The 56,036-nt window shown below is 37.0% G+C and carries 50 protein-coding genes and 2 other annotated features (1 of these 52 running past the window's edge); of the genes, 34 read left to right on the plus strand and 16 right to left on the minus strand.

The annotated features are described in order from the left end of the window. A protein-coding gene (locus ABVZ64_RS11675) for an aminotransferase class III-fold pyridoxal phosphate-dependent enzyme (RefSeq protein ID WP_352401183.1) crosses the window boundary here: on the plus strand, window positions 1-106 show its final stretch. It extends 1,244 nt beyond the left edge of the window; the window shows 106 of its 1,350 coding nt (coding positions 1,245-1,350); its start codon lies off the left edge, out of view; it ends in the stop codon at window positions 104-106. A 177-nt stretch (window positions 107-283) separates the two neighbouring features. Here ABVZ64_RS11675 and ABVZ64_RS11680 read toward each other — a convergent pair whose 3' ends face one another. Further along, window positions 284-1,096 (minus strand): MerR family transcriptional regulator, encoded by an 813-nt coding sequence (locus ABVZ64_RS11680; RefSeq protein WP_352401184.1) that lies wholly within the window; start codon window positions 1,094-1,096, stop codon window positions 284-286. Window positions 1,097-1,337: 241 nt separating this feature from the next. On the opposite strand from ABVZ64_RS11680, the gene ABVZ64_RS11685 reads away from it, so the two are divergent. Genes ABVZ64_RS11685 through ABVZ64_RS11695 form a run of 3 tightly spaced genes read left to right on the plus strand, consistent with a single transcriptional unit; the run spans window position 1,338 to window position 3,159 of the window. Beyond that, window positions 1,338-1,832, plus strand: coding sequence for a GNAT family N-acetyltransferase (locus ABVZ64_RS11685; protein WP_352401185.1), 495 nt, complete (start codon window positions 1,338-1,340; stop codon window positions 1,830-1,832). After that, the gene (locus ABVZ64_RS11690; protein WP_352401186.1) at window positions 1,829-2,152 is read left to right on the plus strand and encodes an MATE family efflux transporter; all 324 of its coding nucleotides are present in this window, start codon (window positions 1,829-1,831) and stop codon (window positions 2,150-2,152) included. Before ABVZ64_RS11685 ends, ABVZ64_RS11690 begins: the two co-directional genes overlap by 4 nt. Before the next feature lie 2 nt (window positions 2,153-2,154). Beyond that, window positions 2,155-3,159, plus strand: a complete 1,005-nt coding sequence (locus ABVZ64_RS11695) for an MATE family efflux transporter (protein ID WP_352401187.1) — start codon at window positions 2,155-2,157, stop codon at window positions 3,157-3,159. Window positions 3,160-3,357: 198 nt separating this feature from the next. Here ABVZ64_RS11695 and ABVZ64_RS11700 read toward each other — a convergent pair whose 3' ends face one another. After that, window positions 3,358-4,146: a hypothetical protein gene (locus ABVZ64_RS11700; RefSeq protein WP_352401188.1), complete on the minus strand. Its 789-nt coding sequence runs from the start codon at window positions 4,144-4,146 to the stop codon at window positions 3,358-3,360. 131 nt (window positions 4,147-4,277) lie between these two features. Continuing rightward, window positions 4,278-5,024: a nucleoside phosphorylase gene (locus ABVZ64_RS11705; protein WP_352401189.1), complete on the minus strand. Its 747-nt coding sequence runs from the start codon at window positions 5,022-5,024 to the stop codon at window positions 4,278-4,280. 160 nt (window positions 5,025-5,184) lie between these two features. Between ABVZ64_RS11705 and ABVZ64_RS11710 the strand changes: the two genes are divergently transcribed. From ABVZ64_RS11710 to ABVZ64_RS11750, 9 genes are all read left to right on the plus strand, one after another. Next, entirely contained in the window at window positions 5,185-5,610 is a 426-nt protein-coding gene (locus ABVZ64_RS11710; RefSeq protein WP_352401190.1) for a DMT family transporter, read from the plus strand. A 12-nt stretch (window positions 5,611-5,622) separates the two neighbouring features. Then, on the plus strand, window positions 5,623-6,099 hold the full coding sequence (locus tag ABVZ64_RS11715) for a DMT family transporter (RefSeq protein WP_352401191.1): 477 nt from the start codon (window positions 5,623-5,625) through the stop codon (window positions 6,097-6,099). Then, a complete protein-coding gene (locus tag ABVZ64_RS11720) occupies window positions 6,096-7,019 on the plus strand; it encodes a ribokinase (RefSeq protein WP_352401192.1) in 924 nt (307 codons plus the stop codon). Before ABVZ64_RS11715 ends, ABVZ64_RS11720 begins: the two co-directional genes overlap by 4 nt. 14 nt (window positions 7,020-7,033) lie before the next feature. Next, window positions 7,034-7,624, plus strand: coding sequence for an FMN-dependent NADH-azoreductase (locus ABVZ64_RS11725; protein ID WP_352401193.1), 591 nt, complete (start codon window positions 7,034-7,036; stop codon window positions 7,622-7,624). 158 nt (window positions 7,625-7,782) lie between these two features. Then, complete coding sequence (locus tag ABVZ64_RS11730; protein WP_352401240.1) at window positions 7,783-8,829, plus strand: alcohol dehydrogenase; 1,047 nt, start codon at window positions 7,783-7,785, stop codon at window positions 8,827-8,829. Window positions 8,830-8,992: 163 nt separating this feature from the next. Beyond that, a complete protein-coding gene (locus ABVZ64_RS11735; protein ID WP_352401194.1) occupies window positions 8,993-10,126 on the plus strand; it encodes an exonuclease SbcCD subunit D in 1,134 nt (377 codons plus the stop codon). Continuing rightward, on the plus strand, window positions 10,123-13,215 hold the full coding sequence (locus ABVZ64_RS11740) for an AAA family ATPase (protein WP_352401195.1): 3,093 nt from the start codon (window positions 10,123-10,125) through the stop codon (window positions 13,213-13,215). The genes ABVZ64_RS11735 and ABVZ64_RS11740 overlap by 4 nt, the downstream gene beginning before the upstream one ends. Before the next feature lie 255 nt (window positions 13,216-13,470). Next, window positions 13,471-14,334, plus strand: coding sequence for a dipicolinate synthase subunit DpsA (dpsA, locus tag ABVZ64_RS11745; RefSeq protein WP_352401196.1), 864 nt, complete (start codon window positions 13,471-13,473; stop codon window positions 14,332-14,334). 21 nt (window positions 14,335-14,355) lie between these two features. After that, complete coding sequence (locus ABVZ64_RS11750) at window positions 14,356-14,934, plus strand: dipicolinate synthase subunit B (RefSeq protein ID WP_352401197.1); 579 nt, start codon at window positions 14,356-14,358, stop codon at window positions 14,932-14,934. Window positions 14,935-14,966: 32 nt separating this feature from the next. Here ABVZ64_RS11750 and ABVZ64_RS11755 read toward each other — a convergent pair whose 3' ends face one another. Both ABVZ64_RS11755 and ABVZ64_RS11760 read right to left on the minus strand, forming a co-directional pair. Beyond that, window positions 14,967-16,331 carry a peptidoglycan-binding domain-containing protein gene (locus ABVZ64_RS11755; protein WP_352401198.1) on the minus strand — a complete coding sequence of 455 codons (1,365 nt, stop codon included), beginning with the start codon at window positions 16,329-16,331 and terminating at the stop codon, window positions 14,967-14,969. Between the two features lie 12 nt (window positions 16,332-16,343). Continuing rightward, window positions 16,344-16,784 (minus strand): hypothetical protein, encoded by a 441-nt coding sequence (locus tag ABVZ64_RS11760; protein ID WP_352401199.1) that lies wholly within the window; start codon window positions 16,782-16,784, stop codon window positions 16,344-16,346. Between the two features lie 189 nt (window positions 16,785-16,973). Beyond that, window positions 16,974-17,212, plus strand: a binding site (T-box leader). A 59-nt stretch (window positions 17,213-17,271) separates the two neighbouring features. On the opposite strand from ABVZ64_RS11760, the gene ABVZ64_RS11765 reads away from it, so the two are divergent. Together ABVZ64_RS11765 and metA are read left to right on the plus strand one after the other, a co-directional pair. Further along, window positions 17,272-18,558, plus strand: a complete 1,287-nt coding sequence (locus ABVZ64_RS11765) for an O-acetylhomoserine aminocarboxypropyltransferase/cysteine synthase family protein (RefSeq protein ID WP_352401200.1) — start codon at window positions 17,272-17,274, stop codon at window positions 18,556-18,558. 323 nt (window positions 18,559-18,881) lie between these two features. Beyond that, the gene (gene metA / locus ABVZ64_RS11770) at window positions 18,882-19,799 is read left to right on the plus strand and encodes a homoserine O-acetyltransferase MetA (RefSeq protein ID WP_352401201.1); all 918 of its coding nucleotides are present in this window, start codon (window positions 18,882-18,884) and stop codon (window positions 19,797-19,799) included. A gap of 477 nt (window positions 19,800-20,276) precedes the next feature. Here metA and ABVZ64_RS11775 read toward each other — a convergent pair whose 3' ends face one another. After that, window positions 20,277-20,762 (minus strand): S-ribosylhomocysteine lyase, encoded by a 486-nt coding sequence (locus ABVZ64_RS11775; protein WP_352401202.1) that lies wholly within the window; start codon window positions 20,760-20,762, stop codon window positions 20,277-20,279. 162 nt (window positions 20,763-20,924) lie between these two features. Here ABVZ64_RS11775 and ABVZ64_RS11780 point away from each other — a divergent pair, with 162 nt between their 5' ends. From ABVZ64_RS11780 to ABVZ64_RS11790, 3 genes are all read left to right on the plus strand, one after another. Continuing rightward, the gene (locus ABVZ64_RS11780) at window positions 20,925-21,485 is read left to right on the plus strand and encodes a hydrolase (protein ID WP_352401203.1); all 561 of its coding nucleotides are present in this window, start codon (window positions 20,925-20,927) and stop codon (window positions 21,483-21,485) included. A 534-nt stretch (window positions 21,486-22,019) separates the two neighbouring features. Next, window positions 22,020-22,260 (plus strand) — a binding site (T-box leader). An 82-nt stretch (window positions 22,261-22,342) separates the two neighbouring features. Further along, the gene (locus tag ABVZ64_RS11785) at window positions 22,343-23,680 is read left to right on the plus strand and encodes a sodium-dependent transporter (RefSeq protein WP_352401204.1); all 1,338 of its coding nucleotides are present in this window, start codon (window positions 22,343-22,345) and stop codon (window positions 23,678-23,680) included. Between the two features lie 1,110 nt (window positions 23,681-24,790). After that, window positions 24,791-26,017, plus strand: a complete 1,227-nt coding sequence (locus ABVZ64_RS11790; RefSeq protein WP_352401205.1) for a saccharopine dehydrogenase family protein — start codon at window positions 24,791-24,793, stop codon at window positions 26,015-26,017. Between the two features lie 102 nt (window positions 26,018-26,119). Here the strand turns inward: ABVZ64_RS11790 and ABVZ64_RS11795 are convergent, their stop codons facing one another. Continuing rightward, window positions 26,120-27,088 carry a helix-turn-helix domain-containing protein gene (locus ABVZ64_RS11795; protein WP_352401206.1) on the minus strand — a complete coding sequence of 323 codons (969 nt, stop codon included), beginning with the start codon at window positions 27,086-27,088 and terminating at the stop codon, window positions 26,120-26,122. A 148-nt stretch (window positions 27,089-27,236) separates the two neighbouring features. Between ABVZ64_RS11795 and ABVZ64_RS11800 the strand changes: the two genes are divergently transcribed. Both ABVZ64_RS11800 and ABVZ64_RS11805 read left to right on the plus strand, forming a co-directional pair. Further along, a complete protein-coding gene (locus tag ABVZ64_RS11800; RefSeq protein WP_352401207.1) occupies window positions 27,237-28,931 on the plus strand; it encodes an APC family permease in 1,695 nt (564 codons plus the stop codon). A gap of 75 nt (window positions 28,932-29,006) precedes the next feature. Then, window positions 29,007-30,359: an aldehyde dehydrogenase family protein gene (locus ABVZ64_RS11805; RefSeq protein ID WP_352401208.1), complete on the plus strand. Its 1,353-nt coding sequence runs from the start codon at window positions 29,007-29,009 to the stop codon at window positions 30,357-30,359. A 285-nt stretch (window positions 30,360-30,644) separates the two neighbouring features. Here the strand turns inward: ABVZ64_RS11805 and ABVZ64_RS11810 are convergent, their stop codons facing one another. After that, entirely contained in the window at window positions 30,645-31,532 is an 888-nt protein-coding gene (locus tag ABVZ64_RS11810) for a DegV family protein (RefSeq protein ID WP_352401209.1), read from the minus strand. A 51-nt stretch (window positions 31,533-31,583) separates the two neighbouring features. Next, window positions 31,584-32,438 (minus strand): DegV family protein, encoded by an 855-nt coding sequence (locus tag ABVZ64_RS11815; RefSeq protein ID WP_352401210.1) that lies wholly within the window; start codon window positions 32,436-32,438, stop codon window positions 31,584-31,586. Between the two features lie 131 nt (window positions 32,439-32,569). Between ABVZ64_RS11815 and ABVZ64_RS11820 the strand changes: the two genes are divergently transcribed. Beyond that, window positions 32,570-33,115 (plus strand): TetR/AcrR family transcriptional regulator, encoded by a 546-nt coding sequence (locus tag ABVZ64_RS11820; RefSeq protein ID WP_352401211.1) that lies wholly within the window; start codon window positions 32,570-32,572, stop codon window positions 33,113-33,115. Window positions 33,116-33,523: 408 nt separating this feature from the next. Here the strand turns inward: ABVZ64_RS11820 and ABVZ64_RS11825 are convergent, their stop codons facing one another. Further along, a complete protein-coding gene (locus tag ABVZ64_RS11825; protein ID WP_352401212.1) occupies window positions 33,524-34,429 on the minus strand; it encodes an AraC family transcriptional regulator in 906 nt (301 codons plus the stop codon). A gap of 618 nt (window positions 34,430-35,047) precedes the next feature. Between ABVZ64_RS11825 and ABVZ64_RS11830 the strand changes: the two genes are divergently transcribed. Beyond that, window positions 35,048-36,442, plus strand: a complete 1,395-nt coding sequence (locus ABVZ64_RS11830; RefSeq protein WP_352401213.1) for a hypothetical protein — start codon at window positions 35,048-35,050, stop codon at window positions 36,440-36,442. Window positions 36,443-36,637: 195 nt separating this feature from the next. After that, window positions 36,638-37,510 (plus strand): LysR family transcriptional regulator, encoded by an 873-nt coding sequence (locus ABVZ64_RS11835; RefSeq protein WP_352401214.1) that lies wholly within the window; start codon window positions 36,638-36,640, stop codon window positions 37,508-37,510. A 79-nt stretch (window positions 37,511-37,589) separates the two neighbouring features. Here the strand turns inward: ABVZ64_RS11835 and ABVZ64_RS11840 are convergent, their stop codons facing one another. Continuing rightward, entirely contained in the window at window positions 37,590-38,150 is a 561-nt protein-coding gene (locus ABVZ64_RS11840; protein ID WP_352401215.1) for a chromate transporter, read from the minus strand. Then, entirely contained in the window at window positions 38,144-38,734 is a 591-nt protein-coding gene (locus tag ABVZ64_RS11845; RefSeq protein ID WP_352401216.1) for a chromate transporter, read from the minus strand. The genes ABVZ64_RS11840 and ABVZ64_RS11845 overlap by 7 nt, the downstream gene beginning before the upstream one ends. 489 nt (window positions 38,735-39,223) lie before the next feature. On the opposite strand from ABVZ64_RS11845, the gene ABVZ64_RS11850 reads away from it, so the two are divergent. The 8 genes from ABVZ64_RS11850 (at window position 39,224) to ABVZ64_RS11885 (ending at window position 47,666) form a co-directional block, all read left to right on the plus strand. Further along, window positions 39,224-39,934, plus strand: coding sequence for a LytR/AlgR family response regulator transcription factor (locus tag ABVZ64_RS11850; RefSeq protein WP_352401217.1), 711 nt, complete (start codon window positions 39,224-39,226; stop codon window positions 39,932-39,934). A 4-nt stretch (window positions 39,935-39,938) separates the two neighbouring features. Beyond that, window positions 39,939-41,207: a GHKL domain-containing protein gene (locus ABVZ64_RS11855; RefSeq protein WP_352401218.1), complete on the plus strand. Its 1,269-nt coding sequence runs from the start codon at window positions 39,939-39,941 to the stop codon at window positions 41,205-41,207. 148 nt (window positions 41,208-41,355) lie between these two features. Then, window positions 41,356-41,511, plus strand: a complete 156-nt coding sequence (locus tag ABVZ64_RS11860; RefSeq protein ID WP_352401219.1) for a cyclic lactone autoinducer peptide — start codon at window positions 41,356-41,358, stop codon at window positions 41,509-41,511. Between the two features lie 24 nt (window positions 41,512-41,535). Next, the gene (locus ABVZ64_RS11865; protein ID WP_352401220.1) at window positions 41,536-42,147 is read left to right on the plus strand and encodes an accessory gene regulator ArgB-like protein; all 612 of its coding nucleotides are present in this window, start codon (window positions 41,536-41,538) and stop codon (window positions 42,145-42,147) included. A gap of 1,104 nt (window positions 42,148-43,251) precedes the next feature. After that, complete coding sequence (locus tag ABVZ64_RS11870) at window positions 43,252-43,890, plus strand: hypothetical protein (RefSeq protein WP_352401221.1); 639 nt, start codon at window positions 43,252-43,254, stop codon at window positions 43,888-43,890. A 473-nt stretch (window positions 43,891-44,363) separates the two neighbouring features. Beyond that, on the plus strand, window positions 44,364-45,071 hold the full coding sequence (locus tag ABVZ64_RS11875) for a DUF6385 domain-containing protein (protein WP_352401222.1): 708 nt from the start codon (window positions 44,364-44,366) through the stop codon (window positions 45,069-45,071). 139 nt (window positions 45,072-45,210) lie between these two features. Further along, window positions 45,211-45,774 (plus strand): DUF6385 domain-containing protein, encoded by a 564-nt coding sequence (locus ABVZ64_RS11880; protein ID WP_352401223.1) that lies wholly within the window; start codon window positions 45,211-45,213, stop codon window positions 45,772-45,774. Between the two features lie 95 nt (window positions 45,775-45,869). Continuing rightward, the gene (locus ABVZ64_RS11885; protein WP_352401224.1) at window positions 45,870-47,666 is read left to right on the plus strand and encodes a glycosyltransferase; all 1,797 of its coding nucleotides are present in this window, start codon (window positions 45,870-45,872) and stop codon (window positions 47,664-47,666) included. A 340-nt stretch (window positions 47,667-48,006) separates the two neighbouring features. Here ABVZ64_RS11885 and ABVZ64_RS11890 read toward each other — a convergent pair whose 3' ends face one another. The 4 genes from ABVZ64_RS11890 to ABVZ64_RS11905 form a co-directional block, all read right to left on the minus strand. After that, window positions 48,007-49,512: a glycosyltransferase family 2 protein gene (locus ABVZ64_RS11890; RefSeq protein WP_352401225.1), complete on the minus strand. Its 1,506-nt coding sequence runs from the start codon at window positions 49,510-49,512 to the stop codon at window positions 48,007-48,009. Window positions 49,513-49,517: 5 nt separating this feature from the next. Beyond that, complete coding sequence (locus ABVZ64_RS11895; protein ID WP_352401226.1) at window positions 49,518-50,339, minus strand: sugar nucleotide-binding protein; 822 nt, start codon at window positions 50,337-50,339, stop codon at window positions 49,518-49,520. Continuing rightward, window positions 50,336-51,373 carry a polysaccharide biosynthesis protein gene (locus ABVZ64_RS11900; protein WP_352401227.1) on the minus strand — a complete coding sequence of 346 codons (1,038 nt, stop codon included), beginning with the start codon at window positions 51,371-51,373 and terminating at the stop codon, window positions 50,336-50,338. The genes ABVZ64_RS11895 and ABVZ64_RS11900 overlap by 4 nt, the downstream gene beginning before the upstream one ends. A gap of 314 nt (window positions 51,374-51,687) precedes the next feature. Next, window positions 51,688-52,116, minus strand: a complete 429-nt coding sequence (locus tag ABVZ64_RS11905) for an RrF2 family transcriptional regulator (RefSeq protein ID WP_352401228.1) — start codon at window positions 52,114-52,116, stop codon at window positions 51,688-51,690. Between the two features lie 230 nt (window positions 52,117-52,346). Between ABVZ64_RS11905 and cysK the strand changes: the two genes are divergently transcribed. The 3 genes from cysK (at window position 52,347) to ABVZ64_RS11920 (ending at window position 55,785) form a co-directional block, all read left to right on the plus strand. Next, the gene (cysK, locus tag ABVZ64_RS11910) at window positions 52,347-53,279 is read left to right on the plus strand and encodes a cysteine synthase A (RefSeq protein ID WP_352401229.1); all 933 of its coding nucleotides are present in this window, start codon (window positions 52,347-52,349) and stop codon (window positions 53,277-53,279) included. Between the two features lie 221 nt (window positions 53,280-53,500). Continuing rightward, a complete protein-coding gene (mnmA, locus tag ABVZ64_RS11915; protein WP_352401230.1) occupies window positions 53,501-54,643 on the plus strand; it encodes a tRNA 2-thiouridine(34) synthase MnmA in 1,143 nt (380 codons plus the stop codon). Window positions 54,644-54,660: 17 nt separating this feature from the next. After that, window positions 54,661-55,785, plus strand: a complete 1,125-nt coding sequence (locus ABVZ64_RS11920) for a cysteine desulfurase family protein (RefSeq protein ID WP_352401231.1) — start codon at window positions 54,661-54,663, stop codon at window positions 55,783-55,785. Window positions 55,786-56,036 lie beyond the last annotated feature (251 nt).

A 56,036-nucleotide genomic window follows, 5' to 3' on the forward strand; every position in this document is an offset into this window, starting at 1 on the left:
AGCAGAGAATCTGCAGCGTGCTTTTGAAATACTTTGGGAATCTATGGAAGATTACTTAGATGGAAAGATTTCTGATGACGTAATGAGATTTAGAAACGGTTGGTGAGTGTGGGATAAGGGGTTTTTGGTATTCTAAAATTAGAAAAGAGCAGTTTAACACCATATAAACAGGGCGGTAGTTTTTATAAACTACCGCCCTATTCTATGGAAAATTTCTTCTTTCATGTTCGAAAAAAGACTGGAGAATTAAAAATTAAAATAATTGAATATTTTTTTAGCAAGTCTATTTGCACAAAATTGTAATTTGCGTTATATACTCATCCATACTGGAAATGGCCATTTCATTTATTCCTTCTTCAAAGGCATAGCCTTGAAGGCTAAGGCCCTTTTCCTTAGCAAAAGTCCTTATCTGATCATAGGCAATGGAAAGATTATCCCAATTCCCTTTGAAAAAGGCCCGAATATAAGTGCCCTTTGGTTTTAAAAAGTAATCCTTTTTGTTTAAACAAGGTTCAACTTTTGTGAAAAAACAATAATATTCATCTAGCTTATCTTCCATAATTTTTTCAACAGCGATCATACTACCATAGCTTTTATTAAAAAGTCTGTGGGGCTGAAGTTGGTTCATGTGTTCAAGTAAAACAGTATAGTCCTCATAGTCATATGTTCCTGTGATGGACCGGCTGAGAAACAAATACTCTTCTGGGTATTCCACAATTTCTATGGTGGATAGATCTGATTTTTGACTCAGCTGTAGCAATGCTTTCTTTTTTGCAAAAAGGCTCTGAATTTCTTTTAATTGCTGAATTTTTTCATCAATTTCCTGGGATTTGGTATCTATCAGTTGGGAAAAAGCCAAAACAGAAGGATTTTTCATATATCTGGATATTACCTCAATGGACATTCCTAATTCACGAAAGGCCAAAATCATTTCTAATGTTGGGCTTTGTAAATAAGTATAGTATCTATACCCATTATTCCCTTTTTCCAATGGAGAAAATAGTCCAATTTCATCATAATAATGAAGTGTCCTTTTATTGATATTATGGAGTTTTGCAAACTGACCTGCTGTAAAAAGTGGATCATGATTATTCATGATAAAACCTCCTATTGACATTACAGTTACTGTATAGTTTATGGTATATCACGGAGATAAGAATGTCAATTATAAGGAGATAATTTTAATGAAAATTCAGGTTAATTCTAGGCCTATAAAACCATTATTTTGTCAGGCTTTGAAACAAAGTCTATGGAAAACATGGAGTTACGAAGGATTTACAACGAAAAAAAATGTTAAGAGAATATCAAAATCAAAGACATATCTATGCGCCTGCTTAATGAACCGGAAATTTGCCTGTAATGCCTTAACGGATAATGAACCTATAGATATTTTTATGACAAAGGCTAAGAGGAACGAAAGTTTCGCTTTGCGGTACTTGTTATCGTATGTAAATTCCATTTTGGGAGTCATTGTAAGCAAAGAAGGACGTAAGGTTATCAGTAAGTTTAAGGTGATTGCATTCATGGATCAGAAATTTTTTAGCCAAAGTAAATTACATTTTGGTGGAGAACTGGATTATGTAGGAGTAAGAACAGATCAACGGGGTGGGGGTTTAGATAAGAAGCTTTTCCATAAGTGTATGGAATATTTAGACAGACAAAATATGAAAAGCTTTTATTTCTTTACAGATAGCACCTGTAACGTGGGTTTTTATAAGCATCAAGGAATGAGTCAAATTGGAGGGCAGAGAGATGCATTAAAGTTTCTTGAAAGAGGAGAATTAGCGTTATATCTCTTTGCATCAAATTCTCCTGGGAGGTTGTGTCAATGAATCAAAGAAGTATTTATCAAAAGCCAGTTGATTTTAAGATGGTAATGAAAATTACATTGCCCACAATGCTTATGGTGGTCATTCAATCCATATATTCTATGGTGGATGGCGTATTTATTGCAAATATAATAGGGACAGATGCATTATCTGCGTTAACCCTGATTGCGCCTTACTTCAATTTTCTAACTGCAATCGCCGCCATGGTTGCCGCGGGGGGAAGTGCAGTTGTCCTGAGAAAGATGGGCGAAGGGAGGGGGGAAGAAGCAAAACAGGATTTTACAATGCTGATGGTAACCATTCTCATGATTGGGGGGGGTTAACAGTGGCAGGGCTAATCATTTTGCCTGAACTGGTCAGTATTTTTGATGCCTCAACAACAGTGCGTATTTATTGTCAGGAGTATCTATTTGCCTATTTATTTTTTGTAATTGCTAATCTACTTTTCATAAATTTACAAACTTTTGCAATTGCTTGTGGTGGTTCAAGGCTAGCAATGTTGAGCTCCCTTTTTGGCGGCATATTTAATATTGTACTTGACTTTATTTTCATTAAAGTGTTGGGATTTGGTATGCTTGGGGCATCAGTTGCCACTGGGTTAGGAATGTTGATTCCCTGTATCATAATGGGCGTCTACTTTTGTAGCGAAACACGATTCATACACTTTGTTCGGCCTAGGTTTAGAAAGAATGTTCTTTTCAAAACTATAACGAATGGAATGTCTGAGTTTTCAACTAATTTAGTTAGTGGAATTGTTATATTGTTGTTTAACCAGAAGATGCTCCAAGTTGCTGGTGCAGATGGGGTTGCGGCTAGTACCATTATCTTTTATGTGTTTAGTTTTATGGGGGCAATCTATATGGGGTATATGTTTGGAATTTCCCCCTTGATAAGCTTTTTTTATGGGGAGAATAATAAAGTAAAGTTGCAGAAACTTAGAAAGATTAGTGTCATTTTTGTTGGATTGACAGCCATCATAACAACAGCGCTGGCAGTTTTGGGCACAGATGTCTTGGTAGGAGTTTTCGCTGAAGAGGGAACCGCTCCCTACCAATTAGCACTATATGGAAACAAACTATTTTCGCTAAGTTTATTGTTTGTGGGATTCAATACCTTTGCCAGCTCACTGTTTACAGCGCTTTCCAATGGGGTAATTTCGGCAGTCATTTCCTTTGGCAGAACTTTTGTGTTTTTGGTGGGTTCTATCCTCATTTTACCATCCATTTGGGGCATTGATGGTATTTGGCTTTCCGTACCAGTTGCTGAAGCACTTTCTCTCATTCTTTCGGTTTTCTTCCTTGTGAAGTATAAGAAAAGATACGGCTATTAAAAGGGTGGAAATGGAAAGTTAATTTTCTTCGCATAGGCATCAAATACATAATGGGCGGAAATTATAAAAAACAAGCCTTTGTTTAAAGTGTGATATTTTGAATGAAATAAGAGACGGATAAGGTATTCCCTGTTCGTCTCTCTTTTTATATTTTTTAACCCAATCCTTAATTGTTGCAGAATTTAAATCCCATTGGAGCTATGAAATCATTTCAGCACCAATTTCATAGCTCCAACTTCCATTTTCTTTTTTAGCCAAACAATCGTAAAGGGTATATGCTCCCAAGGAGGACCTCCATTTTTCTGCTGTGAAGTGAAAACTATCTTTATCCAGCTGGGAGGTTTCTAGTAGAAGTAAAAGGCCAGCTTCCAAGTGGGAAAATCCTGTGTTTGCATCCTGAATTATCAGATTTTCAGAAAGCAGACTTTCATAGCTCCCTTGTCTGGTTTCTATTTGAGTGTGATTGCCCAGTAAATAAATGAGGGCATTTTTTTCACTTTCTGTAAGAAGTTTATCTTTTGATAAATCCACGGCGATAAAATGAATGTCGGCATTTAGTCCCGCATCTTTTTCTAATAAATCTTGCAAAATGCCATGATACACCCCAACCAGGTTATCACCATTTTCAACAAGCTTGATGTAATCAGGGTTTGCAATGATTGGGGGGTATATTTCTAAAACCAACCCGTCAAACCCTATCTCTACTTTATCACCAGGTTTGATTTGTGAAGTATCCTGGGCAAGAGCATCCAAAGAAACTTGGTAAAGCCCATGCTCGTCCTCTAAATTGGCGACTAAGGCGGCTTCATCCCAAATCCCAATTACCTTACATAGCATAGGCACTTCAGATTTTTCAATGGAAGTTGTGCCTTCATTTGCAGCGAAAGGGCCATGCTCCCCAGGAGGCAGACGTGCTTCTTTTTTTGCACACCCTCCCATAAAAAGAGAAAAACAGATGATTGATAGGAACAGACAGCGTTTTTTCATGACTTCAACTCCCTTTGGTCTTATTAGTTAGACGGAATAAAAAGGAAATAGTTGCAATCATGACATGTTCTTCTGTGAATTTTTTGTTTTTGTATGTGGTGACAAGTTAGATTAAGGAGTAAAAAATCTCATTAGCAAAGGTTGTTTTCCATTTTCACAAATGCTTCTAGGGCTACATAAATTTCATTCTGTTCACCTTGCATTGAGAGAGACTCCCCGTCTACATAATTACCAATGCTGTCGGAGGTATCTCCTTCATATGCTACAACATTATTTAAGATGGAAGCGGTCTGTACCCCTCTCAAATGGCCGATTGTAAATAAGGCGGCAGTCTCCATGTCGCAACCAAGAACACCTTTTTTTGACCAGAACGCATCAATGGATTCTTCTTCGTCGGTATAAAAACTGTCATGGCTTCTGGCAATACCTATATGATGGGGAATATTTTTTTCTTTAGCTGTTTCCATACAAGCAAACAAGAGGTTTGCATCAGGCACAGCAGGAAAGATAGGATCCACATAGGTTTTTGATGCGCCATCATCACGGACTGCGCCACTAACCAAAATGATATCCCCCATTTTTACCTTTGGCTGTAAGCTACCACAGCTACCAATTCGAATCATTGCCTGGACACCAATATTATGCAGTTCTTCCACGGCAATTCCGGCGGATGCACCGCCGATGCCGGTGGAAATGGCAAGCACTTTCACACCTTTATATGTGCCCATTAAGCTTCTATATTCACGGTTGAATTTTAATTCTATAACATTTTCTAAAAATGGTGAAATACGGTCTAGCCTGGCTGGATCTCCGGGTAGAAGTGCATATTTTATTCCAAGGGAACCGTCCAATTGGATATGGGGTTGTAAGTTTGACATAATGTTCCTCCTTTGTTTTCAGTTCTTTTGATTTTAATTTACCCCAAAAAATGAAAAAATGCAATGTTGGTCATCTAATAATTTGAATCTACAAGAAGAATATGTTAAAATCTTTGAAAGAGAGGGAAGGATAAAATAGATATCCTTCGAGGAGGATAAAATGATTTATTTTGTGTTTTTAATTTTGGCAGGTGTTTTCCAAGGGTTTATGGTATCTTTAAATGGTCAATTGGGGAACTACTACAGTCTTTTTGGTATTTGTTTTTTTGTTCACATGATAGCAGCAGTACTTCTTTTCTTTTATATTAAGTTCAAAGAGAAAAAGCCAATCACCTTTCGTGGGGTACCTAGATATGTGTATGCCGTTGGCTTTATGGGGGTAGCCATGGTTTCTACCAGCAGTTGGTGCACATTGCACATTGGTGCAACGGCGATGCTAAGTCTATCAGTAATTGGACAAATGATTTCTTCCGCCATAGTAGACCATTATGGTTGGTTTAATGCACCGAAGAAACCCTTTCGTCTTAAGCAGTTACCGTGCTATTTATTAGTTGTGGTAGGGGTTTTCATTGTTGTTTACGGTTAAGGGGGCAAAAAAATGATATACTATATGGTAGCGATTGCCAATGGGTTTTTAAATACCATTAATAAAATGGTTAACGTAAAGGCGGGCGAGTGTTTAGGGACTGCAAGAGGTGCTTTGATTAACTATATAGAGGCAACAATCATTGCCTTTTGCCTTGTTTATATTACAGGCAAAGGCGGAGAATTTCGAATAGAATACATCAAAGAAGTTCCTGTTTTGTTTTACTTAGGTAGCGTTTGCGGCTTGGCAGCAATGATATTTTTAATCATAGGCACAAGGAAAACTGGAGCCATGACATCAACGGTTTTGATGTTATTAGGCCAGCTTGGAACTTCAATTGCGTTAGACTATGTCTTTTTTGATACCTTTCGACCCATCCAAATTTTGGGTATTTTCCTGATTTTGGTGGGCATCGCATGGAAAGAAAAAATTAGGGAGACTGGTAATCAGAAAGAAGTGGTAATGATAAACGAGGAGGAAATAGAATGAAAATTTTGAATTTCGGTTCTTTGAATATGGATTATGTCTATGAGGTAGATCATTTTGTGGAGCCTGGTGAAACCATGTCCTCATTGGGTTTATTTGTAAATTGCGGGGGAAAAGGATTAAACCAATCTATCGCAGCAGCAAAAGCGGGCAATGAGGTGTATCACGCCGGTTTGATTGGTAAAGGTGGAGAGGCTTTGGAACAAAAGCTTTCTGAAAACGGTGTGAATATCTCTTTGCTTCATAAGATGGATGAAAGCTGTGGACATGCTATAATTCAGGTTGATCAAAAGGGTCAAAATTGTATTTTACTTTATGGCGGCACCAACCAGTTGCTGACCAAGGAATATATCAACGAAACTCTTGATAAGTTTGGAAACGATGGCCTTGTTTTGTTGCAAAATGAAACAAACCTGGTGGGTTATATCATTGAAGAAGCAAATAAAAGAGGGTTGAAAACGGCATTAAATGCAGCACCTATGAATGAAAAGGTATTAGAGTATCCATTGGAGCTATTGGATTGGTTTATTGTCAATGAAGTTGAGGGAAAACAGATTGCAGGCTCAGATAGGGAAGAGGATATTTTACCGATTCTAAGAGAAAAATATCCCAAGGGAAATGTTCTTTTAACCCTTGGCAGTCGAGGTGCCATGTGTGATACACAGGGTGAAATTTACAAAATTGGCTGTTTTCAGGTAGAGGTGGTGGATACCACAGCGGCAGGAGATACTTTTACAGGCTACTTTTTATATGGTGTGTTAAATGGAGCAACAATACCCGAAGCCCTTTTGTTGGCAACAACTGCCAGCACTCTGGCCATTGGTAAAAAAGGAGCATCAGATTCAGTTCCCCTAAAGAAAGAAGTAGACCAAGTTTTAGAAGAGAATAGGTTTGGTTCATTAAGGGTTGAAAAAATAAATTAAAAGGAAGTGTTACCTTGAAAAAAGTATTATTTGTTAACTGTTGTATTCGCAGAGAAGCATCTCGAAGTAAAAAATTAGCGGATTTTTTCTTGAGTGAGCTTCAAAAAAAAGGTTCTTATGAAATTACAGAGATTTGCCTAATGGACGAAAACCTATCCTATATGTCCGAAGGCAATTTTCATCAAAGGGATGTGTTATTAGCCAAAAAAGACTTCTCTCATCCTCGCTTCCATTATGCCCATGAGTTTGCCCAGGCAGATAAAATTGTCATTGCTGCACCTTTTTGGGATTTGAGTTTTCCTGCTTTATTAAAGACATATATTGAAAATTTGTGTGTGGAGGGAATCACTTTTGGTTGTAACGAGCAGGGGTGTTTTGGCAGCTGCAAAGCAGACCATATGGTATATTTGACAACCCGTGGAGGGTTTTATGATGGCTCTCCTATGGAGATGGGCTCTAAATACATGGAGGCCATGAGCCAGTTTTTCGGGATAGAAAAATATGACTGCGTTGCAGCGGAGGGACTGGATATTGGGATTCGTCCTGTTGAAGTCATTTTGGAAGAAGCAATGGAAAAAGCTAAAGTAGTGGCAATAGAATTCTGAAAATGTTTCTTAGGGGAGACTATAGAGAAGATCATTGCGCCTTCATTGACAGAAAACAGGGTAAAGAGAAGGGAAAGCAAAACGTGTGTTGAAAAATTATTTGCACAAAAAGAAAAGTTTTTTTATAGAATCGAGGTCTTTTAAAAATGGAAAAAATGATGAAAGCAGTGGTTTACAAAGGAAATGGTCAGTTGTGTTTGGAAGATCGTCCTATACCGGTAATCTTAGAAGACACAGATGCCATTGTCCGTGTTACCAGATCTTCAATTTGCTCCAGCGACTTACATATTAAGCATGGTTCTGTGCCTAGAGCCAAGGAAAATACGGTGCTGGGACATGAGTTTGTAGGTGAGGTGATTGAAGTAGGCAGGGGCGTTTGCCATTTTCAAGTAGGCGATCGTGTGGCGGTGAATGTGGAAACATTTTGTGGTCAGTGTTTTTTCTGCAAACAAGGCTATGTAAACAATTGTATTCATGGTGGTTGGGAATTGGGGTGCCGTATTGATGGCGGTCAGGCGGAGTTTGCCCGCATTCCCATGGCTGACCAAGGTTTGACTAAAATTCCTGACAATGTATCTGATGAAGAAGCCTTATTTAATGGGGATATTCTGGCGACAGGTTATTGGGCTGCAAGCATTGGGGAAATCAAGCCTGCAGACACAGTCGTTGTTTTGGGAGCGGGGCCAACAGGGCTATGTACATTGATGAGTATTCGGCTGTATAGCCCTGCAACAGTGATTATTGTTGATGTTAGTGAAGAAAGAATGGCATTGGCAAAAGAGAAAGGTTTGGTAGATGTTTGCCTAAATCCTCTTAAAGTAAATGTAGAGGAAGAAATACTAAGGCTGACACAAGGCAGAGGTGCAGATAGGGTGTTTGAGGTTGCTGGTGGCGATAACACCTTTCAATTGGCTTGGAAAGTGGCAAGATCCAATGCAATTGTAGTTTTAGTTGCGCTTTATGCAAAAGAGCAAACTTTGCCATTACATCAGATGTATGGTAAAAACCTGGTGTTCAAAACAGGCGGCGTTGATGCCAATAGCTGTGACGATATTATGAAGATGGTGCAGTGCAAGAAAATTGACACTAGCTGTTTGATTACCCATCGTGCGCCCTTAAATGATGTTATGGAAGGCTATCGTATTTTTGAAAATAAATTGGATGGTTGCATCAAATGGGTAATTACTCCCTTTGAACGGGATTAATTTGTTAATGCATTTACTTTTTGCAACGAACAAAAATGTTTTATAAGTTTTTAGTATCATACTTCTTAAGATATGGAGCAGGCATCTATGTTGGTGTCTGCTCTTAATCCATTGATTTGAATGATAAACTACTTAGAGTTCATTTAGATAAGGAGGCGAGGATATGAAGTTTTTCCATATTGGTGATTTACACTTGGGAAAGAAAATATATGATTTTTCTATGATAGATGATCAAAAATACATCCTTTCCCAAATCCTACAAAAGGCACAGGAAGAAAAGATTGAGGGAATATTAATTTCAGGGGATGTGTATGACAAAGGGGTACCACCTGTGGAGGCTGTGCGTCTGTTGGATGAGTTTTTAACGGAATTATCCAAGTTAAAAATTGCAATTTTCATGATTTCGGGAAACCATGATTCTGCTTATCGTCTGGATTTTGGCAGTCGCCTTTTTCAGGATCATAATGTTCATATTTCTGGCAGCTTTAGGGGAGAGCTTAGCCCTATTTTAATGAAAGATGAATTTGGCGAAATTGCTATTTATTTATTGCCTTTTATAAAACCAGCTTTGGTAAGCCCCTATTTTGATGAAGACATACCAACCTATCAAAAAGCAGTTGAACTTGTATTGCAGGAAGTGAAACTAAACAAAGAACATAGAAACATACTGCTAGCACATCAATTTGTTACATGGCATGGCCATGCAGAGCAAAGTGATTCGGAAACGTATACCTTGGGTGGGGTGGACGAAGTGGATGCCTCCGTTTTTTTTGACTTTGACTATGTTGCCCTAGGGCACTTGCACAGCCCACAAAAAATCGGAAAGGAAGAAATCCGCTTTGCTGGTTCACCTTTAGCATATTCCTTTTCAGAAATTCGGCGAAAAAAGACCATAACAATGCTGGAATTAAAGGAAAAAGGACAGATTCAGTTGGACTTTATTCCCCTTTTACCCAAACGACCTTTGCGTGAAATCAAAGGACCCCTATCAGGGTTACTTGAGGCGGCAAGGCAAGAGGGGGTATCACAGGATTATATTCGAGGAATTCTTACAGATCAAAGAATACTAAATGACCCAATGGGACAGCTACGTTCTGTGTACCCAAACATTATGGCCATAGAGATGGAAGCCCAAGAAAAAAGGGAAGCAGAAGCACTTCAATATTCCGCTGAGGATATGTCACCTCAGGAATTGTTTGAATTGTTTTTTCAACGGCAAGCACAAAAGGAAATGGACGGTATTCAAAAACAAACAACCAAAAAGGCTTGGGAAGAATTGGAGAGTGAAGGTGAATGAAACCAATTAATTTAACCATTTCGGCGTTCGGTCCCTTTGCAGAAAAAGTTGAAGTTCCCTTTTCAAAGTTGGGGGATGGTGGGCTTTTCCTTATAAGTGGCGATACAGGAGCGGGTAAGACGACGATTTTTGACGCCATTTGTTTTGCCCTTTTTGGCGAAGTTAGTGGATCAAACCGTGGAATTGATAGTGTACGCAGTGACTTTGCTGATGCCAAGGTGAAAACATATGTGGAATTAACGTTTCAACATAAAGGCAAAATTTATGTAGTCATTCGAAACCCTGCCTATCGCCGCCCTAAAAAAAGCGGAGAAGGAACAACCACAGAGGTGGCAGAAGCCACACTATCCAGTGAAGGACAAACCTTATCCACCGGCTTTGTCCAGGTGCGAAAGGCAGTAGAGGAACTTTTGTCTGTGGATGCCAAGCAATTTAAGCAAATTGCCATGATTGCCCAAGGAGAGTTTTTAAGGCTATTATATGCTGAAAGCAGTGAAAGAGGAACGATTTTCCGCAAAGTGTTTCACACAGATGTTTTTTCTAATTTTCAACAGAAACTGAAGGAGTTGGAAAAACAAAATCGAACACGATATGAAGATAGTGAAAAGCGGTTACTATATTTTTTGAAACAGCTTTGTCCTGAGGCGGATTGGGATTGTAAGGGTACTGCATACCAAGGGGAGGTCATTGTATCGAAACAAGAAATTGCACTTTTCGATTCACAAAACCGAATAACAGTACTGAAAGTTGATAGAAAGAATTTAGCCAAGAAAGAACAGGAGTTGACAATCCAAATTGGTAAAGGCGAAATTAATAATAAACGGATTGCTGATTTTCAGGAAGCAAAGGGAGAGTTAGCACTTTTATTACAGCGAAAAGAGGTGGAGCTGGTTAAAAAAGATTTTCTTGCAAGACAGAGATTGGCTCATGACTATGTTTTGCCATTTGAAATAGCTCTGTTGCGCGAGGTTGAATCTTACGAGGAGGCAAAAAAACAAGTTGGGGATTTAACGAAGAAATTAAACATTCTTTACCCCGTGTTAGAACATATGGCGCAAGAGCACAATAAGCATGAAGAAGAACTGCCCAAATTGAATGAAGAAAAAATTCGATTGAAAAAAATGCAAGGTGACCTATTGGCATATACAAGAAAAGAGGTATTACAAAAAGAAAGAGGGCTCTTAGAGGAAAAAAAAATAAGGTTGGCGAAGCAAGAAAAAGAACAAAAAGAGAGCATTATCGTTACTGAACAAAGCATCAGTGAAATAAAGGACAAGCTAGAAGGAAAACCTGATTTAGAAAAAAAAGAACTTGTCTTAGCCCAAGAAATGCAAATGATAAAAGAACGGCAAGGGAGAATGAGACGTATTGTTGTTATGCAAGAGGAACGAAATGCGCAACTGAAGCAATTAGCTGCGTTACGGGTTAGATATAAAAAGGTAGACTTGGCATGGAAGGAAGCAAGGCGTTATCGTGAAGATGTTGAGTCTGCTTTTTTGGCAGAGCAAGCTGGCATTTTAGCAGAGAAACTAGAAGAGGGTGTTCCTTGTCCAGTTTGCGGCTCTTTGGAGCATCCCCAAAAGGCAATCCTCTCTCAATGGGCACCAACGGAAAGTACTTGGAAAGAGGCCAAAGAAAAAGAAGCAAATGCCTACACTGCATTACAGGAAGTTTCTGCAGAAGGGAAGGGTCTTTCTACAAAATGTGAAATGAAACAAGAAGGGATTTTAAAGGCGTGCATGGAGGAAGGTACATCTGAGGAAACACTTCAGAAAAAAATAAGACAGCTAGAGATGGAAATGAAAACTTTAGAAGAAGGCTGTTTGGATGTAAAAAAGAAAATTACTGAGCTTAGGGCCCTGGATGAAAGACAACATGAGAAAAATAATGTGTTAGAGAAATTAAAAGGGAAGCTGGAGGAAACGCAGGAGAGTATCAGACAGACGATAGAACAGGATAGCCTGCTACAAGGTGAATGTGTAGCCTTGGAGGAACGTTTAGAAAAAGATACTTCTGCCCAGCAGGCCAAAAGTGCAGTGGAAGCCTTGGAGAGATATATTGAGAAAGCAGAAAATGAATATAACCGCATCTTAGCCATTTTTCAGGAGAAAAAGGATGAAGTGCAAAGGATGCAAACGCGTCTGGAAGAAGGAAAAAGCCATGAACTACAGGGGAAACGGCGTGTAGAGAAAGCGAAAAGCAAATGGAATGCTATGATGCTAGAAAAGGGCTTTGCTACAATGGAGGCATATCAATCTGCTTTACCCCAGTCTATAGAAAAAATGGAAAAAGAGGAGCAAGAAAACCGCGAATTTTTCAATCGTATAAATAGATTAGAGGACTTTATAAAACGTACCAATTTAAACAATGATATTGTAATGATAGATTTAGAGGTGCTGGAGAATAAAAAAGCAGAAATTGCCCAGCATATTACCCAACTAGATACTACGATTGAGAAACTAAATGGTAGTCTTATTATGAAAGAAGCAGCATTAAAAAATGCAAAGGAAGAATTGGATTTGCGACGCCAAATAGAGACAGAATATCTGCCTATTATGGAACTTTCAAAAATTGCCAATGGTGAATTAACAGGAAAGGATAAAATTACATTTGAGTCCTTTGTTCAGGCATTCTACTTTGAACGGGTGCTAAGAGCAGCCAATATGCGCTTAGGTGAAATGACGGAGGGCAGATATCGCTTGATGCGGGCAGAGAACGCCACAGATAAACGAAGCCAGAGCGGATTGGAAATGGAAGTTATGGACTATTTCACAGGTAAAAGACGCTCCGTTAAGTCCCTTTCGGGAGGGGAAGCCTTTAAGGCATCGCTTTCTTTGGCATTAGGTCTTTCTGATGTTATTCAAAGTCATGCAGGAGGCGTTCAAATTGATGCAATGTTTATCGACGAAGGTTTTGGTGCATTAGATGAGCAATCAAGGGAACAAGCAGTTCAAGTGCTGCAACGTCTTTCTTATGGAAATAGATTGGTGGGAATTATATCCCATATCACAGAGTTAAAAGAAAATATTGAGAAAAAAATTCTGGTTCATCGGGGGACTTCGGGAAGTTTGGTAGAAGTCTTAGGTTGAACATTTAAAAAAGGAAAAATTAAGCCCTATTTTAGGGCTTAATTTTTTTAAAAAAACAAGCGAACTCTATTTTTTTTATTATTCCAGTAAAAATTAAAACAAGTGAAATAAGTTTATTTGTATACCCGGGCTATTTTCTTTGTAAGAACCTTCCATGGTTTTGCCCTTGGGTTAAAAGAAAGTTTTTTCTGTCCCTTTGATACAAACACACCATTTTAACCTATGCATATTTTAATAAAGATGGGAGGCGGAATAATGAACTGGACAAATAAAAGAATTCTTGTGATAGGTGGAGATCAAAGGCTCCTCTTTTTGGCAAATTTTTTGAAAGATAGTTGTAGACAGGTTCAAACCTATGCATTAGAGGGTGGGGAAGGCCTATGTGGGGCTGTATGTGCTGCCTCGTTAGAGGAGGCAATGCAAAATGCAGATATTATTGTTGCGCCAGTTCCGTTTACAAAGGATGGGATTCATTTGTTAACCAAGGATAACACCATTGTGTACCTAACTGACTTTTGCGCAAATCTAAAGCAAAATCAGGTACTCTTTGGAGGTAACATTTCCAAAGTGGTACTAGAGGCGGCTAAAGAAAAAAATGTAGTTTGCTATGATTTTATGAAAATGGAAGATGTGGCTATGGACAATGCAATTACCACTGCAGAAGGAGCAATTGCAGAAGCTATAACCTTGAGTAAACAAAATATCAACCAAGAGGTTTCTTTGATTTTGGGATATGGACGATGTGCCAAAGCCATTGCACAAAGACTGAAAGGCATGAATGCAAAAGTGATTATTAGTGCAAGAAGGTTAGACGCACGACAAGAGGCGTTGGCTGAGGGGTATGGCGTGGTTTCCTTGGAGGATTTGGCAAGCTGCACTTCCCAGGCCCAGTTTATTTTTAATACAATTCCAACTATGATGTTAGATGCGAGGCTAATAGAAATCATGCATCCTGATGCAGTGATAATTGACATTGCCTCTGCTCCTGGTGGAACAGATTTTGACGCTTGTAAGAAAAAGGGAATTACAGCAAAGTTATCCCTTGGGCTGCCAGGAAGATACTCACCTAAAACAAGTGCCAAAATTTTGTTGCGAGGAATGATGTCCTCACTAGAATAGTAAAGCAAGGGGGAATTTATTGTGAAATTAGAAGGGAAAAATATAGGATTTGCAATAACAGGTTCGTTTTGTACATTTGACAAAATTCTCAAAGAACTTGAAAGATTAAAAGAAGAAAAAGCAAATATTATTCCGATTTTGTCTACCAATGCTGCAACCTTAGATACACGTTTTGGTAAAGCTGAGGATTTTGTCAAAAAAGTTATTGAGATTACGGGTAATACACCGGTTTTTACAATTGTGGATGCTGAACCCCTTGGTCCTCAAGGGATGCTGGATATTCTAATTATTGCACCATGCACAGGCAATACCATTGCAAAACTTAGCAATGGTATTACGGATACTTCAGTTCTTATGGCAGCAAAGGCTCATATGAGAAACAATAAGCCTTTGGTTATCTCCATCTCTACCAACGATGCATTGGGCTTAAATTTAACAAATATTGGACAGCTGATGAACACGAAGGGTATTTATTTTGTGCCTTTTCATCAGGATAATTATGAGGGCAAACCAAAATCTATGATTGCAAAAACAGAACAAATTGTTCCAACTTTAGAACTGGCTTTTGAGGGGATTCAAATTCAGCCTTTGTTACAGTGAGAAAAAAAGGGAGATTCTAAATCTCCCTTTTCCTAAAAATTTTGCTGGGTTATAAGTTGATCATAAAGGGTTGCTATTTGAAGCCATGTGTTAGCTCCCACAACCCCTGATTCTTTTAGTCCCCATTGTCTTTGCATTGTTTTTACTGCGTCATAGGTCTCGTTATCAAAATAACCGCTAATTTCCACGTCAAGTGCCCAAGGGTAATACTCGGCAATGGTGGCAAGGTATGTTTGTAGGTTTTCAACATCTTTATTCCGCGTTCCTAAGGAAAGAATATATCCGGGATAGAGGGAGGCTTTGCCTTGCAGGATTTGGGGAGACATTGAGTTGATGAGTTTCACATACCTATCATTTAAGGCTTTCCATGTGACTGGATCTACGATTCCATTAGGAGGTATTCCGTATTTCGTTTGAAAAGCGATGACTGCACTTTCGGTTTGTGGCCCATAAAAACCATCAACTTCAATTTCAGGAATGTCGGGATCGAAATAGGAAAGCATGGTTAGCATGTATTGTATTGTTTTAATACCGATTCCTTGACTTCCAATTTTCAAAGCTTCTTCATAAAGTGGTCTAAATTTCTCATAGGTAAGTGCTTCAGAAGCCAGCTGACCCAGTTTGTTAACACTATTATATAGATTTTTTAGTTTATACCACGTGCCCTTACCAACAACCCCATCCGCTGTAAGATTGAAAATCCTCTGGAATTCTTTCACTGCTTTTTCAGTTTCCATATCGTATAAATCATTATAGCTTGTGATTTTTGGTATTTCAGGATAATTTTTTCGGATACGCTCCAGTTGAACTTTTATGGTTTTTACGCTGCTCCCACTACTTCCTAATTTTAGAGGAAAACCGGGGTAGGAGTCTTTTAGACTTCCAACAGGCACATCTGTCTCAATATTTATTTCATCCCCATAGTAATAACGTAAAATATCATAGGGTATGTAACCACTTTCAGCCAGATATACCGTACCCCATTGGGAAAGGCCATCACAAACAGTGGTTGTTCCATTGCAATATTGGGCAAAAAACGGGCCAGCACTTCCTTGCTTTACAATATACGAATCAAAGATATCATCCACAATGTTACTGATGCTGTCAAAAATCTCCCGTCCTTCTATATAATTTTGGTCATATGTTGGTGAATTGCTGATATCAAAATCGTAACCCTGTTTGCGGTAATGCTCTGCATAAATACGGTTTAGGGCATAGCTGATTTGGGCGTAAATATTGGCTCGAATTGCTCTTTCTGGCCAGGTTGGATAGATTTCACTAGAAGCAACATTTTTTATATAGTCGATAAAGGGAACTGTAACATTTCTTGCATATTCGTTTGGATTGCCTAAATGCACTGTAATAGACTCAGGAATAAAGGGATAACCTGTTTGCATGTTATATCCTCCTTAGATTTTAAGTGTTTGTTCGTTAATTTTAATGGGTTTGGAGGGATCCGTTGAAACTGATTTTGGAATCATGTCAACGTGTTGGAGAGATAAAATACCTTCATAAACGGGAACGTTGTAATAAACCATTGTTAAAAAGTCAGGATGGGTGACAGTTATTTTATAGCTATTTTTGCTTACAATATTTTGAAAATCTATACTGGGGCTAAGGGCGTCAATTGCTTTTATGCCTGCTAGGGGGATAGAAGGAATTTTCCCAGAAGCATTGGTGTTGCCTTTAAAAAGTATGATTTCACCCTCGGGGGTATCCTTAGAAATGGTAACTTCAGCAAGGGGAACAGGGTAGCTTCGTTTTGCTGTATACGTTTGAACCTGTAAACTGCCGTTGTATTCTTTTTCATCCATGGAGGGAGTAGGTTGTTTGTCACTGGTTAGGTTCATTACATTCGCTCCTTTGATATTTGAATATATATATTAGTATTATCTTATTCTTTCTCATGAGATTACAGTACGCTCAATCGGCTACAACTGTGGATAGATAAAACGTAAAAAAATATGTAATCTATATTTATTTTAGAAATTTTTTATTGACAAACAGGATTTGAATGCTATAATAAAACAAACAAAATACTAAAGGCTATGACGAAGAGGGCTGAGCTGTTAAGTTCACAGAGAATCGGGATTGGTGCGAACCGATAATGAGACTGCTTAATGCCTATGGCTTCTGAGCTGAAGGTTCGAAAACATGAAAATGTAAGTAGGCTCCTTCCGTGATTGCTGCGTAAATGCATAGGACTTGTTTGAGTCTGAGAGGTGGCATTATTTTTAATGCAATTTGAGTGGTACCGCGGGAATAACCCGTCTCAAAGTATATCTTTGAGACGGGTTTTTTTATTTTCAAAATTAAACTAGAGGAGGTTATATGTAAATGAGTGATTACAGAATGGAAACAAAATGTGTACAGGGGGGGTATACTCCAAAAAATGGTGAGCCTAGACAAATACCCATTATTCAAAGCACAACTTTCAAATACGCATCCAGTGAAGAAATGGGAAAACTTTTTGACCTTGAAGCAAGCGGGTATTTTTATTCGAGATTGCAAAATCCTACCTGTGATTATGTTGCTGCAAAAATTTGCGAGATGGAAGGTGGTACTGCGGCAATGCTGACTTCATCTGGGCAGGCAGCCAACTTCTATGCAATTTTTAATATTGCTACTTGTGGAGATCATGTGGTTGCATGCTCCACCATTTATGGTGGCACATATAATCTTTTTTCTGTAACAATGAAGAAGATGGGTGTGGAGTTCACATTTGTTACGCCTAATTGTACGGATGAGGAGTTAGAGGCTGCATTCCAGCCTAATACAAAAGCTGTATTTGGTGAAACCATTGCAAATCCAGCTTTGACAGTGCTGGATATTGAACGCTTCGCCAATGCCGCTCATGCCCATGGGGTACCCTTGGTAATTGACAATACCTTTGCCACTCCTGTCAATTGTCGTCCCTTTGAGTGGGGAGCAGACATTGTAACCCACTCTACCACAAAATATTTGGATGGACATGGAGCGGGAGTAGGTGGATGTATAGTTGATTCGGGAAAGTTTGATTGGCAAAAGAATGCAGAAAAATTTCCTGGTCTTTGCACACCTGACCATAGTTATCATGGAATTACATATGTTGAAAAATTTGGTCAAGGGGGTGCCTTTATTACAAAAGCAACTGCCCAATTAATGAGGGACTTTGGTTCTGCACAATCACCACAGACAGCATTCCTCTTAAATTTAGGGTTAGAAAGCCTTCATGTGAGAGTGCCCCGCCATTGTGAAAATGCCCTTGCCGTGGCAAAATTTTTAAAGGAGAATGAAAAGGTTTCGTGGGTGGTATATCCTGGCCTAGAAGGAGATCCGTTTTATGAAACTGCAAAAAAATATATGCCGAATGGCACCTGTGGAGTTGTAAGCTTTGGTGTAAAAGGGGGCAGGGAAACAGCAGAAAAGTTTATGGATAGCCTGAAGCTAGCATCTGTTGCCACCCATGTTGCAGATGCCAGAACCTGCTGTCTGCATCCTGCAAGCGCAACGCACAGGCAGATGAGCGAAGACGAACTTATTGCAGCGGGAATTTCAGGTGATTTGGTCAGATTTTCCTGTGGCCTTGAAAATGCCCAGGATTTGATTGAAGACATCGCCCAGGCGCTGGAATCAATTAAATAAGCCTGTGGAATCATCAGTTTTTATATTGTTATAAATATAGGTGATGAAAGAAAATGGGGGATGACAAGGGATGTTTGTCGTTCTCCATGGTTAATTGTAAAACAAGCAATTGCAGTACGTATTTAATTTAATACAATTCATAGAGGAGAGTACCTCTACGAATTGCATTAAGCTGATCAAAACGCAACGAAAAAATACTATGGATAGGTTTGAAAATATTGCAAATATGACTTTACAAAAGGTTACGTGTTGTAAAGATAAGAGAGTTAAAATTGCAACTTTATGTTTGAAGAATTAGGATTAAAGAAAGCGGTGAAAAGTAGATGCCAATTAAAATACCCAATGAATTGCCAGCGGTTAAGGTGCTAACCAATGAAAATATTTTTGTGATGACAGAGCATCGGGCAATAACCCAAGATATTCGCCCGTTGAAAATATTATTATTAAATTTGATGCCAACAAAAATTGATACTGAAACACAAATTTCAAGGCTTTTAGGAAACACACCTTTGCAAATTGAATTAGAACTGATTCATATTAAGTCTCATAATTCCAAGAATACTTCAAGTGAGCATTTGTTGGCTTTTTATAAAAGCTTTGATGAAGTAAAAAATGAAAAGTTTGATGGATTTATTATTACAGGCGCCCCAGTTGAAAAAATGGAGTTTGAGGAAGTGGACTATTGGGATGAGCTAAAGGAAATCATGGAGTGGAGTAAGACCAATGTACATAGCACATTTCATATTTGCTGGGGAGCACAGGCGGGGTTGTATTACCATTATGGCATTCCCAAATATCAAATGGAGGAAAAGCTGTTTGGAGTCTTCCCACATGTGGTTAACCGTAAAAATTCCATGTTGTTACGTGGTGTAGATGATGTGTTCTTTGCGCCGCACTCTCGCTATACCACGGTGAATGAAGATGATATTGCGAAGATAAAGGACTTGGAAATTTTATCAACATCAAAAGAAGCTGGTGTTTATGCAGTTTCATCTCTAGATGGAAAGCAGATTTTTATAATGGGCCATTCAGAGTATGATCCACAAACTCTAAATAATGAATATATTAGAGATAAAAAAGCTGGTCTTAGTACTTCAATTCCTGCCAACTACTTCCCCAATGATGATGACACGAAAGAGCCCCTTGTACGTTGGCGTGCCCATGGAAATCTATTATATTCAAACTGGTTAAATTATTATGTGTATCAAACAACCCCTTATGAGTGGGCAAAATCATTGTAAATTAAAAGATTTTCGGGTAGTTAGCAGATTAAACTTGGTTGAATCATTCTAATTTATTATCAGAAACGGCGTAAGAAATGAGTTTTTGTGGCGTAAAATCTTACCTTTATTTCATGTGCTACGAAAAGAAAAGTGTTATATTATTTTGATATATAAGCATTAATTTTATCTTTGAAAGAAAGTAGGTGGGGAGCCTTCTTACCTGCTTTTTATTATGGTCAAAATTTGTAATTTTTTATTCCTAGAGGTAACACCGATGTCGAAGATGCATGAGGGGAAAGGGGAAAGTTTATAATGAAAGGGTTATGAAATTTTGCCGCTAAGCAGCATTTACATTGAGGTTTCGATTTAGGTTGTTTGTCATTCATACACGGTGGCCTTTGTCTTTTTAATCTACCCAATAAAAAACAGACATACCAAACACATTTTGTGGGTGTAGGTATGTCTGAAAATATATCTATATTCTTAAAAAAAAGTTTAGCCCTGCTGACGAGGGTAAGTCATATTGGCTTCGTTTAGGCAATCCAATACTTCGTCAACATATTTTTTACACTCGATCTTTGTAATGGCTAAGTTATGATCCAAATAGTTTCCACACATTTCTGACTTTGCAGCAGGAATTTCTTCGTTAAAGTTAGCCATATATTCGTAGCATGCTTTCATGATTTCTGCTATGTCCTTTGACTCCAGGTCGCCTTTGAAAATAACATACATACCTGTACGGCACCCCATCGGACCAACATAAATAGTTTTTTCAGCCCAAAGAGGGTGACTACGGAAAAATGTTGCCATTAAGTGTTCAATGGTATGCATTACAGAAGTGTCCATAACCATTTCTCGGTTAGGTTCTTTCATACGAATATCAAAAGTGGTAAGAACTCCATTTTCTACTGTATCTTTTCTGGACACATAAATCCCTCTTAAAAGTGTATCATGATCAATGCCAAAGCTAGTTACGTCCATATTTTTCGTCCTTTCTTTATTGCGTACATCAAATAAGGTCATTTTACTCGTTTTTCAAGGTAATTTCAAGTGAAAGTTTATTTTCTAGGGTTGATACCTTTGGATTTTTCCTGTAAAATGTTTAGATATATATACAATTATATTAGGAAAAGGGGTATGAAAATGTCAAGACAATTAACAAGAGATGAGGCTTGGGAGATTCTCACAAAATATAACAAGGAAGCTTTTCACTTACAGCATAGCGAAACAGTAGAAAGTGTAATGCGTTATTTCGCAAAAGAACTAGGCTATGGAGAAGAGGAGGAGTTCTGGGGGAATGTTGGTCTGCTTCATGACCTTGATTTCGAAATGTATCCTCAGGAACATTGTTTGAAATGTCAAGAGCTCATGAGAGAACTTGACCTGGAGGAACGATTGATTCATGCAGTGGCAAGCCATGGTTATGGCATCTGTTGTGATGTTGAACCTACCCATGAAATGGAAAAAGTTCTTTTTGCTGTGGACGAGCTTACCGGTTTGATTGGTGCTGCAGCTTTAATGAGGCCCTCCAAAAGCGTTCAGGATATGGAATTGAAGTCTGTAAAGAAGAAGTTTAAAGATAAAGCATTTGCAGCTGGGTGCAATCGAGATGTGATCAAAAGAGGAGCGGAACAACTCGGGTGGGAGTTGGACATATTGCTATCAAGGACACTTGATGCAATGAAAGCTGATCCCAAAAATTGATTGTAAAATGGAGTAAACAACTCAAATTTGATGGCATTTTGAAGCTACTGCCACCTTACCTTATTTGTAGGAGGTCAATTCAATGATTGTTGTTAGATGATTCTAACTGGGGCAATATACTTGTTTTTTATATGCCAGCACTCTTGCATTAAAACAGAGGTATGAGGTAACCATGGTAGCGCCCGTTAGGCCGGAGCATGGGGTAGAAGACATACCACAATGGACGCAATTATGAAAAACCAAAGGAAAACTGTAGGATTTGGTTAGGCAATACAAATCAGTTTCGTATGTTTTAACGACTTGAGTAAATTGCCTATACTTGGATAAAAGAATGTACTGATTGTGGAAAAATAATAATTGGCTCTACTGTGAAAATTATGCCTGCAGTATCTGTATGGGCACCCTTAATCAGAGTTTTTTATAAAAAAGTAACCTTGATGGAGGATTGTACATGAAAAAAATCTCATAGGCTGAAAAAAATCTCATTGCAGAACTTGACTTTTGCCATACACTGTGATAAAGTGTTTTTGATATCATAATGCGTTGAAGGAAACGAGTAGAGCAGGGAAAGTTTTGCAGAGAGCATCCGGTTGGTGAAAGGGTGTAAACTGACTGTCTTGAATACATTCTGGAGCAGCTGCCCGAAGATAGTTATTATTTGTAGGGTTAGACGGGGACGCCCGATATAGCGTAATGTGTGTGTTTGCACACAAAAAGGAGTATTTTGCGAGAAATACTTAAACCAGAGGTGGTACCACGAGTTTTCGTCCTCTGTCCCTTTAAAAAGGGGCAGAGGATTTTTTTTGTACAAAATTATCGGAAAAAAGGTTAGAGAAAAGGGATTAGGGAGGATTGCAATGGAAGTAAAAAAGAAACAAAAAGCAGTAGGGCTTATGAGTCGGTGGGGATTTATTTTGGCTTCTGTGGGTTCAGCAGTAGGTATGGCTAATGTTTGGGGTTTCCCAAACAAAATGGGAAGCAACGGTGGCGGTGCCTTTTTGCTGGTGTATTTATTTTTTATTTTTATTTTTAGTTATGTGGGCTTACCTGCTGAATTTGCCATTGGGCGCCGTTCAAAAACAGGTACTTTGGGTTCCTATGAGAATGCTTGGGCTACACGAAGCGAAAAAGCTGGGAAAGTTGGTGGTATCCTTGGGTGGCTGCCGCTGGCAGGATCTATGTGTATTGCCATTGGTTATGCTGTTATTGTTTCGTATGTTTTGAAAGCATTGTTTAACTCGTTGGACGGCACGTTAATGAATGTGAATACTACAGCATGGTTTGAGGCTTTTTCATTAAAGCAGCATTCTGTCATTCCATTCCATGTTGTTGTCGTAATCGGCACACTACTGACACTGTTTTTGGGCGCAAAAAGCATTGAAAAAACAAATAAAATCATGATGCCGTTATTTTTTATCATTTTTATTATTTTAGCAATCCGAGTTGCCATGCTTCCAAATGCATTTGAGGGATATTTGTTTATGCTTATCCCTCGTTGGGAGGCACTTAGAGATCCTATGGTTTGGGTTTGGGCAATGGGGCAGGCGTTCTTTTCTTTGTCAATTACGGGTAGTGGTATGATAGTTTACGGTGCTTACCTGGGAGAAGATGAAGATGTTATTTCAGTATCACGTAAAACTGCCATTTTTGACACGATTGCAGCTTTTATAGCTGCCTTGGTCATTATTCCGGCGTGTTTTTCTTACCAATTGAACGTTAGTGCAGGTCCAAGTTTACTATTTGTAACACTACCAACCATTCTGCAAGATATTCCTATGGGCAACACTTTTGCCATCATATTGTATGTAGCCATGATTTTTGCAGGCATCAGTTCGTTGCAAAATATGTTTGAAGCAGTGGGTGAGTCTTTGTTACATAAATTTCCTAAGCTCAGCAGAAAAGCAGTTCTCTGTATTTTGTGTTTGATTTGTTTGGGCTTTGGTATTAATATGGAGGCAATTTTCCAATGGGGTCCTTGGATGGACTTAGTATCCATTTATATTATTCCTATCGGGGCAACTTTGGGTGCTATTTCATGGTTTTGGGTAATGAAAAAGGATGACTTGTTATTTGAAATCAATAAAGGCGGTATAAAGAAACAAGGGGAAATGTGGTACTTTATTGGACGTTATATTTATGTACCGTTTGCAATGATACTTTGCCTTGTAGCACTTTTTATGAAAGTGGCGTTTTGATTAGCTCATGATTTTTTACAGCACTTGCAACTTCTGATTTTAGAAAAGAATATAAATAGTGATAATGCAAACAAAAACCATTTCTACTAGTAAAGGAGTGGTTTTTTTTAATAGAAAAGGGATGTTAGTGATTCACTTAGGCTTATAACAATTTTTAATCTATTTGGTTAAATGCCACTATAACTTTTGATAGCCAAGCTGTATACAAGGTATTCCTGAAAAAAAGTTATTTATCCTCGAAGGAAACAAACGTGAAAGGGATAAAACTATATGAAAATCTAGGTTTAAAAAAGATTTCAGGATTTTTAAGGAGAATGATTCAATACCAGAAAAAGGGAAAATGAACTCAATAAATAAATGTTTCCTAAAGTTCAGGTAAGTTTAAAGGGAAGTATGCCCCTTGGTATGGAATTTTGTATACAAAAATCCGTCTATCTTCGGCCGTATTTATAATGGTTGGGGATTTTTTTGTGGAATTTTATAATCTCTTACTGAAAAATTTTCAAGCATTTCGAATATAGAAATAAGAATATCCATTTTTTGGAATGTGAAAAGATTTATCAACTAATATTTAAGAGGAATAATTTTTGAAGATGATATGTTATGACTCTAAATTAGAAGTTAAACACATTTGGTAAAGTTGAAATGGGCAATCCGCTTTATTTATTTTCATGAGGAATACGTGTTAAATTTGTAAACTGATTTTTTGATGCACAAGAAGAAAATTCAAAATATATTTTATGTAAATCAGAGTGTTTGAAACTAAGGTCTAATAAAAATATACAAAAACTGTTTAAACAGGAAAATGAATAGCAACAAAAAAACAATGAAAACAAGGGCGCATAACCATAAGTGTTAAAATTATATCAAAAATGTACCAAAAAATAGCTATTAGATGCAATAAAATAGGTATTTTAGATAAAAATTATAGTCATAAAAGAAAAAGATAGTATACCTAAAATTTTTTTACTCTGATACAATTAAACCATAGCTTAGTTGTCGTACCGAACAGATGACTAAGTTGTAATATCTAAAAACTTAAGTATTGGGTATTAAATGTAAACCATTAAAAGCTGTATTACTGGAATGAGACAAGAGAGGGAGGAAACTATGAAGAAAATTTTAATTTTAGGTGTTGGCGCCCAGGGCTCAACTGTTGCAAAACGTATGGACGAAGAAAATGAGGTTTCTGAAATCATCTGTGCTGATTATGACAAAAAGGCAGTCGATGAATTAGTAAAGCTTTTGAAAAAAGGTAGAGGTGTGCAGATAGATGCAACAAACAAAGATAGCATTGTTGCCGTAGCTAAAGATGTTGATTTATTGGTGAATGCTTTACCAATTAAATATGGTTTGACTGTAATGGAAGCTGCCATTGAGGCCAAAACAGATTACCAAGACTTTGCAGCAACGGATGTTTTATTTCCCGATGATTGGGTAAAATGTGTTGACTATTTATATGATGAAATTGGTCCACGATTTCAAGAAATCGGAAAAACAGCAATTATAGGAACTGGTTCTGCTCCGGGGATGATTTGTGTGGTGGCCAGAGATGCAATGAGGTACCTAGATTCCTGTGAAACAGTAAACTGTTTGGTGTACGAAGGTGTTGTAGCTAAAAGGTTTTTGCCTTTCTGGTGGTCTCCTGTTACTGCCTTAGGCGATATGACAGATACAGCCTATACATATGAAAACGGCAAGGTTATTCCAACCGAGCCCCACAGCAGACCATATTATAGAACGTTTAAGGGTGTTGAGGGCGTTTGCGAATTAGTGGAACACGCTCATGATGAACCTTTATATATCGGACATAATGCCGATAAGTATTTTAAAGGTGCAAAAAATGCTGCATTTAAATATGGCGGGGAGGGCATTAAGTTTGCAAAGCCTCTCTACAGGGCAGGCTTACTCTCTCGTGAGGAAGAAGAAATTAATGGACGAAAGGTTGTTCCATTTGAAACCATTTTGGCCCATATTCCTCCAGCACCAAAGTATAAGGCAGAATTAGAAGAAATCCTTACGGAAGGTTTGGTTTCTGATACAGGTGCTATGGTTGTTGAAGCGTTTGGAAAAAAAGATGGAAAAGATGTTATGGTTGAAACTTATGTTTATGCCCCCGGCATGGTTGAGTCCTTTGAGAGATCCGGTCTTTCTGCTGAAATGTACTTAACAGGACAGTGTGGTTCATTCTATACTACAATGCTCGTTAGAGACCAGTTTACACAAAAGGGCCTCATTTCTTCAGATATGTTGGAGTACCCACAGGTCGACTACTACTTGAACCTAGCAAAAAATTTTGACATTACACTGGAAACAGAAGTGAAAGAAGTAAAGTAAAGATAGGAAGCTGTTATAATAATATGTGGTATTTAGATTAAAAATGGGATGTCTTTTCACATGGCAGTTAATTTAATGAAATCACTGCCATGTGAAATATAGTTACGAAATGCTCTTTAAATAGCCATCTAAATATGCGTTAAGAGTTTTGATTGCTTCACCATAATCAAAGTCCAGGTTTATGATTTTTGTGGATCCACTTAGATCTGCAAGTACGTTTTTCCTATAATTTGAAGGTGTTTTACCAAACCATTTTTTGAAATTTTTGCACAGGTGATACCTGTTTGCAAAACCCAGTTCCATGGCAATTTCATCAATGCTTTTTTGGGTATTGATCAGAAGAAGCTCAGCTTCATCGCAGCGAGCCAAAGATAGCAGTTCGGTGAAACTTAAACCAGCATTATTTTTGATATAACGGGATAGGTAGGCTGTACTTAAAAATTCCATTTGGGCTATATCTGAAAGACTTATTTCTTCCTTACAATGATCGTAAATATAGTTAATGATTCGATAGGTTCGGTTATTTTCGTTGGTATAGGGAGCCATTTCAATTTTTCTGTGCATTTCATATCTTCCTGTATAATTCGTTGCGTAGTAATAGTTGCTATATTTTTTAATCAGCAATGAAATGATTTCCTTCGTAGAAGCGTTTAGGTTAAAGTCATTTACACTATCAGAAGAGTATTCAAAAAACAGCTTTGATAATAAAAAGCGTAGCTGGTACAGGTCGGAGGAGTCCTTTTCTTTGCTAGCATAGGAGTCGCATAAAAAATATGCATCCACTAGATCCGGAAATGCTTCGGAAAAGAAGTCAATGTCGATGTGAACTGTGAGAATAATATTATGTATGTTAGAGGAAAGCTTATGTCCCTCTTTTGCATTAAAGATATAAATATCTCCTGCGGATAAAGGTCGATGTAGTGTGCTATCAAAAATATCGACTTCACCATCTAAGACAACAATGATTTCGATTGCATTTTTGTGCATATGGTATGGGTGATACTTTGTATTACTAAGGGATGCTCGTACCTTAGTTTGGTACTTAAACCCTATAAATTCATTAAAATACATACAAGACAGACCTCCTAACAAGTAAATATTATATATTATTATTATATAGCAGTTGCTGCCATATTGAAATTGGTACATTATTACTAATATTTGCCAACTAAATTAGGGAATATGCTTATAGACTTATATTTCCGGAAAGGATAAAAATATGTCCGATAAAGAAATGAATGTTGAAGGTATAGCAGGGTTAAAGAAGTACGATGTTAAAACAATGGGGGTTGTTTTTATGATATTCTCATTGGTTGCTGCAGGTGGATTTGGTGCGGAGGAGATGATTTCTTCTACCGGGCCTGGGTTATCACTCATTTTATTAATCATTTTACCATTTATATGGGCTATGCCCATAAGCAATACTTGCTCTGAGTTGGGTGCAATTCTTCCTGAGGAGGGCGGCGTCTATGTTTGGGCACAGAAAGCATTTGGTGAGTTTTGGGGTTTTCAAGTAGGCTGGTGGAATACAGTAGGTTTTTATGTCTCAAACAGTATTTATGTTGTACTTGCAGCTGGTTATGCAAAGCAGTTCATACCAATGTCCGCAACGGCAGAGCTTGCTTTTAAAATTGGGGTTGTGGTAATTTTCCTGATTATCAACCTGATGGGGATTGCCGAGGTTTCTAAAGTGAATAGCATCCTTACGGTAACAATATTATTGGTTTTTGCTTTGGTTGCAGTTGTTGGTATTATCAATTGGAATACAAACCCAATGGAGCCTATTATTCCAAATGATGTAAGCCTCTTTGAAGGTATTACAGGAGGTCTTAGCATTGCTGTTTGGATGTATTGCGGCTATGAATGTATAGGAACAGTGGCTGGGGAGCTGAAGAGTCCTCAGGTTATTCCCAAGGCACTTATAATTGCCCTTCCCATAGTTGCCCTTACATATATTCTTCCGCTATTAGGGGGATTGGCTTCTTTGGGCGAAGGAAATTGGGCGAATTGGGCAGTAGATGGAGGACTTGACGGTAACTCATTTGGCTATAGTGATGTATTGACTACCTATCTTGGGCCAATTTGGGGATATGTATTTTTGCTAATCGCCATGCTTTCTCAGTTGGCAATGTATAATATGTATATTGCATCTGGTTCTAGAGGCTTCTTTGTTATGGCGGATGATAACTTGTTCCCTAAGTTTATGTGCAAAGTCAGCAAAAAGAAGGGTGTACCTCATGTTTCCATTATTGTTTTATCAGTGGCTATTTTGCTCCTAATGAATTTTGACTTTGAAACTTTGGTTATGTGTGATGTTGTATTTATGATGGCAATGTATATAACCATTGTGCTTGCTTTGGTGAAACTGCGAAAAGTGTATCCTATTGAAGAAAGACGAAAGCAAGGTCTATTTGTTATCCCTGGAGGAAAGATTGGGTTAACTTTATCTGTAATATCACCTATCATTATCGCTATTGCAACGTTAGTGTTAAATGGCACAGATTATCTTTTGGTAGGTATTATTGCCATTGGTTCTGGTGTTATTGCCTATATCATCATTAAGACAATGCAGGGCGGACTTGCTGTAAAGGATCCTATTGGCCACCCCCTAAACCCGAAAACAAAATTAGCTGTTGGTGACACCTTTCGAGTTGGTTTGTTTTCTTTTCTTATCGGAGCCCTTGCTTTTTTAGGTCAGTATGTTCTGGTTTGGTATGAAGGTGACTGGGGCCCAGCTTATTATTTAGAGGAAGGTGCCGGTGGCATATTTAGTAATTTCTGGGGTATGATTGACTTGCTTAAGTGGGGTGGAGCCGTCGTTTTAATTTTTGGCATTTTCCTCATGGCAATGAGCAAAAAGCTGGAGCCACGGAATGAAAGTAAGAATGTTGATACAAATACGTTCAGTATCTAATTGTTTAAATGGATTTGGTTCATATATGTGTTTAAATGCACCTAGGTGCTATTCATATTAAGAAGGAGAATGAATATGACAATTCAAGAAAAGATTGAAAATGCCCGTAAAGCTTTAGAATTAATTCACGATTACACTCAGGAACAAATTGACCATTTGGTTTATGTAAGTGCAAAGACCATTTATGATCATGCAAAGCCATTGGCAAAATTGGCTGTTGAAGAAACGGGTCTTGGAAAATATGAGCATAAGATTGCAAAAAATACAGATACAGCAGCTGTTTTTTACGATTACCTAAAAGATAAGAAGTCTGTTGGTATTATCAATGAGATTCCAGGAGAGGGTATCATTGAGGTTGCACATCCCATTGGTGTAATTGGAGCTATTACTCCTGCAACAAATCCTACTGTAACACCACTAGGGAATTTCATGCATGCATTAAAAGGCAAAAATGCCCTTATCGTTTCCCCAGCACCCCGTGCAGAAAAAACAACAACTGACACAATTGAGTTGATTCGTCAGGCTTTGGCGGCGAATGGGGCACCTAAAGATTTGATTCAAGTGGTTGAGGGGGCAACAATTGAAAAATCCAGAGAGTTGATGGAGAGATGCGACTTGGTTCTGGCCACGGGTGGTCCAGGGTTAACAAAAGCTGCATATTCAAGTGGAACTCCTGCTTATGGCGTAGGGCCTGGTAACCCTCCTGTTATTTTGGACAGAGGCTTTGATCTTGATGAAGCGGCTAAAATTTCTTTGGTTGCTGTAGGTAGTGATAATGGTATTCTTTGTGATGGTGATAATCTATTGCTCTACCCTCAGGAATCCGAAAAAGAACTATGTGATGCATTGAAGAATGTAGGGATTCTTGTTTATGATGAAAAAGAGGATGTAGATAAATTCCGTGAAGTTTTATTCCATGACGGTAAAGTAAATGCTGATTTGGTTGGTAAGGATGCAGCTGTCATTGCGAGAGAAGCAGGATTTGCAATTCCTGACGCCACGGAAGTCATTGCACTGAAGACGGAGGGTGTGGGCAAGGAAGACGTTTTGAACAAGGAAATCATGGGGCCTATTGTAATTCTTAAGGGTTATGATACCTTTGAAGAAGCTGTTGACATAGCAGTAAGAAATATGAAAGAATCTGGAGGAATTGGACATACTGCCGGCCTTCTCAGTAATAACCAAGAGCATATTCGATATGCAGGTGAGAGATTGCCAGTGGCTCGCTTGTTGGTGAACCAACCGACGCCGGACGCATGGGGTCCTGCTACAAATGGTCTTTCACCAGCGGTATCAGAGGGGTGTGGAACATGGGGGAATAACATTTTGGCTGGCAACGTGGATTATATCCACTTAATCAATGTTTCTAAAATTGCAATGCCTCTTGATGTAAAAGTACCTTCGGCTGAAGAAATTTTTAGCAAGTAATATACATTAAATATAGTCCGTTTTTACCACTTAAATGGCGGTTGCGGTTTTGATCATTGAGATTATATTGGTCGGCCTCAGCCGCTATTTTTATTAGAAGATAGTATAAATAGAATAAAAACAAGATGATACTTGGGGCGAATTTTACCAGGGTTTTTTTATTTGAGAAATAAAAAAACCCTAAAGCATTGAAATGAGTTTATGGCCTTAGGGAAGTATAGATAAAAAATGGGGTAGAAAGGAACTTATTGACAACAGATCATTCGTAAGGAAGGAACAGGGCTATTAATTTTTACGCTCATTTCCCCAAAAGAACAGAGCAACCGTGCCTGGGCCGGTATGGCTACCAATGGTAGTCCCTATATTAAATATTTCCACGGGACCGTTTATATTTTGAAATGTGCTTTCCACCAGATCAGCAACCTGTTTGGCGTCTATAAAGCAATCAGAATGAGAAATATAGCATTTTCCAGTATAATCGAGTCCACCTGATGCATGTTCCACCATTTTATTTACAATTGCTTTTATAGCTTTCTTTTTTGCATGAATTTTGCACCTGGGGATCAGTTTTCCCTCGGAATTCATATTTAGTAGAGGGCAAATATTTAAGATATTCCCAATCATACCTTCTGTTTTAGAGATTCTGCCACCTTTAATATAGAAAGAAAGGTCAGATGAAAAGAACCAGTGATGCAAATTGAGCCTATTCTCATCGACCCAACGCTTTAAATCATCTATGGTTTTCCCTTCATCCCGCAAATCAGCAAGGCAATCCATTAACAATCCGTAACCAGAGGAAGCACCCAACGAGTCGACAATATACAGTTTACGATCCGGGAATTTTTCCAGTAAGTTTACCCTTGCGATATTTGCTGAATTGACAACGCCGGAAATGCCTGACGATAGACATACATGTATTATATCCAAACCTTCTTTTAAAAAAGGTTCGAAATAAGCTTCAAACTCTTCAGAATTCACCTGAGAAGTCTTAGTAGTTGCACCTTGCTTGAGTTTGGTATAAAAATCATCAAAAGTTAATGTGTCACCTAGATCATCAATATATTCTTTTCCGTCTAACTCATAGTGAAAACAGATGTATGAGATGTTTCTGTTTTCGAAATGTTCTTTGGTTAAATCTGCGGTAGAGCAGCAGCTTAGAATATATCTTTCCATTTGTTTCCCTTCCCTTCGTAATTACGATTTTATACCATTATACCACGTATACTAATTTAATGATACATTTGCTTCAAAAGCAAGCATGATTCCGTCCATTTCAGCATAATAGCTGCATAGTCCTCCGGTAGGCATGATTTGAATTGCACAAGCTGGGAATTTTTCTTCTAATTCTTTTTTTAAGTGGTTTGCACCTGCTTCGTTAAAACAATGGCTAATTATAACTTTTCCTCCATTGTAACCCGTTTCAATCATTGTGTTAAGCAACGCCTCATAGGCCTTTTTTCGGCCTCTGCATTTATGCAAAACTTCTAACTCGCCTTCAACGCTGGCACGACCTAAAATTCGTATTCCAAGCATACCTACAAGTTTTCCAATATGTTTGTTAACACGCCCGTTTCGAATGAGGTTTTCTAAAGATTCCAGTATAAACAAAAGGTGGGTTTTTTCTTGGTATTGGGTTATTTGGTCTACAATTTCACTGAAAGATAGTTCTTTCTCCATTAATTCAGCCAATTTATAAACCAAAAGAGTAATTTCCGGTCCAGCAGACAGACTATCAATGATATGTATTTTTTTGGTAGGGTCTTTTGACAAAATTGTTTCTTTTGCAACCTGCGCACTATTGTTGCTTCCTGATAAAGTGCTGGTTATGGTGATGGCAATTATTTCATCTGCTTGTTGGAAAGCATCAATCCAAGCCGCTGGACTAGGTGCGGCACTACGTGTATGGGAGGTGCAATTTTTCACATCATCCATATATAATTTGATATCTAATGATGTATCATCAACATATTCTCTTTCTCCAACACGAAGAGTAAGAGGTACTCTTTGAAAGAGGACATTTTGTATTCCGTTTAGTTCAGTCAAGTCACAACCTGAATCAGCTATTATTGCGTATCTCATGAAAAGCAACATCCCTTCTTTACATATGGTATTTAAAACTACATTATATTGTAATATATAAAGTATCATGTTACAATTTACAAATAAAATAAAATTGTAAACACATGTCTGAATGATGAAAGGTTTTGGGTATGAGGGAATTAAATGAAAACAAAAATGAGCGAAATCGCTTCACAAGGATGTGTATAGGGGATGCGCTTATTGCATTAATGAAACAAAAAGATTTTAAAAAAATATCGGTGTCCGATATTTCAAAAAAAGCGGGACTCTCTAGGGTAACTTACTACAATTATTATGTAAAAAAGGAAGACATAATCAATGACTATTTGGGTGAGTTAGTTGCAGAATATATCCTTGAAGTTAATCAACATCCAGAAATAGGATCAATGATGAGTTATAGGCATATTTTGTTTTCACTAAAATTTTTTGACAGATACGCAGATTTTTTTAAGACTCTTGAAAGCTCAGGACTTCACTCACTTATTATCAATGCCATGAATGATTTTATGGAGGAAAAAATTTTTAAGGAGTATCCTGGGTCTATTTATGAGCTGTATTGCTACGGTGGGGCCTTATTAAATATGTTTTTGAAATGGGAGAAGAATGAAAAAAACATTACGGCTGAGAATTTAGCTCAAATTATTGAGGATTTTGTCACGAAGGAAGCAAATGTTTAAGCATAAAATAACCTAAAAAATGAGCATAGATAAAAGGTTGGTGCCTTGTAAAAAGCCATTGAATTAAACAATTCGGATTTATAGGTGAAAACCTAAACAGGAGTGCGTAATGGTTGCTTACAAGAATTATGGTAAATAAAAAAATAGAAGATAGAGTTGTTTTACCCCTTTTAGAGTACAATTTGGAACATCAAAATTTACAATAAATAGGAGCACTCACTGTGTAACTGATGGAAAATTGGTAATTTGGATTTCTTCAGAAAGACATTGAAAGATGGGCTAAATAAATGTAATTCATCAGTTACGATTGGGAAGCAACTCATTTCCTTGATCAAAAGAGAAGAATGGAAGGCTATAAGTATAAAAGAATAACGCCGGTAGCTACGAGGAGTGACCGGCAAAAGAATATTAATCCTGAATTTGTAGCCATATCTCCATGCTTGTAGTCGTGGGGGTATGGCTTTTATAACGCTCTGCACAAAATGCAGCCGTTTTTAGCTTATGCTTGGGAAGCCAAGTTTTAAAAATATATTGTTGTGTTTTATAAAGAGCATCCATTACAAGAACCTCAAAATCCTCAGCTTCAAAGGTACAGACGATATAATTCCCTGCTGGCATTTGCCATGTTTCGTACCCCTGGGGCACATTTGCTAAATGGGATTCACTGCCTGCAAAATAATAAAAATATCTGGTGTCTGAACAGGGATAGGAAACTCCAATTTCCTGAGAACTATCATTTAAATATAGTTCTGAAGTCTTTTTGTGATGGAAGTCTCTCCAGAGGGTATCTAAGGGGTCTATACCTGATTTTGTTCCCAGGCCTTCTACAAACTGCACTGGCATCTTTTTCACCAGACCTATAAAGTGCTTTGGTTTTACTAGCTTCTGCCTGTTGATTTCAAGAACAATGCCATCTGTAATAAGGGGTACCCCTTCATCAATCAAAGTGTAATGGAGTAGAAGCTGAGGTTTTGTCATGCGGTTTAGTGTTTGGGCATTTTTACGGTATTGAGCGGGCGTCATTCCAAAGGTTTCTTTAAAGTTTCTAGAAAAGTGTTCGTGGGAAGTGAAACCAAGCTCTAAAGCAATATCCAAAATCCTTTTGTTCTTTTGTAACAAACTTTCTGTCGCTTTTGCCATACGTCGAAGTTTTACATATTCCGCAACAGGTTTTTTAACCAATCGGCTAAAGAGTCGTTGATAATAAAAAGGTGAGAGTGATGCCATCTTTGCTAGGTTTTCGATGTTTAGGTCTTCGTCGAGGTGAAGTTCAATAAATTCTATGGTTTGCTGTATTTGTTCCCATGCGTGCATTATAAGCACCTCCTTTACCTATAAGTTACTATATCATGTTATATCCTGCTTGTCTGTGAATACTCTGTTTTCAAAGTTTAAGGGGTGTTTCTTTTCCTTGGAATGATTTTTAAAAGAAGTAAAATTGGAATGTTGTAGACTCTTTAGGGATTATGCTCCGTGATTTTATAGAGTTACGAATAAGTAGTGTTTGATGGTGGACAACCTTTATGCCACGGAGGGGGAGCAGGATAAGAATCAGTTTTTATAGCAATTCATAAGAATTGTGTTATTAAAAATTTGTTTGGGAAGTTAGACAACCTTGTGTATTTGTTTTTACTTTTCACAGTTCCTTTCACAGCTAAAATGATAAAAAATACACAGCTGACAGCTGACATTTTTGCTATTATAATAGGAATGAAATATAAGTGTGATAATAAAGGTTAGAGAACAGAAATTTTTGTATGCATATCTAGGGCAAATCATTTTTTTCAACGGTTTTCCGGTGTGCTCGTGGTAATTTAGAAATTCTGATTTTAAATTTCTTCTGAAAGGATTAATTCAATAAAAAAATATTGCCATAGTTTAGCTGCCATTTATGTTAATTTTAAAATTAGAAATGGAGAGGGAAAGAAAACGATGAGAGGTTCGGGAAAATTATTATCAAAAAATAAAAGATTTTTGGAATGTTGTCTATGGAGGAAGAAAATCCTTGTCACTGCATTGATGGTTTTTATGGCAGGTAGTGTGGTTTTTACCGGATGCGCAGGGGAAAATATTGCAAATTTAAGTTTAACCCACCGGGAACAGGCAAAGGTGCTTGCTTTGTTGGGTGATCTTCATGAAGATGTTTCACAAAAGGTGGTATACAAACTAAGCCAACTTGTACATAAAGGGGAAGCATTGAGGACGGAAAGAGAGGAAAAAGAGAATTACGAAATGATGGATGAGGAGTATGAATTATGGCTGGAAATTACAGCTTTACTTGATAAAGAAACGATACGGCAATTCGGAGAGAATAAATTTGAGGAGGAAAGTAAGGATTTTGACTTAGACTACGGAGAAAATACCATGGAAAACCTCAGAAAGATACTTACAGAAAAGGATTGGAATGAGCTTAAGGAAATAAGAGATGCTTATTTTTTGACAGCAGAAAGTGACGAGCAGGATTCCTACGATGAAACCCAACAAGGGATAAATAAAATAATTTGCAAATATAAAGGGTTGGACGTAGACGCAATATCTCTAAACTTATTGGATGATAAGAATCAACAAAATTTTGGTATGTTTACAATTACACCTGAGCTTGAAGTGAAGTATCAAAATGGAGCAGAAAATGGTTTAAAGGTTTTAAATCCAGAGGAGCAAGAAGCATTAAAGTTGGTTTGGAAGCAAACAACAGATATTTTACCAATAAAGCTGTTTGCCAATTTTAAATATTTTAAAGTTGGCGGGGATGGCGAATTAGGGACGTATGCTTATGTGATGCCCGTAGATTCAGAAGGAAAACTATGGTGTATGACGGTAGATCCGGCAGACATTACGGAGGATGGACTATTTCCATATACAGTGGTGCATGAAATGGCACATTATATTACCTTGAATGAAAAACAAGTGGAATATTTTAAGGAGGATAGAATTGCTTACCCCTCAGAAAGGTTTACTGACGGGCAATGTGTAGCAAAAGAGGACTCTTACCTTCAGGCTTATTACAAGACGTTTTGGGAGGATATTATAAATGATTGGTCCACAAATCCAGATAATCCATATTTTTATTACCGCCATCAATCTCAATTTGTTACAGGTTATTCTGCAACGGAATGTGCAGAAGATATGGCTGAAAGTTTTTCGGCATACGTTTTCTTAGACAGAGCCCCTACAGCTGAAACGCAGAAAAAGTTGAACTTTTTTGATAGCTATCCGGAGTTTAAAGCTTTGAAATATGACATACTAAAAAAAGTAAAAGAGAATAAGGTTTATGTTAACCCGGAAATCGAACCGGTTTATAATGAGAATTTGAAATCGGTTGCATAATTTTGCAATCTAAAAACAATAACTGATTCAAAAGGGGAATGATCAGCATGTTTTGCAATGATTTGCTCCGGCTTATCAACTTCTTTAATTATAACGCTTCAAGACGTTTTTATAGAAATAGAGATTTCATTCACTGTGTTGTTACTTCAAGGAGCAAAAATAAAAATAGTAGGTTGGAGAAAGTAGGGATGAGTTATGACCATTCGACATCTTAAAATATTTATTGCTGTTGTGGAATATAGAACGATGCATCAAGCAGCAAAGCAGCTTTTTGTGTCCCAACCATCTATTAGCCAGGCAATTACTGAGCTAGAATCCTATTACGGTGTTAAGCTTTTTGAAAGGATATCTCAAAGATTGTACCTTACAGAAAAAGGGAAAAACTTGCTGCCCCACGCACAACACGTAGTTGATGCCTTTCAAAAATTAGAGGAAATAATGAAAAATTCTGGTGAGAAAAGCAAAATACGAATTGGTGCCAGTGTTACTGTTGGTGCTTGCATTTTGAATGATTATGTCAAAAAGCTTGAGGAGATGATCCCGGGTATTGAGGTGGAAGTAGTTGTCAATAACACCTCTTTTATAGAGGATATGCTACGGAATTGTGCCATCGATGTGGCTGTTGTTGAAGGAATTATTATGGGTACAGACATTGTGAAAGTGCCATTGTTTGAAGATGAATTGGTAATTATTTGTGGGAAAGATCATCCTTTTTACAAGAGAGAGGGACTAGAAATTGCTGATTTGCAAAATCAACCGTTTATTTCTCGTGAGGAAGGAAGCGTAGACAGAAATCAATTTGAAAACATTTTAAAACAAAACAATGTCACTATTAGAAGAAAATGGATTTGCAGCAATGTAGACACAATCAAGAACGCTGTGTTAAATGGCCGTGGACTGGCGATTGTTTCACAGCTGATGATTGAGAAAGAATTGCAGGATAGGACTTTGAAAAGCATACCAATTCACAATGTGAATCTAAAAAGAAATATACAGCTAATTTATCATAAGGATAAATATTTATCTCTGGAATTAAAACAATTTATAGAGGTTTGCCAAACAAATTAAAAGTTACAAAGGGGTTGTCCATTTGAATGGATAACCCCTTTTATTCTATAATATTTTACATTTTGTGGTGATTTCAAGCCTACAGCACATAATACATGCTAGTTCCAATGATTCCTGTTCCAAAAATTACAGCAATGGGATTTGCCTTAAATTTTCTCAAAGTAATTAAGCCAATGACGAATAAAAAAAGTTCTATATAGCGGATATCTTCCAATTGGAAGCCTTTTTCAGATCCAAATAGCCCTAGAAAAAGGATTGACAGCCCAGCTGTTGCAATTAAGGCAACAACGGCAGGTCTTAGGGCACCAAGAATAATCTGTACACCTCCTAATTTTCTGAATTTATAGTATATATAAGCCAGGGTTAGACAAATGAAAAAAGAGGGAATGATGCAACCCAAGGTACAAATAAGTGCCCCAGGAATGCCAGCAAGCTGTGTGCCGACAAAAGTTGCAGAGTTAATTGAAATAGGCCCGGGTGTCATTTCGGCTATGGTGATTAAATCTGTAAATTCTGCCAGTGTCATCAAACGATAGGTATCCACAATCTGATTTTGAATAAGGGGGATTGCTGCATAGCCGCCACCAACACTAAACAGTCCAACCTGAAGGAAGCTAAAAAATAGTTTTATAATTAACATTTAGAATTCCCACCTTCCTTTGCTTTTTCTTTGTATAGCTGAACAAATAGATGAATAAATCCGGCTATTAAACAGCCAAGTATTATATACATTGCACTAACTTCCAATAAGAACGCTAAAACAAAAGCAATGACCATAAGCGTAATATAAAAAACGCTTTTTGTTCTGCATACATTTTTTGAAAGATTTGCAACTACATCAAAGATTACAGCGGCAACACCTACACGCATAACTTGAAGTGCTGTTGCAATTACCTCATTTTGTCGAAACTGGGCGTAAAAAACAGATATGATGGAGATTATAATCATTGGAGGAATGATAGTTCCTAGAATAGCAACAATAGAACCAATTACACCATAAATACGATAGCCTAATATGACTGAAGCGTTGACTGGAATAGGCCCAGGGGACGACTGTGCTATTGCAGTAATATCTAACATTTCATCTTCTTCTAGCCACTTTAAATCTTCGACAAACTTTTTTTTCATTAAAGAAACGATAACAAACCCACCGCCAAAAGTAGAAGCACTTAACATAAATGTACTAAGAAATAATTGCCACAGTATTTTAGGGGAATGTTTCATTTTTTTCAACTCCTTCATGTTTTAAGTATAGTGAAATTATAGTTGGGATTATTTAATTTGTAAAATATATAAGATTTATTAATCCGATAATAAATTCATTATCAACTTTTAAGGGCATCCGCTTTTTGGTTTAGAGGTATTATCATAATGAAGTTTTAGCTTCAGTAGGGGAGAGCTAACGATAACCTAGAGTAAAAGAACAGGGATTTACTAAAAAGATATTTTAGAAGGTCGAACTGCTTTGCATTTTCGTCAGTAGAGGCGTAATTTTCACATCAGGGTTCAGAAATTTCGATTCGTGAATATTAACTTTGATAATTCTTTGTGGTTTTATGTTTCATATTTCCTGAAATTTTCTTATTTTTATAAAGCAGCGTCAGGTAGGGTTATTTACAAAAAACTTTATGATTCGATATATTTTGTGGCGAATTTTAGAGAAATATGGTAATGTATATATACAAGCTAAAGCTATTTAGGGTGGGATTAAAAATGTTTAAAGTTGCAATATGTGATGATAATGAAGTGGTTTGTATTGAAATTGAAAGAAATATAATAGAATTTTTTGCAACAGAAAATATTCAATACGAGATTGACGTGTTTTATTCTGGAGAAGAACTCATTACTAGCTTGAAGGAGGAAGAAAAATATGACCTTATTTTCTTAGATATTGAGCTGGAGGCCGTAAATGGCATAATGGTAGGTCGCTTTATCAGAGAAGAACTTATGGACGATAATACGCAGATTTCTTTTATCTCAGCACAAACATCTTATGCTTTAGAACTTTTCCAAGTAAGACCCATTCATTTTTTGGTGAAACCGGTTGCGAAAAGTCAAGTACATAAAGTTTTAGAAAAAACATTACAGTTACAAGGAAGACAAACAAAGTATTTATGCTACAAAAGTGATAGAACGGAAAAAAAGGTACCCTATAGAGATATTTTATATTTTAGCAGCGAGGGCAAAAAAATTTATATCCATATGAAGCAGGGGGAGGATTGCTTTTACGATAAATTATGTAACCTAACCATACCAGCTACAGATTTTATTCGTATACATAAATCCTACATCATAAATCAGCAATATGTGATTCAGTTTAAATTTGACAGGGTTTTACTAAGCAACTCGGTAGAGTTGCCTATTAGTCGTATGTATCGTAAAGATGTGAGAAAACAACTTAGTTTGTGGCGAAGAGAGGATTAATATTATGCTTTCCTTAGGATACAGTGAGATAATTTACTTGGTTTCTAATGTTTTTCGAATTTTTGCAATCAACCTTTTTTTGGACGTATTTTTTGCTAGGAGAAATTTAAGATGGTCAAAAACGGCGCAAAGAGGAGTTTTATTTGCATACTTTATAATCAATAGTGGTGTATATTTGTTTGCAAAAAATCCCTTACTTACAGTCATTACAAATGCAATTTTGTTTGTTATCCTGACTTTGCCTTACAAAAGCTCAATTTGGCGAAGGATATTTGCTGCCAGTTCAATCTTTATGATAGGGGTAATTTGTGAGGGTATCGTTGCCAGAACGGCAATATTACTTTACGGCCCATCTCCTAGGATTGAAATCATTACATACGTTTTGAGCAACTTCCTCTTATACCTAATCGTTCTGGTGTTGCGTAGGTTTTTGGGAGATAATGATGAGATTATACTACCTAAAATTCACTGGTTATGTATAACAATTATACCTTGTATTTCATCAGTGGCGGATATAGCTTTAATTTTGGGTGGCTATGAACAGTGGATAAATGTAACTGTCATTTCATGCCTGTTTTTAATTAACATTGCATTTTTCTACTTGTATGTGCAGTTGGTTGAAAAATATGAGGTTGAAATGCAAAATCAATTCCTTGCCCAACAGAATAGGGCATACCTTCAGCAGATACAAGTGATTGGTGCCGCTGAGGATAACATTAAAAGACTTCAGCACGATTATAAAAACCATTTGATTGCTTTAAAAGAGATGACAAATGGTAAGAATGAAAGCTTTAAAGAATATGTACGTGTTTTAGAAGAAAAGATGTCTCTGGATTCAAACTATGTTATGACGGGAAACAAAATATTAGATGGATTAATAAACTATAAGGTTCGAATCCTTTATGACTTGGGCATTGATGTAGATATTAATATTAATATACCTGATAATATCGGTATACAAGATTTTGATATAGTTGTAATTTTAGGCAATTTACTGGATAATGCAATTCGGGCTTTGCAGCACCAGGGAAAAGGTAGTTTTGCAATCAAATTTTTCTACGATAGAGGAACTATTTTCTTGCAAACAAGAAATACTTTTAGTGGTGAATTAAAGAGAAAAGGAAATTCATTTTTTACTACGAAAAAAGAAACAGATGAGCCTCATGGACTGGGGTTAAACAACGTGAAGCGGATTGTAGAGAAATATAATGGAGAGCTAGATATTACAACTGAGAATAATTTTTTTGACGTAGAAATCGTTATGTATATCTGATTAAAAAAACACATCTTTTGATCCAAAGATGTGTTTTTTGTTGCCAATTTTGGAAGAAGCTTTGCTTATTTTGGCGTTTTATGAATTCTATCAAATATCGTGTTAAAATCAGCTTGTACTTAAAAAATAATGAAATGGGGTTTGTTCTATGAAAAACAAAATGGGTAAGTGGAAATTAGAATTATGGAAAGCAATTACTTCTTTGGCTATGGTAATTACTGTGGTATCAGTGAACTCTACTTGTATGTTTGAGTATTACCAACCTAAAATGCCTAATGGTAGCGAGAAACTGAAAAGAGACTAAGAATTTGCGTTCGGGGTGATTACAATGACTGAAAGATTGCTAGATGGCGTGTGGAAACAAATGCAGCTGGCAAAGGGGCTGGATGATAGCGACAAGGATATTTACATTTTTGGAATTTACCAAGGTGCAATATTGCTGTTGAATATTGTTACAGCTTTGTCTATTGGGATCATCCTGAACATGTTTCTTGAAATAGTTTTATATCTGATTTTTTTTCTACCACTACGAATTTTTGCCGGGGGATATCATGCAAAAACCCAGCTGAGATGCTATATTATGTCCACAGTAACAAACGTGTTTATTTTACTGGGAATTGGATTTTTACAGCATAACAAAAGTATTTGGGAGCTGCTTTATTTCATAATTTCATTTTGTGTCGTTTGGAGGTTAGTTCCAGTTGCAGATGCAAACAAACCTTTATTACCAGAGGAGCACTTAAAATATCAGAAAAAAGTTCGGGGAACACTGGTTTTGTTAGCCTCAATAGCAGCGTTGGCTTATGTTTCAGGTATAGAGGTGGTTACAGCAGTAATAGAAATGTCTGTTTGCTTTTTGGCCATTATCCTTTTAATGGGTATTCTTAAAAATAGAAAAATCTTAAAAACACGGGAAAATGAACCATTATATGTAGATTAGCAGGGTTTTTTACTATTTTTGTTACTAGTCTGGGATAATCGGGTTATGGTAAATCGTATGATTCCTTTAGAAGTTTAAAGCCAATTTGGCAGCAAAGTTAGTTTTACAAGTAAAATGTATCTTTGTTTAAATTTGACTTAATTGACAACTGCTTCTTAGTACAAACATTTCATTATCTTTGTTTGTGTGTATTTAATCAAGGGTTTTTAAAGCCGATTTTAATACAATTAAAAGGTGGTATCATTCAAATTTATCGAAGAGGGAGCATTACTATGAATCATAAATTTTATAATTCAGTTTGGGTGCTTTCATGTATATATGCAATTTCAATCGTTTATTTAGGGAGTACTGGCAAAATGCATGGCTTTGCTTTAGATATAAGTAGAACCATCGTCTCTATATTAGCAGTTTCTTTTACATTTTATAGCTGGTATGTAAGGAAGTAATACATCGGATGATGTGCCCTTTACGGGGAGGTTAAATGATGAACATAATTATAGTGGCTGAAAATCAATTGAAATTTCAAGCTATTTTCAAACGATCTTCTAGAAGCATAATTTAAATATACGTATTTAAATAGATTTGTTTGACGCGATGCAGAAGGCTAGCGTCTTTTTTTAGTTATATGCCATTCTAGTTTCATTGGTATTAAAAGAGCTGCATATTTCCCAGTAAAGACTAAACAGTTCATGTGTTAGTATTGAACCAAAATAATTTATGAGGTATTCTGTAAATATTAAATTTACTAATTAGATTATGATCAAAGTAGATGAGTTCGTAATAGCAAATCTGCTTTATTAGCATGTGAGATTTTAATAGGACGTTACACATGGATTGCATTGCTTTATTTCTATTTGAAAAAACAACAAATGGTATTTAATACTGGTGGACTTCTAAACGAAATATTTTATGCCTCTATCCACAATAGTTAAACATTTTGAAGGCTAGCAAGTTTAAATAAAAGGGTCTATTATCATTGGCAACCAATAAGTTGAGAAGTGGGAAATGAAAAAGGCGTTCAATAAAGGGTAATAAATAAGAAGGAATAAGTATTTAAACAAATATAATCTAAAAACATAGAAAATAGAATTGAGGTTTGGGACCATGGAGATCAGAAAGATTGGACAGCTTTCCAGTATGCCATTGGATAAAGTTACTGGAACAAATAACTGGTATTATTCTGCTGAATGGACAGGAGATATTTATGAGGCAGAGGAGATGATACAGAATGGCTTACATTTTGAGGGAACGAATATGTACCTAATTCGCTACCCTCATGGCGAAGTTATTAAACCTTTTGATCGAAAGAAAAATATCTATATCCAACGTCCTGTATGGAATCAAGATGGAATAGCTTTTTTGGTGGTTGACTTTGTTTGCAGAGAAATATTAATTTATCATTTAAATGTGGATAGCCATATAATGTTGTGTATCGCTAAACTTCCATTAGCTACTGTAACCGACTGTTATAATTTGCAGCTAAGCATGGCCCCTCTGACCTTATATAGACACGGGTCTGATGGGTTATTCGAGTTGATTTGGCCTGAACGATTTTCGTTTATGGTGGATTCTTCGGAAAATTTGGTTCACAGGGATGGGGCTGAATTATATTTTTCAAAGTGGAAAGAGGATCCAGACTATAACGAGGAGATTTATGTAAGAAGTGTTTTTACAGGTGAGGTAATAAGACATTTTTCCGGCATCTTATATGATATGCCTGATGGAACTTGGTGGCTCATGTAAAAAAATTAAAGCCTACTAATATAGAGAAAAGGTTGAGAATTGGTTGGATTTTATCCTTCAAATGCTTAATCTTTTTTTCTTATTTTAAAAGGAGTTACGTAGCTTTTTTCTGAAAAATTATTGGCAGTTTGATCTAGGAATATTACTTACACGGAGAATTGGTTTGTTGTATATTGCTGCATTTATTATTTCAATCATCCGCGAGGTAATTTTTTTGCAGTAAATAGATTAAAATCGTGGTGCAAGAGGGGTGAACCCTTTATCAATGTTACTTCTTTGTTGTGCTAGGCTATGGTTTTTAAACAGCAAAAATGCGCCTATTATTTTTTTTGTTTGACTAGATATTATGATAAGAACGTTTTACTTATTTGGATTTACAGTGGGGAAACACACAATAGTGAGCCAAGCATAGAATAAATTAGGAACCGAGCATTAGAAATTTTTTAAATATAAGGATAGGAGGCGAAAAAAACATGAAAAATGCTGTTCCAATCTCGATAAAAAAATTTGATACCTTTGGTATAGTGTATTTTAACATTGAGAACTTTTTTGATTCCGAGAATGTAGAATCAGCCTATTTATCACTTGAGGTTTGTGGTAACACTGATGGAGAAGAAATTCAATGTTATTTAAATGATGATTTTAATAGTTGGGTTAAGAGAGATTTAACAATGAAAAAAAGTAATGATTTTAAAACCCCGTGGCGAAAGGAAGTTTTGCTAGACATCTCAGAAAACTATCACTTGTTGGCATCAGGTATAAAAGAAAACAATGGGATGATTGTTGCGTATGGTAATAACCAGGTGATCTCATCTCAGCTTTTAATTTGTTATAAAAAGGATATTATTGTGCCGAAATTTTTGTGTGAGCCATATTTTGATAAAAAACTCTATATCTCCAGCAGACAAAAAGAGGCGTTTTCACCTTATTTCCTAATGGCAACTGTCAAGATGCTTACTATTTGGGTGGAAAATTTAGGCGAGCACCCCATAAATGTTGCTTTGGCCAATAGCCCTGATGCAAAAAAGTCTGCTACTAGCTTGCAATGGACTGAGGTGGTACCTAATGAAATTATAGTGTTGAATCCAAAATATTTTTCAAAGTATGTTAGGGCAATTTTGAATAGCTCACAAAAGGGTATTATTGCCAATGTTTGGTTCCAATCTCAGCTGGCGAGGTAAAGCAGTAACCAATTTCAGCTCGTCTTCATACTATGTATTGAACCGGTTTGCAACAAAAGGTACCTATATGAGTCTAAGTTGTAGTACAAGCCTAAGTTCTAGTACAAGCCACTAATATAATAAGGAGTGTTTTAACTTTATGAATAACTTGATTTTCAATACCACGGCTTCCGAGTTAAAGTCCTCGATTTATGGTTATAATCAGAGTTCCCTTACTTTACAGCTGCTTCAGCTAGATTCTGCTGGTAATATGTTAATGACAGGTAGTGTAACGGTGAATAATGCCATTACCATTGCCAACGCAACATTGACAGTAGACGGTAGTGTAACGGTAAATAATGCCATTACCATAGCCAACACAACATTAACTGTTCTGATTTCTGGACAAACTTTTACCTCTGCAACAGCAAATTTACCAAATGTTACGGGTACTGGTAATGTATTTACGGCAACAAACATTTCTACACTTACTACAGCGTCAATGTTTATCAACAACACTGGTAGTAACACAGTAACATATTCATTAATGTTGAGTCCTGATGGCACCACATATTTTGCTGATCCAAACTATACAAGCAAAACTGTTATAGGTGGTGGGAAAGCAGTAATCCCTATCGATATTTTTGCACAATATGTACAATTGCAATATGAATTAGGTACGAATACAGCAACATTTAGTGCTTACTACAACGGCCAAGCATAAGACAATATAATTCAACAAGCCATAAGCCTATCTAGAGTCGCAGTGCACATGCGCTGCGACTTTTCATATCATGTATTATGTTGGGAGGTATTGGGATGGTGAAAATTAGTCTTTGTATGATTGTGAAAAACGAAGAAAAATATATTGAACAATGCCTTAGAAGCGTTTCTTCCTTGGTGGATGAAATAATTATTGTTGATACTGGATCAACCGATAATACCATTGAATTGGCTAAACAGTTTAATCCTAAAGTTTATCAATATCCTTGGGAAAATGATTTTGGCAAGGCAAGGAATTACTCTCTGGCGCAGGCCACTGGTCAGTGGATTCTTGTGTTGGACGCGGATGAGGCATTATATTTGGAAGATATTCAAAAACTAAGGGGCATTTTAAAAAAAACAAAAGCAAATGGAATTGGACTTAAATTTCATAATTTTATAGATGAGGACTCAGAGGAGAATTATAATACCCATGTGGGAGTAAGGATTTTTAAAAACCATTATTTTCATTATGATGGTGTCATTCATGAGCAGTTAGTACCTAACCGCAAGGCAATTGTTATTAACTTGGAAACCACAGATGTAAGGGTGCGCCATTATGGCTATCTAAAGTCCAACGCAGGGAAGAAGAAGCGGGAAAGAAATGTTCCAATGATACAGAAGCTTTTGGATCAGAACCCTGATGATTCTTTTCAGCTTTTTAATATGGGAAACGAATATATGAGCGATGAAAATTATGCCAAAGCTTTATATTATTTTGACAAGGCATATAAAAATAAAGATACATCCCTGGCATACTGCCCCCATTTGATTTTTCGAAGAGCAGTATGTTTAAATATCTTAAATAAAGATGACGAAAGTTTGTTGACTTTGGGAGAAGGTATTATGCTTTATCCCAAATGTACAGACTATGAATACTTGAGAGGACGCATCTATAAAGCGCATAAACAATATTCTCTTGCAATTGCTAGCTTTGAAAAGTGCATTGCAATTGGAGCAGCACCTCCAAATTTAACATTTCTAAGTGATACAGATGGATTTCGAGCTTATATCGAATTGGGGCATATATATTTTTTGCAGGATGACTTTGTAAATGCGTTATCCTATTATTTAAAAGCAGTTAGCATCAAGAGCAGTCACTATGAGCTGATTTATAAAATTGGTGCAATTCTAAACAAACTATATTTAGATAAGAACATGGTTGCCATAAACTTGGAAAATTTATTTGCCGATAAGTACTATATTAATAATGTGTTAGTCATGGTTGATATTTTGCTTAATGAAAGACTTTATAAACAGGCAGAAACATATTATGCCAGAATCCAAGATAAACAAGGGTTTTTGGATGATATTCACTGGCTAAAAGGCAGAATTTTATTCTATCAAAAAGAATATGAAAAAGCCTTGGATGAGTTTATCAAAGTATTAAATTCTTCAAGTGATAAATATTTATTGCCTGATGTCAAGAGAAGATCCTTAGAATATGCAGTGATATGTCATCTGGTTGCCAAGCAGAAGGGTATTTTGGGGTGTCAGAAAGAAAAGGTAACTCATTTTATCGATACCTTATCAGATATCAGTGAGCAACGTATACTCCAATATTTTGTGGATAAAATTGATGTCACCTTTGAATGTGATGAGAAGACAGCTATTTACCGTGTATTATCTGAAATGTTACAAATCGAAGCATTCGAATTGTTTGAAGAGAGCCTACAAATTTTGAATCGAATCAACAGCAATGAAGTTTTGTTGGACTTAGCAAACATTTACTATGTAAATGGTTATAAAGAACTGGCGATTAAAAATATTATCCGCTCCATGAAAGAATTGGATGTTATCAACGCCAATGCGGTGCTAATATTGAATAAAGAATTTCTTTTGCCGGAGCAGTAAATTAATTTTTTAACACCATGAGTGGGTCATAGATTGAAAAAAGTCACCCTTTTATATCTCAAGAAAAAAGATATAAAAGGGTTTTTTCATAGGCTTCAAGAATGAGTGACTGAGAATTAAAGAAACCATTCGTTCTATAAAAGAATTTCCTTTAAAATTACAAACTATATTTTTGGTTGGTTATGCAATGCTATAAAGCTTAGAAAGGAAAAATGATTGTGAGAAACCAACGTTTCCTAGAATATGAATAGGGACTTAATTACAATTAGAAAAAAATGAAAAAATAACCCCCAAAAATAATATGCTGTTTTGAGGGAAAGGGTTATTAGAATTGGGTTCTTTATTTCCGGATACAAAACAAATAGTCTTTGGTTATAAGTCTTGGTAGTGCAATCTCTTTAAAACTTGGGGAGATAACATTTTCGCTCACTACGTCAAGGATTTTTGCAGCATCGGGATAAAGAGGTTCTTGCATAACTAGGATTTGATGCAACTTTGCACCCATTTCCTGTATATATTCATGTATGCTTTCGAAAGAAATACACAGTGCGGATTCTTCTAAGCTGCACTTTTCAATATTTCCTAGGGAATACATAAGATTGTTTTGGTTAGAGGTGTTTCTTAGTTTAAAAAGGAAAGTTCCGTTGTCTTTTATCAGAGAAAAAAGCTTTTCTAGAAGATGAAACGGTTTATCATAGGTATTGATGGGCTCCCCTAAAATCATATAATCAAAGCTATTTTTCTCATAATAATCATATAAAAAGTCGATTCTATCACAGGTTACTTTTTCGCATATGGTCTGCAGGTCTAAAAAATACTTTGCTTTAGTTGTAAATGCGTAGGAAGCAGTTTGGGTGATACCAAATTCCCGAAGCTTGTTACGAACATCCAGTATTGGGGTTCCGCATCGTGTATCGATACCTAGAATTGAGGGTACCCACGTGGTCTTGTTGGGTTTTTCTATAAGAGAGGTCACTTCCATTTCATAATTTCTGAAATCATCCCATGCATCTAAGCCAAAATATTTTTCAGCAAAATTTTTTCGTCCCATCGTTAAAGAGGAGTTCAGTTTGGCGGTATCTTGAGGAGTAGAATGATAGATATGGTCGTGGTGTACCCAAGTATCTTTACAAAGGATGGTTTTGTAACCTGCTCTGTTCATCCTTCTTGCCATATCATCGTCTGCAAAGTCGTGGAAAAAGCCATAGTCAAAGCCTCCAACAATATCGATACATTCTTTTTTGTAAAAGAAGATGGCGGGCATTAGCATCAGTCGTTCCTCCCATTTTAGAGGATTGGATATGTTATAGGAGGTAGCAACATCATTCATTTCTTCTATAGAATGAAAGGGTAAGAGAACCTGTTGTCGGTTTGATATGTTAGAACAAACGGGGGATACCCACCCGATATTATTGGCGGATTTGATACAAGTTAGTAGATTTGCAATTGCGTTTTTGGTTACAACCACATCATTTGAAATAATTGCGCAATATCTGCTATTTAAGTGTTGCTTTGCCACCCAAAAGGAATAATTTGCATTAATATTATTTGTAATGCGAATAATTGTTTTTTGCGGGTGTTTCACAGCTTTGTAATACTCTAAGACTTCAGGCCCTGAACCGCTGTCAATCAAAAAAAGGTGGTAAGGGACCTCTGTGTTACGAATTAAATGCTCAACGCATACTTTGGTTTTATCTAACCGATTGTAAGTAATGACTGCAATAGATAGTTCATTACCGCTATTGTTGGCAAAGGATTTAGCTGCCCCCTCCCTTGAGTCACAAATGGAATTGGCCTCAGTGGGCTTAGAGACATTATCTGTGTTAATTTCGATATAATCATACATACGAACTACTCCTTACTCATTTCAATGATCATTTCTTTAACAGTGGGAATTTCTAGTTTGGAACACAAAGATTTTTCTGTTCGTAAGGTTCGGTCAACTTTTTTTGGATAAGCCTTTGTGATATCAAGGTTGAGCTTAAAAATTTCATTGAAATATTGCAACAGTTGAAATTTACTTACATCATCATCGGAAAAAATATGAAATAGGCCAACGTCATAAAATTCTTGAAGTATAATTTTTTCGCACACTTTTGCATACCATTTTGTGGTTAGGCCATTCCAAAGGTGGGTTTGGTAGCCGTCGATGCTTTTGCCAGCTTGAGATTTTGCCCAGGAGAAAAGGCTAACAAAACCACGAATTTCTGGACCAACAATACTCGTTCTAAGAACCATAGCATTAGTAAAACATTCGCCTAAAGACTTACTTTTGCCATAAAAATCTAAAGCATCTTGGGGCGCAGTCTCTACATATTTTCCCTGGTTACCTGAATAAACGCAATCCGTTGTAATATGAATGAGCCGTATGTTATTTGACTCACAAAAGTTTGCTAGTTCCAAAGGAAACACTGAATTAATCTTTAAGGATACAAGGGGGTTTTTATCTATAAAAGGTGTTATTATACCAATACAGTTTATCATGTAGTCAAAATTTTTAGGAAGGGTTTCTACGCTTTGGATCAAAGGATCGAAAAAAATCCCTTTAGTTGCATGGGAAAGGGGATTTCGTGTGGTAGGTGTTACAATAAAATTTGGATTTTTTTCAAGATAGCCATATACTGTGTTGCCTAACATTCCTGTTGCGCCTAGAACTAGAATTCTTTTTATCATGATCTAGCCCTCCAATTAGCGAGTTCATTTTGAATAAAATCAAGCTGAAGTAGCTTTTCTTTAATTTGTGAAATACTAAGAATAACGGTATTGTTAGAGGTATATTCTTCGCATTCTAAAGTTTTCCTATTTCCTAACGTAAGGTATTGTTCATAATTTAGATTTCGATGATCCATTTCAATTTTAAAATACTTTTCTAGCTCTACTGAACGTGCCATTTCTTCTTTTGTTACCAAAGTTTCGAATAACTTTTCGCCATGTCTGGCACCTATGGTGGTAATTTGGTTGGGCGCATCAAAAAGTTCTTTTAAAGCTTGTGCCAAATCTAAAATGGTGCAAGCGGGTGCTTTTTGAATAAAAATATCACCTTGACTCCCGTAATGAAAAGCAAATAGGACAAGGTCTACGGCTTCTTCTAATGACATTAAAAAACGAGTCATTTTGGGATCAGTTACGGTGAGAGGATGCCCTGTCTTTATTTGTTCAACAAAAAGGGGGACAACAGAGCCCCTTGAAGCCATAACATTACCATACCTTGTACAACAAAGGCTTGTTTTATCAAGGGCAACAGTTCTTGATTTGGCAGTGACGATTTTTTCCATCATTGCCTTAGAAATACCCATAGCATTAATGGGGTATGCGGCTTTGTCTGTAGATAGGCAGATGACCTTTTTCACACGTTGATTAATGGCACTGGTTAAAACATTATCTGTACCTAAAACATTTGTTTTTACAGCCTCAAGGGGGAAAAATTCGCAGGAAGGTACTTGTTTAAGGGCAGAGGCATGAAAAACATAGTCTACCCCACGCATTGCAACATCCACACTTTGCAAGTCTCTTACGTCACCAATATAGAATTTTAATTTATCATTCTTATATTGTTTTCTCATATCATCTTGTTTTTTTTCGTCTCTGGAAAAGATTCTAATTTCTTTTATGTCATTATAATATAAAAATTTTTTTGCGACTACATTACCAAAGGAACCAGTCCCTCCTGTAATGAGCAATATTTTATCGTTGAAATTCTCTGACATTACGACTCCTCCAAAAAAACATATCTTTATTATGATATGATGAGACTTTTTTTGTGTGTACACAATGTTGCAGAATGTCTTTTTGTGGCTGAAAAATTAAAAGTAGCATTTGAAGGTCAAAGGGGAAGTGCAGAAATGAAGGGACATTCCTTATCATGAAAATAATAAAAAGACACCGTTACCATTTTGGTGAACGGTGCCTTCTTTTGAAAGTCTTTGTATGAAGTCCTATTGTATTGAAAGGAATAAATATGGTTTTGTTAATAGGTATTTTATTTCGGAGTATTTTTGCATTAAATACTGATAAGCTATTATTAAATCACATAATTATCCCCTGGTTTATGGGACTCCATTAAATCAGCAATTGTAATACCATCTAGATATTCGGCAATCAGTGCATCTAGGCCTTGCCATATTTTAATGGTGCGGCAGTCATGCATTCTATGGCACTGTTCTGACTTTTCATCCAGACAGGCCACCGGGGCAAGGCTACCTTCAGTTATGCGTAAAATACCGCCAATGGTATAAGCGTCTGGAGCTTTATTGAGACGATAACCGCCGCCTTTTCCCCTTTGACCCATCAAAATCTTTTCTTTTACTAAAGATTTTATAATTATCTCTAAATATTTTTCTGAAATATCCTGACGTTCGGCAATTTCTTTTAAAGGGACATAGCCTCCTGCGTGTTCTGCTAGATCAATCATTACCCGTAATGCATATCTACCTTTTGTTGAAATCATCATAAGTTATCCCTCCATATTAAAACCTATTATATATTAGGGTAAATAGGAAAGTAAATAAAAAAGTTTAGAATGATAAATAAACATTGACAGTATGAAGATGTAGGAGTATTATACCTATAAACATACTAAGGAGATAGGTATATGGATGAATATTACGAATTTCGATGTTGTAGTCGTTGAGTAGCTTTGGATAATTAGGATCAGAAAACATAATTATGGAGGGATTTCTTATGCGTAACATTTATACATCAGTAGATCAATTGGTTGGTAGAACGCCACTTGTAGAACTTATGAACTTAGAAAAAGAACAAGGGCTTTTGGCAAAAGTTATAGCAAAGCTAGAATATTTTAACCCAGCTGGGTCTGTGAAGGATAGAATAGCAAAAAGTATGCTGGAAGATGCAGAAAAGAGGGGGGTACTGAAACCCGACACCGTAATCATTGAACCTACGTCAGGAAATACTGGTATTGGCTTAGCAGCAATGGCAGCGGCAAAGGGATATCGTATGATTATTGTTATGCCAGAAACTATGAGCATTGAACGACGTCAATTGATGAAGGCCTATGGAGCAGAATTGATTTTAACCGATGGAACGAAAGGGATGAAGGGTGCAATTGCAAAAGCGGAAGAATTGGCCAAGGAAATTCCCAATAGTTTTATTCCAGGGCAGTTTGTAAACCAAGCTAACCCTAAAATACATATTGCAACCACAGGCCCGGAAATTTGGGAAGACACCGATGGAGCTATTGACGTATTTGTTGCAGGCGTTGGAACAGGAGGTACGGTAACAGGGGTAGGAACTTATTTGAAATCAAAAAATCCAGAAATAAAGATTGTTGCTGTGGAGCCAACAGCATCCCCAGTGCTAAGCGGAGGTACCGCAGGAGCCCATAAAATTCAGGGAATTGGAGCTGGTTTTGTGCCGGAAGTGCTGGATACAGATATATTTGATGAGATTATTACTGTTGAAAATGAGGATGCCTTTGAAACAGGCAGATTAATTGCCCGCTCTGAGGGGGTTTTGGTTGGCATTTCATCAGGCGCAGCGGTATGGGCGGCAATTCAGATAGCAAAACGCCCTGAATATGCTGGCAAAAATATTGTGGTGTTACTGCCTGACACAGGGGAGCGCTACCTCACAACACCAATGTTTGGTGAATAAGCTGTACAAATTTATAGTAAGCCTAGCTTAAATTTGCTTATGATGAGTAATTGCTGAATCCTTCTTTATTGAAACTAAGGTAATGTAGAGCAAAATGGAGGGAAAACAATGGTCAATTGTTATGAAATTTATGTTTTGTGGCAATTGGCCGTGTTTTGTAATAAAAGTAAGAATCAGCAAGGGTTGAAACTTACTCAATTCTAGTGCAAGGGAGTAACAAAATGGAAAATAAGGAAAAAATAAAAACCGCTTTGATTGCCATGAGTGGTGGTGTGGATAGTTCAATAGCAGCTTATTTAACGAAGGAAAAAGGATTTCAATGCCAAGGAACGACAATGCGTTTATACCGGAATGAGGACATTGGACAATGCGGATTTCATACTTGCTGTTCTCAGCGTGATATTGATGATGCCAGCGAGGTCGCATTTCAATTAGATATTCCCTATGATGTGCTAGATTTTACTATGGACTTTCGTAAGCAAATCATAGAAAATTTTATTCGTGTTTATGAAGAAGGAGGTACACCAAACCCTTGTATTGATTGCAATCGTTATATGAAGTTTAATAAGTTATTGAAATTTGCAAGGGAGAAAAAATTGGATTATGTTGTGACGGGGCATTACGCTAGGATTGTATTTGATAAGGAATCGGGTCGCTATTTATTAAAAAAAGCCGTAGACGAGACCAAAGACCAAAGCTATGCTCTTTATGCCATGACCCAGAATCAGCTTGCTCACACCTTATTTCCATTGGGTCATTTACGTAAAACAGAGGTAAGAAAACTGGCTGAAAAACTTCGCTTTGTTAATGCTGCAAAACATGATAGTCAAGATATTTGTTTTGTTCCCCATGGGGACTATACCAGATTTATGGAAGAACATAGGGGAAGGGCATATCCCGAAGGGGACTTTTTGGATGAAAAGGGTAATATTGTTGGGCGACATAAGGGGGCTGTTCGCTATACACTAGGACAACGAAAGGGATTGGGGTTGACTATGGGGAAGCCGGTATATGTTTGCGCAAAATCCATGGAAAATAACACGGTTACCGTGGGATCCGAGGCTATGCTTTACTCTTACGCATTAATCGCTGAAGAAATGAATTGGATTTCAATTCCAAAATTGGAAAGACCTATGAGGCTTATGGGTAAAACTCGTTATGGACAGGCGGAACAATGCTGCACTGTAATTCCTCTTGGAGATGGGAAAATCAGAGTGGAGTTTGATGTTGCGCAACGTGCAGTTACCCAGGGGCAAGCTTTGGTTTTATATGATAAAGATGTGGTGGTTGGTGGCGGGACAATTCTGAATGTTGTTCATGATGGGTTGCAGTTACTAAATCATAAGTATAATAAGTTACCATAGTATATTGGAGGAAGAGTATGATTTATTTGGATTACGCAGCAAATACGCCTGTAGCTATCGAAGTGTTAGAGCGATTTTGTCAGGTTGAGAGCAATTTTATTGGTAACCCAAACGCTTCCCATCAGTGTGGTAAGGCATCGAAGGAAGAAATGGCGAAAGTCACTGAGGGCATTGCTCGCTTATTAAAGGTAAGTCCCACAGAAATTATCTATATCTCAGGAGCAAGCGAAGGGAATAATTTGGCCATTAAGGGAATTGCCCATGCCTCAAAACAAATTGGACGTCATATAATCTCAACTCCTTTGGAACACGCTTCGGTAAGTGGTTGCCTTTCCGTGTTAAAGGAGGAAGGCTTTGAAGTTGATTTGGTGAGTGTGAAAGAAGATGGTACAATAGACTTGAATCATTTAAAGTCATTAATGCGTAATGACACTATTTTAGTAGCAATTTGTGCGGTAGATAGTGAACTAGGAAGTAAACAACCAATTTCTAAAATCAAGAAAATTCTGAAGGATTACCCAAGTTGTCACCTCCATGTGGATGCTACCCAGGCGATTGGGAAGGTACAAATATCATTTGAGGGGGTGGACACCATGTGCTTTACATCACATAAATTTTATGGTTTAAATGGATGCGGCATATTACTCAAACGTAAAAATTTAGAGATTGAGCCTTTGATTCATGGGGGAGCTAGTATAACACGTTATCGTAGCGGCACACCCACTTTGGCCCTTGCAGCTGCAATTGAGGTAGCATTAGGCTTAGCTTTAAAGGAGGAAAAAGCGAGGAATGAAGTGGTAAAGGTTTATAATCATATTTTACGAGAAAGGCTGAAGGCCTATCCCAATGTGTGTATAAATAGTCCTGAACATGGGGTACCTCATATTTTGAATTTAAGTATAGGAGGAGTAAAGGGCACTGTTTTTCAAAGGATTTTAGATGAAAAAGGGATTTGCGTATCGGTACGGTCTGCCTGTTCCATGGATGGGGAGTTTTCAGGGGCAATATTTGCAGTTTGCCAGGACAGAAGGAGGGCATTATCTTCATGGAGAATTAGTTTAAGCCATTTGACAACGGAGAAGGAGATACAAAAGTTTATAGAAGTTTTTGATTTATGTTATCATGGCTTAGTCAGAAAGTAATGCTTTTTTGTGTTGAGAAAGTGATGAATGAAAAACAATTATTAAGATTTGAATTCTAAAGAATAAAACCCTAAAAATAATAGAGAATAGGATTGATAAGTAAAGATATAAAAAGACTGGAAAATTGTGTTGACAAAAGGAAACTATTATGGTAAAGTTAATATCCGTTGGCAGACAGCCACGAAATGCATAAAAACGTCACAAATATCAAACTACTTTTGAATAGATAATACGAAAGCTGAACTGGTTGT

The organism is Anaerotignum sp., from assembly GCF_040307045.1.
Lineage (GTDB): Bacteria > Bacillota > Clostridia > Lachnospirales > Anaerotignaceae > Chakrabartyella.

Coding starts and splice junctions, on each gene's coding strand:
- dpsA (WP_352401196.1), top strand. CDS start 13,471: ATGAACTGGACAAATAAAAGAATTCTTGTGATAGGTGGAGATCAAAGG.
- ABVZ64_RS11760 (WP_352401199.1), bottom strand. CDS start 16,784: ATGAACCTAACCAGTGACAAACAACCTACTCCCTCCATGGATGAAAAA.
- ABVZ64_RS11805 (WP_352401208.1), top strand. CDS start 29,007: ATGACAATTCAAGAAAAGATTGAAAATGCCCGTAAAGCTTTAGAATTA.
- ABVZ64_RS11815 (WP_352401210.1), bottom strand. CDS start 32,438: ATGAGATACGCAATAATAGCTGATTCAGGTTGTGACTTGACTGAACTA.
- ABVZ64_RS11780 (WP_352401203.1), top strand. CDS start 20,925: ATGTCAAGACAATTAACAAGAGATGAGGCTTGGGAGATTCTCACAAAA.
- ABVZ64_RS11845 (WP_352401216.1), bottom strand. CDS start 38,734: ATGAAACATTCCCCTAAAATACTGTGGCAATTATTTCTTAGTACATTT.
- mnmA (WP_352401230.1), top strand. CDS start 53,501: ATGGAAAATAAGGAAAAAATAAAAACCGCTTTGATTGCCATGAGTGGT.
- ABVZ64_RS11785 (WP_352401204.1), top strand. CDS start 22,343: ATGGAAGTAAAAAAGAAACAAAAAGCAGTAGGGCTTATGAGTCGGTGG.
- ABVZ64_RS11855 (WP_352401218.1), top strand. CDS start 39,939: ATGCTTTCCTTAGGATACAGTGAGATAATTTACTTGGTTTCTAATGTT.
- ABVZ64_RS11895 (WP_352401226.1), bottom strand. CDS start 50,339: ATGATAAAAAGAATTCTAGTTCTAGGCGCAACAGGAATGTTAGGCAAC.
- ABVZ64_RS11810 (WP_352401209.1), bottom strand. CDS start 31,532: ATGGAAAGATATATTCTAAGCTGCTGCTCTACCGCAGATTTAACCAAA.
- ABVZ64_RS11905 (WP_352401228.1), bottom strand. CDS start 52,116: ATGATGATTTCAACAAAAGGTAGATATGCATTACGGGTAATGATTGAT.
- ABVZ64_RS11850 (WP_352401217.1), top strand. CDS start 39,224: ATGTTTAAAGTTGCAATATGTGATGATAATGAAGTGGTTTGTATTGAA.
- ABVZ64_RS11715 (WP_352401191.1), top strand. CDS start 5,623: ATGATATACTATATGGTAGCGATTGCCAATGGGTTTTTAAATACCATT.
- ABVZ64_RS11730 (WP_352401240.1), top strand. CDS start 7,783: ATGAAAGCAGTGGTTTACAAAGGAAATGGTCAGTTGTGTTTGGAAGAT.
- ABVZ64_RS11705 (WP_352401189.1), bottom strand. CDS start 5,024: ATGTCAAACTTACAACCCCATATCCAATTGGACGGTTCCCTTGGAATA.
- ABVZ64_RS11900 (WP_352401227.1), bottom strand. CDS start 51,373: ATGTCAGAGAATTTCAACGATAAAATATTGCTCATTACAGGAGGGACT.
- ABVZ64_RS11920 (WP_352401231.1), top strand. CDS start 54,661: ATGATTTATTTGGATTACGCAGCAAATACGCCTGTAGCTATCGAAGTG.
- ABVZ64_RS11870 (WP_352401221.1), top strand. CDS start 43,252: ATGGAGATCAGAAAGATTGGACAGCTTTCCAGTATGCCATTGGATAAA.
- ABVZ64_RS11735 (WP_352401194.1), top strand. CDS start 8,993: ATGAAGTTTTTCCATATTGGTGATTTACACTTGGGAAAGAAAATATAT.
- metA (WP_352401201.1), top strand. CDS start 18,882: ATGCCAATTAAAATACCCAATGAATTGCCAGCGGTTAAGGTGCTAACC.
- ABVZ64_RS11700 (WP_352401188.1), bottom strand. CDS start 4,146: ATGAAAAAACGCTGTCTGTTCCTATCAATCATCTGTTTTTCTCTTTTT.
- ABVZ64_RS11790 (WP_352401205.1), top strand. CDS start 24,791: ATGAAGAAAATTTTAATTTTAGGTGTTGGCGCCCAGGGCTCAACTGTT.
- ABVZ64_RS11720 (WP_352401192.1), top strand. CDS start 6,096: ATGAAAATTTTGAATTTCGGTTCTTTGAATATGGATTATGTCTATGAG.
- ABVZ64_RS11765 (WP_352401200.1), top strand. CDS start 17,272: ATGAGTGATTACAGAATGGAAACAAAATGTGTACAGGGGGGGTATACT.
- ABVZ64_RS11835 (WP_352401214.1), top strand. CDS start 36,638: ATGACCATTCGACATCTTAAAATATTTATTGCTGTTGTGGAATATAGA.
- ABVZ64_RS11740 (WP_352401195.1), top strand. CDS start 10,123: ATGAAACCAATTAATTTAACCATTTCGGCGTTCGGTCCCTTTGCAGAA.
- ABVZ64_RS11690 (WP_352401186.1), top strand. CDS start 1,829: ATGAATCAAAGAAGTATTTATCAAAAGCCAGTTGATTTTAAGATGGTA.
- ABVZ64_RS11875 (WP_352401222.1), top strand. CDS start 44,364: ATGAAAAATGCTGTTCCAATCTCGATAAAAAAATTTGATACCTTTGGT.
- ABVZ64_RS11710 (WP_352401190.1), top strand. CDS start 5,185: ATGATTTATTTTGTGTTTTTAATTTTGGCAGGTGTTTTCCAAGGGTTT.
- ABVZ64_RS11775 (WP_352401202.1), bottom strand. CDS start 20,762: ATGGACGTAACTAGCTTTGGCATTGATCATGATACACTTTTAAGAGGG.
- ABVZ64_RS11680 (WP_352401184.1), bottom strand. CDS start 1,096: ATGAATAATCATGATCCACTTTTTACAGCAGGTCAGTTTGCAAAACTC.
- ABVZ64_RS11685 (WP_352401185.1), top strand. CDS start 1,338: ATGAACCGGAAATTTGCCTGTAATGCCTTAACGGATAATGAACCTATA.
- cysK (WP_352401229.1), top strand. CDS start 52,347: ATGCGTAACATTTATACATCAGTAGATCAATTGGTTGGTAGAACGCCA.
- ABVZ64_RS11840 (WP_352401215.1), bottom strand. CDS start 38,150: ATGTTAATTATAAAACTATTTTTTAGCTTCCTTCAGGTTGGACTGTTT.
- ABVZ64_RS11890 (WP_352401225.1), bottom strand. CDS start 49,512: ATGTATGATTATATCGAAATTAACACAGATAATGTCTCTAAGCCCACT.
- ABVZ64_RS11880 (WP_352401223.1), top strand. CDS start 45,211: ATGAATAACTTGATTTTCAATACCACGGCTTCCGAGTTAAAGTCCTCG.
- ABVZ64_RS11830 (WP_352401213.1), top strand. CDS start 35,048: ATGAGAGGTTCGGGAAAATTATTATCAAAAAATAAAAGATTTTTGGAA.
- ABVZ64_RS11865 (WP_352401220.1), top strand. CDS start 41,536: ATGACTGAAAGATTGCTAGATGGCGTGTGGAAACAAATGCAGCTGGCA.
- ABVZ64_RS11755 (WP_352401198.1), bottom strand. CDS start 16,331: ATGCAAACAGGTTATCCCTTTATTCCTGAGTCTATTACAGTGCATTTA.
- ABVZ64_RS11820 (WP_352401211.1), top strand. CDS start 32,570: ATGAGGGAATTAAATGAAAACAAAAATGAGCGAAATCGCTTCACAAGG.
- ABVZ64_RS11825 (WP_352401212.1), bottom strand. CDS start 34,429: ATGCACGCATGGGAACAAATACAGCAAACCATAGAATTTATTGAACTT.
- ABVZ64_RS11795 (WP_352401206.1), bottom strand. CDS start 27,088: ATGTATTTTAATGAATTTATAGGGTTTAAGTACCAAACTAAGGTACGA.
- ABVZ64_RS11885 (WP_352401224.1), top strand. CDS start 45,870: ATGGTGAAAATTAGTCTTTGTATGATTGTGAAAAACGAAGAAAAATAT.
- ABVZ64_RS11860 (WP_352401219.1), top strand. CDS start 41,356: ATGAAAAACAAAATGGGTAAGTGGAAATTAGAATTATGGAAAGCAATT.
- ABVZ64_RS11800 (WP_352401207.1), top strand. CDS start 27,237: ATGTCCGATAAAGAAATGAATGTTGAAGGTATAGCAGGGTTAAAGAAG.